General features: G+C 69.2%; 57 protein-coding genes (2 of these 57 cut by a window edge). 38 read left to right on the forward strand and 19 right to left on the reverse strand.

The window, feature by feature from the left end; genetic code table 11:
* A protein-coding gene (locus tag AC57B8_RS10045; protein WP_369645525.1) for an AMP-dependent synthetase/ligase crosses the window boundary here: on the reverse strand, nucleotides 1–317 show its start. 1648 nt of this gene lie to the left of the window's left edge; only the first 317 of its 1965 coding nucleotides appear in the window; its start codon is at nucleotides 315–317; the stop codon falls past the left edge of the window.
* 84 nt (nucleotides 318–401) lie between these two features.
* On the opposite strand from AC57B8_RS10045, the gene AC57B8_RS10050 reads away from it, so the two are divergent.
* From AC57B8_RS10050 to AC57B8_RS10065, 4 genes are read left to right on the forward strand one after another with little or no spacing between them, the layout of a single operon-like run.
* Nucleotides 402–1166: a Crp/Fnr family transcriptional regulator gene (locus AC57B8_RS10050; protein ID WP_062473884.1), complete on the forward strand. Its 765-nt coding sequence runs from the start codon at nucleotides 402–404 to the stop codon at nucleotides 1164–1166.
* Nucleotides 1167–1177: 11 nt separating this feature from the next.
* Entirely contained in the window at nucleotides 1178–1657 is a 480-nt protein-coding gene (locus tag AC57B8_RS10055) for a hypothetical protein (RefSeq protein WP_062473882.1), read from the forward strand.
* Between the two features lie 58 nt (nucleotides 1658–1715).
* Nucleotides 1716–2489 (forward strand): SDR family NAD(P)-dependent oxidoreductase, encoded by a 774-nt coding sequence (locus AC57B8_RS10060; protein WP_495265114.1) that lies wholly within the window; start codon nucleotides 1716–1718, stop codon nucleotides 2487–2489.
* Between the two features lie 16 nt (nucleotides 2490–2505).
* A complete protein-coding gene (locus AC57B8_RS10065) occupies nucleotides 2506–2763 on the forward strand; it encodes a hypothetical protein (RefSeq protein WP_062473877.1) in 258 nt (85 codons plus the stop codon).
* Nucleotides 2764–2875: 112 nt separating this feature from the next.
* Here AC57B8_RS10065 and AC57B8_RS10070 read toward each other — a convergent pair whose 3' ends face one another.
* The gene (locus AC57B8_RS10070) at nucleotides 2876–3865 is read right to left on the reverse strand and encodes a Bug family tripartite tricarboxylate transporter substrate binding protein (RefSeq protein ID WP_496479536.1); all 990 of its coding nucleotides are present in this window, start codon (nucleotides 3863–3865) and stop codon (nucleotides 2876–2878) included.
* Between the two features lie 245 nt (nucleotides 3866–4110).
* On the opposite strand from AC57B8_RS10070, the gene AC57B8_RS10075 reads away from it, so the two are divergent.
* Both AC57B8_RS10075 and AC57B8_RS10080 read left to right on the forward strand, forming a co-directional pair.
* The gene (locus AC57B8_RS10075; protein ID WP_095747129.1) at nucleotides 4111–4488 is read left to right on the forward strand and encodes a VOC family protein; all 378 of its coding nucleotides are present in this window, start codon (nucleotides 4111–4113) and stop codon (nucleotides 4486–4488) included.
* A 105-nt stretch (nucleotides 4489–4593) separates the two neighbouring features.
* The gene (locus AC57B8_RS10080; protein ID WP_496479537.1) at nucleotides 4594–7179 is read left to right on the forward strand and encodes a hypothetical protein; all 2586 of its coding nucleotides are present in this window, start codon (nucleotides 4594–4596) and stop codon (nucleotides 7177–7179) included.
* Between the two features lie 49 nt (nucleotides 7180–7228).
* On the opposite strand, the gene AC57B8_RS10085 is transcribed toward AC57B8_RS10080, so the two are convergent.
* Genes AC57B8_RS10085 through AC57B8_RS10105 form a run of 5 tightly spaced genes read right to left on the reverse strand, consistent with a single transcriptional unit; the run spans nucleotide 7229 to nucleotide 14220 of the window.
* The gene (locus AC57B8_RS10085) at nucleotides 7229–7810 is read right to left on the reverse strand and encodes a superoxide dismutase (protein WP_496479538.1); all 582 of its coding nucleotides are present in this window, start codon (nucleotides 7808–7810) and stop codon (nucleotides 7229–7231) included.
* A 51-nt stretch (nucleotides 7811–7861) separates the two neighbouring features.
* Nucleotides 7862–8527 carry a helix-turn-helix transcriptional regulator gene (locus tag AC57B8_RS10090; protein WP_062473930.1) on the reverse strand — a complete coding sequence of 222 codons (666 nt, stop codon included), beginning with the start codon at nucleotides 8525–8527 and terminating at the stop codon, nucleotides 7862–7864.
* Nucleotides 8528–8563: 36 nt separating this feature from the next.
* Nucleotides 8564–10006: an efflux transporter outer membrane subunit gene (locus tag AC57B8_RS10095; protein WP_496479539.1), complete on the reverse strand. Its 1443-nt coding sequence runs from the start codon at nucleotides 10004–10006 to the stop codon at nucleotides 8564–8566.
* Nucleotides 10007–10018: 12 nt separating this feature from the next.
* Nucleotides 10019–13117 (reverse strand): MexW/MexI family multidrug efflux RND transporter permease subunit, encoded by a 3099-nt coding sequence (locus AC57B8_RS10100; protein ID WP_095747124.1) that lies wholly within the window; start codon nucleotides 13115–13117, stop codon nucleotides 10019–10021.
* Nucleotides 13114–14220: an efflux RND transporter periplasmic adaptor subunit gene (locus AC57B8_RS10105; protein WP_496479540.1), complete on the reverse strand. Its 1107-nt coding sequence runs from the start codon at nucleotides 14218–14220 to the stop codon at nucleotides 13114–13116. The genes AC57B8_RS10100 and AC57B8_RS10105 overlap by 4 nt, the downstream gene beginning before the upstream one ends.
* 287 nt (nucleotides 14221–14507) lie before the next feature.
* Between AC57B8_RS10105 and AC57B8_RS10110 the strand changes: the two genes are divergently transcribed.
* Complete coding sequence (locus tag AC57B8_RS10110; RefSeq protein WP_062473861.1) at nucleotides 14508–14834, forward strand: ArsR/SmtB family transcription factor; 327 nt, start codon at nucleotides 14508–14510, stop codon at nucleotides 14832–14834.
* A gap of 40 nt (nucleotides 14835–14874) precedes the next feature.
* Here the strand turns inward: AC57B8_RS10110 and AC57B8_RS10115 are convergent, their stop codons facing one another.
* Nucleotides 14875–15288: a DsrE family protein gene (locus AC57B8_RS10115; protein WP_492699455.1), complete on the reverse strand. Its 414-nt coding sequence runs from the start codon at nucleotides 15286–15288 to the stop codon at nucleotides 14875–14877.
* A 111-nt stretch (nucleotides 15289–15399) separates the two neighbouring features.
* On the opposite strand from AC57B8_RS10115, the gene AC57B8_RS10120 reads away from it, so the two are divergent.
* The 23 genes from AC57B8_RS10120 (at nucleotide 15400) to kdpE (ending at nucleotide 36294) form a co-directional block, all read left to right on the forward strand.
* On the forward strand, nucleotides 15400–16359 hold the full coding sequence (locus AC57B8_RS10120; protein ID WP_070063009.1) for an MBL fold metallo-hydrolase: 960 nt from the start codon (nucleotides 15400–15402) through the stop codon (nucleotides 16357–16359).
* Entirely contained in the window at nucleotides 16356–16826 is a 471-nt protein-coding gene (locus AC57B8_RS10125; protein ID WP_496479541.1) for a thioredoxin fold domain-containing protein, read from the forward strand. The genes AC57B8_RS10120 and AC57B8_RS10125 overlap by 4 nt, the downstream gene beginning before the upstream one ends.
* A 144-nt stretch (nucleotides 16827–16970) precedes the next feature.
* Nucleotides 16971–17288: a c-type cytochrome gene (locus tag AC57B8_RS10130; protein ID WP_062473853.1), complete on the forward strand. Its 318-nt coding sequence runs from the start codon at nucleotides 16971–16973 to the stop codon at nucleotides 17286–17288.
* A gap of 19 nt (nucleotides 17289–17307) precedes the next feature.
* Nucleotides 17308–18672 carry a sulfite dehydrogenase gene (gene soxC, locus AC57B8_RS10135; RefSeq protein WP_496479542.1) on the forward strand — a complete coding sequence of 455 codons (1365 nt, stop codon included), beginning with the start codon at nucleotides 17308–17310 and terminating at the stop codon, nucleotides 18670–18672.
* Entirely contained in the window at nucleotides 18656–19705 is a 1050-nt protein-coding gene (locus tag AC57B8_RS10140) for a c-type cytochrome (RefSeq protein ID WP_496479543.1), read from the forward strand. The genes soxC and AC57B8_RS10140 overlap by 17 nt, the downstream gene beginning before the upstream one ends.
* A 19-nt stretch (nucleotides 19706–19724) precedes the next feature.
* A complete protein-coding gene (gene soxY / locus AC57B8_RS10145) occupies nucleotides 19725–20183 on the forward strand; it encodes a thiosulfate oxidation carrier protein SoxY (protein WP_496479544.1) in 459 nt (152 codons plus the stop codon).
* Nucleotides 20184–20229: 46 nt separating this feature from the next.
* Nucleotides 20230–20541 (forward strand): thiosulfate oxidation carrier complex protein SoxZ, encoded by a 312-nt coding sequence (gene soxZ / locus AC57B8_RS10150; RefSeq protein WP_172438442.1) that lies wholly within the window; start codon nucleotides 20230–20232, stop codon nucleotides 20539–20541.
* A gap of 75 nt (nucleotides 20542–20616) precedes the next feature.
* Nucleotides 20617–21420 carry a sulfur oxidation c-type cytochrome SoxA gene (gene soxA / locus AC57B8_RS10155; protein WP_062473848.1) on the forward strand — a complete coding sequence of 268 codons (804 nt, stop codon included), beginning with the start codon at nucleotides 20617–20619 and terminating at the stop codon, nucleotides 21418–21420.
* A 12-nt stretch (nucleotides 21421–21432) separates the two neighbouring features.
* Nucleotides 21433–22086: a sulfur oxidation c-type cytochrome SoxX gene (gene soxX / locus AC57B8_RS10160; RefSeq protein WP_095747116.1), complete on the forward strand. Its 654-nt coding sequence runs from the start codon at nucleotides 21433–21435 to the stop codon at nucleotides 22084–22086.
* A gap of 19 nt (nucleotides 22087–22105) precedes the next feature.
* On the forward strand, nucleotides 22106–23830 hold the full coding sequence (gene soxB, locus AC57B8_RS10165; RefSeq protein ID WP_496479545.1) for a thiosulfohydrolase SoxB: 1725 nt from the start codon (nucleotides 22106–22108) through the stop codon (nucleotides 23828–23830).
* A 42-nt stretch (nucleotides 23831–23872) separates the two neighbouring features.
* Nucleotides 23873–24988: a YeeE/YedE family protein gene (locus AC57B8_RS10170; protein WP_496479546.1), complete on the forward strand. Its 1116-nt coding sequence runs from the start codon at nucleotides 23873–23875 to the stop codon at nucleotides 24986–24988.
* A 184-nt stretch (nucleotides 24989–25172) separates the two neighbouring features.
* Nucleotides 25173–26168 (forward strand): DUF3829 domain-containing protein, encoded by a 996-nt coding sequence (locus AC57B8_RS10175; RefSeq protein ID WP_496479547.1) that lies wholly within the window; start codon nucleotides 25173–25175, stop codon nucleotides 26166–26168.
* A gap of 8 nt (nucleotides 26169–26176) precedes the next feature.
* Nucleotides 26177–26515, forward strand: coding sequence for a hypothetical protein (locus tag AC57B8_RS10180; protein WP_496479548.1), 339 nt, complete (start codon nucleotides 26177–26179; stop codon nucleotides 26513–26515).
* Between the two features lie 189 nt (nucleotides 26516–26704).
* On the forward strand, nucleotides 26705–27355 hold the full coding sequence (locus AC57B8_RS10185) for a hypothetical protein (protein ID WP_496479549.1): 651 nt from the start codon (nucleotides 26705–26707) through the stop codon (nucleotides 27353–27355).
* A gap of 214 nt (nucleotides 27356–27569) precedes the next feature.
* A complete protein-coding gene (locus AC57B8_RS10190; RefSeq protein WP_167395072.1) occupies nucleotides 27570–27710 on the forward strand; it encodes a hypothetical protein in 141 nt (46 codons plus the stop codon).
* Nucleotides 27707–27805 carry a K(+)-transporting ATPase subunit F gene (gene kdpF / locus AC57B8_RS10195; protein ID WP_056576794.1) on the forward strand — a complete coding sequence of 33 codons (99 nt, stop codon included), beginning with the start codon at nucleotides 27707–27709 and terminating at the stop codon, nucleotides 27803–27805. Before AC57B8_RS10190 ends, kdpF begins: the two co-directional genes overlap by 4 nt.
* Nucleotide 27806: 1 nt before the next feature.
* Nucleotides 27807–29606, forward strand: a complete 1800-nt coding sequence (kdpA, locus tag AC57B8_RS10200; RefSeq protein WP_496479550.1) for a potassium-transporting ATPase subunit KdpA — start codon at nucleotides 27807–27809, stop codon at nucleotides 29604–29606.
* 13 nt (nucleotides 29607–29619) lie between these two features.
* A complete protein-coding gene (gene kdpB, locus AC57B8_RS10205) occupies nucleotides 29620–31728 on the forward strand; it encodes a potassium-transporting ATPase subunit KdpB (protein WP_496479551.1) in 2109 nt (702 codons plus the stop codon).
* Between the two features lie 13 nt (nucleotides 31729–31741).
* On the forward strand, nucleotides 31742–32335 hold the full coding sequence (gene kdpC / locus AC57B8_RS10210) for a potassium-transporting ATPase subunit KdpC (protein WP_496479552.1): 594 nt from the start codon (nucleotides 31742–31744) through the stop codon (nucleotides 32333–32335).
* Between the two features lie 13 nt (nucleotides 32336–32348).
* Nucleotides 32349–32705 carry a hypothetical protein gene (locus tag AC57B8_RS10215; protein ID WP_062473825.1) on the forward strand — a complete coding sequence of 119 codons (357 nt, stop codon included), beginning with the start codon at nucleotides 32349–32351 and terminating at the stop codon, nucleotides 32703–32705.
* Entirely contained in the window at nucleotides 32695–32826 is a 132-nt protein-coding gene (locus AC57B8_RS10220; RefSeq protein WP_260685230.1) for a hypothetical protein, read from the forward strand. The genes AC57B8_RS10215 and AC57B8_RS10220 overlap by 11 nt, the downstream gene beginning before the upstream one ends.
* 13 nt (nucleotides 32827–32839) lie before the next feature.
* The gene (locus tag AC57B8_RS10225; RefSeq protein WP_496479553.1) at nucleotides 32840–35584 is read left to right on the forward strand and encodes a DUF4118 domain-containing protein; all 2745 of its coding nucleotides are present in this window, start codon (nucleotides 32840–32842) and stop codon (nucleotides 35582–35584) included.
* A gap of 8 nt (nucleotides 35585–35592) precedes the next feature.
* Nucleotides 35593–36294, forward strand: coding sequence for a two-component system response regulator KdpE (gene kdpE, locus AC57B8_RS10230; protein ID WP_062480698.1), 702 nt, complete (start codon nucleotides 35593–35595; stop codon nucleotides 36292–36294).
* Here kdpE and AC57B8_RS10235 read toward each other — a convergent pair whose 3' ends face one another.
* The 3 genes from AC57B8_RS10235 to AC57B8_RS10245 are packed head-to-tail and all read right to left on the reverse strand — an operon-like array spanning nucleotide 36295 to nucleotide 39269.
* Nucleotides 36295–37461 (reverse strand): acyl-CoA dehydrogenase family protein, encoded by a 1167-nt coding sequence (locus AC57B8_RS10235; protein WP_095950305.1) that lies wholly within the window; start codon nucleotides 37459–37461, stop codon nucleotides 36295–36297. It lies immediately after the preceding gene.
* Between the two features lie 45 nt (nucleotides 37462–37506).
* The gene (locus tag AC57B8_RS10240; RefSeq protein WP_496479554.1) at nucleotides 37507–38277 is read right to left on the reverse strand and encodes an enoyl-CoA hydratase/isomerase family protein; all 771 of its coding nucleotides are present in this window, start codon (nucleotides 38275–38277) and stop codon (nucleotides 37507–37509) included.
* The gene (locus AC57B8_RS10245) at nucleotides 38274–39269 is read right to left on the reverse strand and encodes a Bug family tripartite tricarboxylate transporter substrate binding protein (protein ID WP_496479555.1); all 996 of its coding nucleotides are present in this window, start codon (nucleotides 39267–39269) and stop codon (nucleotides 38274–38276) included. The genes AC57B8_RS10240 and AC57B8_RS10245 overlap by 4 nt, the downstream gene beginning before the upstream one ends.
* A 100-nt stretch (nucleotides 39270–39369) precedes the next feature.
* On the opposite strand from AC57B8_RS10245, the gene AC57B8_RS10250 reads away from it, so the two are divergent.
* Together AC57B8_RS10250 and AC57B8_RS10255 are read left to right on the forward strand one after the other, a co-directional pair.
* Entirely contained in the window at nucleotides 39370–40605 is a 1236-nt protein-coding gene (locus tag AC57B8_RS10250; RefSeq protein WP_496479556.1) for a CaiB/BaiF CoA transferase family protein, read from the forward strand.
* An 11-nt stretch (nucleotides 40606–40616) separates the two neighbouring features.
* On the forward strand, nucleotides 40617–41303 hold the full coding sequence (locus AC57B8_RS10255) for a TetR/AcrR family transcriptional regulator (RefSeq protein ID WP_496479557.1): 687 nt from the start codon (nucleotides 40617–40619) through the stop codon (nucleotides 41301–41303).
* Between the two features lie 73 nt (nucleotides 41304–41376).
* Here AC57B8_RS10255 and AC57B8_RS10260 read toward each other — a convergent pair whose 3' ends face one another.
* From AC57B8_RS10260 to AC57B8_RS10285, 6 genes are all read right to left on the reverse strand, one after another.
* Complete coding sequence (locus tag AC57B8_RS10260; RefSeq protein WP_496479558.1) at nucleotides 41377–42507, reverse strand: zinc-binding dehydrogenase; 1131 nt, start codon at nucleotides 42505–42507, stop codon at nucleotides 41377–41379.
* An 89-nt stretch (nucleotides 42508–42596) separates the two neighbouring features.
* The gene (locus AC57B8_RS10265; RefSeq protein WP_496479559.1) at nucleotides 42597–43136 is read right to left on the reverse strand and encodes a tyrosine-protein phosphatase; all 540 of its coding nucleotides are present in this window, start codon (nucleotides 43134–43136) and stop codon (nucleotides 42597–42599) included.
* Entirely contained in the window at nucleotides 43133–43633 is a 501-nt protein-coding gene (locus AC57B8_RS10270) for a hypothetical protein (protein WP_159274786.1), read from the reverse strand. Before AC57B8_RS10270 ends, AC57B8_RS10265 begins: the two co-directional genes overlap by 4 nt.
* A complete protein-coding gene (locus AC57B8_RS10275; protein WP_070063033.1) occupies nucleotides 43630–44772 on the reverse strand; it encodes an MGDG synthase family glycosyltransferase in 1143 nt (380 codons plus the stop codon). Before AC57B8_RS10275 ends, AC57B8_RS10270 begins: the two co-directional genes overlap by 4 nt.
* Nucleotides 44773–44856: 84 nt before the next feature.
* A complete protein-coding gene (locus AC57B8_RS10280; RefSeq protein ID WP_139700490.1) occupies nucleotides 44857–46302 on the reverse strand; it encodes a nicotinate phosphoribosyltransferase in 1446 nt (481 codons plus the stop codon).
* A gap of 65 nt (nucleotides 46303–46367) precedes the next feature.
* Entirely contained in the window at nucleotides 46368–47444 is a 1077-nt protein-coding gene (locus AC57B8_RS10285) for a bifunctional nicotinamide-nucleotide adenylyltransferase/Nudix hydroxylase (RefSeq protein ID WP_070063035.1), read from the reverse strand.
* Nucleotides 47445–47607: 163 nt separating this feature from the next.
* Here AC57B8_RS10285 and AC57B8_RS10290 point away from each other — a divergent pair, with 163 nt between their 5' ends.
* From AC57B8_RS10290 to AC57B8_RS10310, 5 genes are all read left to right on the forward strand, one after another.
* Nucleotides 47608–48441: a pseudouridine synthase gene (locus tag AC57B8_RS10290; RefSeq protein WP_495269777.1), complete on the forward strand. Its 834-nt coding sequence runs from the start codon at nucleotides 47608–47610 to the stop codon at nucleotides 48439–48441.
* Nucleotides 48442–48451: 10 nt separating this feature from the next.
* Entirely contained in the window at nucleotides 48452–49564 is a 1113-nt protein-coding gene (locus AC57B8_RS10295; RefSeq protein WP_496479560.1) for a winged helix DNA-binding domain-containing protein, read from the forward strand.
* An 87-nt stretch (nucleotides 49565–49651) separates the two neighbouring features.
* Nucleotides 49652–50308, forward strand: coding sequence for a response regulator (locus tag AC57B8_RS10300; RefSeq protein WP_062480678.1), 657 nt, complete (start codon nucleotides 49652–49654; stop codon nucleotides 50306–50308).
* Complete coding sequence (locus tag AC57B8_RS10305) at nucleotides 50305–51666, forward strand: sensor histidine kinase (RefSeq protein ID WP_496479561.1); 1362 nt, start codon at nucleotides 50305–50307, stop codon at nucleotides 51664–51666. Before AC57B8_RS10300 ends, AC57B8_RS10305 begins: the two co-directional genes overlap by 4 nt.
* 142 nt (nucleotides 51667–51808) lie before the next feature.
* On the forward strand, nucleotides 51809–52147 hold the full coding sequence (locus AC57B8_RS10310) for a hypothetical protein (protein ID WP_496479562.1): 339 nt from the start codon (nucleotides 51809–51811) through the stop codon (nucleotides 52145–52147).
* 24 nt (nucleotides 52148–52171) lie between these two features.
* On the opposite strand, the gene aqpZ is transcribed toward AC57B8_RS10310, so the two are convergent.
* Nucleotides 52172–52876: an aquaporin Z gene (gene aqpZ, locus AC57B8_RS10315; protein WP_095747097.1), complete on the reverse strand. Its 705-nt coding sequence runs from the start codon at nucleotides 52874–52876 to the stop codon at nucleotides 52172–52174.
* A 188-nt stretch (nucleotides 52877–53064) separates the two neighbouring features.
* A complete protein-coding gene (locus AC57B8_RS10320; protein ID WP_495265142.1) occupies nucleotides 53065–54078 on the reverse strand; it encodes a zinc-binding dehydrogenase in 1014 nt (337 codons plus the stop codon).
* Between the two features lie 101 nt (nucleotides 54079–54179).
* Here AC57B8_RS10320 and AC57B8_RS10325 point away from each other — a divergent pair, with 101 nt between their 5' ends.
* A protein-coding gene (locus AC57B8_RS10325; RefSeq protein WP_496479563.1) for a LysR substrate-binding domain-containing protein crosses the window boundary here: on the forward strand, nucleotides 54180–54710 show its 5' portion. The gene runs 378 nt beyond the window's last position; the window shows 531 of its 909 coding nt (coding positions 1–531); it begins with the start codon at nucleotides 54180–54182; the stop codon falls past the right edge of the window.

The following is a 54710-nucleotide window of genomic DNA, read 5'->3' on the forward strand; positions in this document are numbered from 1 at the left end:
GCGTCGTTCAGCATGAAGACCATCTCGCTGGCGACCGCGTCCTGGTACAGCGGCACGGGCACGCCGCGCAGGCTTTGCGCGGCGAGCACGGCCATGTACAGGTGCGGCCGGTTGGCGCCGACGATCGCAAGGTTGTCGAAGGCCTTGAAGCCAAGGCTTGCCAGACCGCAGGCCATCTCGCGCACTTCCTGCGCCACGGCGTTCCAGGTCCAGGTTTGCCAGATGCCAAGGTCTTTTTCGCGCACGGCGGGAGCCTCGGGACGGGCCTCGGCATGCGCGAGCAGCAGACGGGGGAAGGTGGGGGCGGTGGTTTGCACAGTGGCCGGATCGTAGGTCCCACTTTGACGCCCGGTTGTCGTTCCAACGACAATCCTAGGGACACTACTCCCCGGAGTTTCCCGATGCCTCCTGGCAACCTCAACCCACAGAACGTGCTCGGCGGTTCCATCAAGGATCGCGTGCGCCCCGCCAATGCCGCTGAACTCGACGGCATTCCGTGGCTGCCCACGCTCACGCCCGCCGAGCGCCGCCGCGCCGAGGCCACGCTCGTGGTCGGCGAGGCCGAGCCCGGCGACCTGGTGTGCCGCGTCGGGCGTTCGCCCACCTACTGGTTCGGCGTGGTCGAAGGATTGCTGAAGATGAGCAACGACAACGCCGACGGCGGCTCGGTCACCTACACCGGCGTGCCGCCCGGCGGCTGGTTCGGCGAGGGCACGGTGATGAAGCGCGAGCCCTACCGCTACAACATCCAGGCGCTGCGCCGCAGCCTCGTGGCGGGGCTGCCGATCGAGAGCTTCCACTGGCTGCTGGACCACTCCATCGGCTTCAACCGCTTCGTGATGAACCAGCTCAACGAGCGGCTGGGCCAGTTCATCGCGGCGCTGGAGATCGACCGCCTCAACAACCCCGACGCGCGCGTGGCGCGCAACCTGGTGTCGCTGTTCAACCCGGTGCTGTACCCCGGCGTGGGCGAGGTCTTGCGCATCACGCAGCAGGAACTGGCGTACCTTGTCGGCCTGTCGCGCCAGCGCGTGAACGAGGCGCTCAATGCGCTGTCGGCGCAGGGGCTGATCCGCGTGGAGTACGGTGGGCTGCGCGTGCTCGACCTGCCGGGCCTGCGCGCCACCGCGATGTCCAGCCGCAAGAACAACAGCACTTCGAACTGAAAGAAAAAAACATGGCCCTCTCCGACCACCTGCAGATCGTGCCCGCCGACGCCCAGGCGAGCTTTCTGCCGCCGCAGCAGCAACAGGCCACGCAGGCCCGCAACGAGGAAGACGACGGCCCGACGCTGGAAGAAGCCATCGACCGCGCCGAGGCCTTGGGCGAACAGATCGACGCGCTCAACGAGATCCTGGCGCGCCCGCTCAAGGACATCCTCGCCGACCGCGAGAAGTCGGAAGAAGCCGCGCTGGCCTGGGACCGCTTCGGCGCGATGTGGATGCTGTCGCAGCGCGCCATGCGCCGCGTCGCGCTCGACCTGGCGGCGCAGCTCGGCGTGAGCGAGGAAGAAGTCGTGGCGCGCGCCATGGCGAACGCCAACGCGGTGCTCAACGGCGCGGACGAGGTCGACCTCGGCGGCTCCATCGCGCCCGCGCAGCTGCAGCACATCGCCCGGCATCGCAACTTCCTGCGTGCCCAGTTCCGTACCGGCTGACGCGCGCGGCCTTTCGATATCCCTTAGCCTTGCGGCCTTCTCCTGCTCCCACACCACCATGACCACCTCCGCCTCTTCCCACCTCACCGTCATCACCGGCGCCTCGCGCGGCCTGGGCCGCGCCATGGCCGAACAGCTGCTGCAGGCCGGCCACACGGTGCTCGGCATCGCGCGCAAGTCCTCGCCCGAACTGGCCGAAGCCCCCAAGGCGACCGGCGCCGAACTGACGCAATGGGAGCAGGACCTGTCCGACCCGGTCGCCGCCGCGGCGCGCCTGTCGGACTGGCTGCGCACGCTGGATGGTCAGCGCTTCGACAGCGTCACGCTCATCAACAACGCCGGCACCGTCGGCAACCCCGCGCCGCTGTCGCGCGCCGTGCCGGCCGAACTGGCCCAGGCGCTGCGCATCGGGCTCGAGGCGCCGATGCTGCTCACGGCCGCTTTCCTCGGCGGCACGCGCGAATGGCGCGGCGCACGCAAGGTGCTGAACATCTCGTCGGGCCTGGGCCGCAACGCCCTGGGCAGCCAGGCGCCGTACTGCGCGGCCAAGGCCGGCATGGACCATTTCTCGCGCGCCGTGGCGCTCGAAGAGGTGCATGCGCCGAACGGCGCGCGCATCGTGTCGCTGGCGCCCGGCATCATCGACACCGACATGCAGGTGCAGCTGCGCGGCGCGTCGGCCGAACAGTTCCCGGACCGCACGCGCTTCGTGAGCATGAAGGAAGAAGGCCGGCTCGACAGCCCCCAGAGCGCCGCGGCCAAGGTGCTCGCCTACCTGGCGCGCGCGGACTTCGGCAGCAACCCCGTGGCCGACGTGCGCGACCCGGCCTGAACGCGGCGACCACATCATGGCCACCGCAAAGTCCATCGACACCGTCGAATACAAGCTCTTCCCGTCGCCGAGGAACGTGCACCGCATCGTCTTCGAGCACCAGGTGTTCGTGCCGTACCCGTACGCGCTGATCGTGATGGACGAGTTCTATTTCAAGGGCCGCTACAGCCTGTTCTCGGCCTGCCGCATGAGCGACGGGAAGATGGGGCAGGTGGCGACGTTCGAGGATGCGGCGGACGTGGAGATCTTCAACGCCAAGTTCGTACCGGATTGAGCTCGCCCCCAGGCTTCGCGCACTTCGTGTCGCTTCGCCAACCCCCTGCCGGGGGCAACACCAGCGGCCCGGCAAAGCCGGTTCCGCGGTGTTCCTGGTATGAAAACCCCTCTTACTCGATCGTCGCGCCCGAGGCCTGCACGATCCCCTTCCACTTCTCGTAGTCGGTCTTCAGCAGCGCGCCGAACTGCTCCGGCGTCATGCTCTGCGGCTCCGCGCCCTGGGCAATGATGGCCGCCTTCATCTCGGGCGTGGCCAGCAGCTTGTTGATCGCCGCATTCAGCGTGGCGACGATGTCCTTGGGCGTGCCGGCCGGCACGAACACGCCGTACCAGGTGCTCACGTCGAAGTCCTTGTAGCCCAGCTCGGCCACGGTGGGCGTGTCGGGCAGCGAGGTGCTGCGCTTGGCGGAGGTGACGGCCAGCGGGCGCAGCTTGCCGGCCTTGATCTGCGCCATGGCCGAGGGCACCGACGACACCATCAGGTCGACGTTGCCCGCGAGCACGTCCATCATGGCCGCGTTGGAGCCCTTGTAGGGCACGTGGCGCATCTTGATCTTGGCCGCGCCGTTGAAGATCTCGCCGGCCAGGTGGATGGTGGTGCCATTGCCGGGCGAGCCGTAGGTGATGGTGTCGGGCGCGGCGCGCGCGGCCTTCACCACGTCGTCCAGCGTCTTGAACTTGGAGTTGGCCTGCGTGACGATCACCACGGGCGTGTAGGCCACGTGGGCCACGGCCGTGAGGTCCTTCACCGGGTTGTAGCTCAGGCTCTTGTAGAGCCAGGGCGCGACGACCATGTTGTCCTTCTGGCCCATCACGATGTCGTAGCCCGTGGGCGTGGCGCGCGCGGCCTCTGCGATGCCGATGGTGCCGCCGGCGCCCGCGCGGTTGTCGGGCACCACGGTCCAGTGGTTGGCCTCGGTGAGCTTCTGCGCGACCAGGCGCGCCAGGATGTCGGTGCCGCCGCCGGGCGGGAAGGGCACGACCATGCGGATGGGCTTGGCGGGGTAGGCGGCGGTCTGGGCGTGGGCCGGGGCGGTGGCCGCCACGGCGGTGAAGGCCAGCGCAAAGGCCAGCGGACGGAGGAGTGTCGATGGGGTCATGGGGGGCATTGTCTCGTTCTGGGGGCAGGGGGGATGCAGTCTGCCGGAAGTGCCGGCGCGGGGTTTTCGCGGTTCGCGATGGCCCTCGTCTCGGCTGGCGGGGGCAGAACACGGGGCGGTGCGTACTTTCGGACGCCTTGACACCGCCCATCGCGCGTCGAATACTCCACCAAATGGTTGAGTATTTCTGGCTCGCCCGGCGTTCGGCGATTTCCGGGCGCCCATCCTCTTTGCAGGAGGCACCCATGCTCGGACACATCAATGCAGTGGCCAACCTGGCGGTGAAAGACCTCGCCGTGGCCCGACGCTTCTACGAAGACACGCTCGGCCTCGCGCAGGTCGATGCCGAAGGCGACGAGGTCGTCGTCTACCGCAGCGGCAACACGCGGCTCAACGTCTACCGCTCGGCCTTCGCGGGCACCAACCAGGCCACGGCCGTGACCTGGTCGGTCGACGGCGACATCGAGCGCCTCGTGGCCGCGCTCAAGGCCAAGGGCGTGCGCTTCGAGCACTACGACATGCCCGACACCACGCTCGCGGGCGACATCCACGTCATGGGCGAGATGAAGGTCGCGTGGTTCAAGGACCCGGACGGGAACATCCTGAACCTCATCAACGTCTGAGCAACCCCTGTCCATCCGGCATCCCCCGTTTGGGGGAAGCCAAGGGCGACGCGCTGCGGACAATTCCTCCTGCCATGCACCGGCCTGGCATGGAGGAGTCACCACATGCGCGCACCGTCGCCCGAGCAGTCAACGCCTGAACCACCCGCGCGCCCCGAGCGCGTCGCGGTCATCGCCATCCATGGCGTGGCCGACCAGAAGGCCGGCGACACGGCCCGCGCCATCGCTTCGCTGATGCTCAACCACCCCGGCGAGGGCGCCACCTACCGCCAGGCCGACTGCGACAGCCACCTCCTGCCGGTGCCGCCGCTGACGTCGATGGTGCAGCAGCGCACGGGGCATCAGGACAAGAACGAGAAGGCCGCCACCGAAGGCGCCGCCGCGCAGAAGGCCTACGTGCCGCCCGTGCGCAAGGCGATGCGGCAGTCGAAGACCTCGGACTTCAGCGCCGACGACTGGATCTCGACCGCCGAGGCCGACGACGCGGGCGTGGTGCGCGCCGCCAAGGGGCGCGGGCCGCTCACGCCGCGCGAGCTGAAGCGGAGCAACCCCGACATCGCCTTCAGCGACTACCTGCTGTTCAAGTCGCAGCGCGCCGAGCCCGACCACGAAGCCTACGAGGCCACGCGCGTGCGCATGACGCGCGACGCCACCGATGCCCACGGGCAGCCGGTGCAGCAGCGCATCGACGTGCACGAGATGTACTGGGCCGACCTGTCGCGCCTGCCGGGCTCGGTGGCGCGCATCGTCGCCGAGCTGTTCACCATCGTGTTCCGCCTCTCGCAGCTGGGCCGCGACGCGGTGGACCGCGCCGCCGAGGCGGCCGGCGTGAACAGGAAGCCCCGGCCGCCGGGCGCGCGGCGCTGGGCCTGCCTGGCGTCGCTGCAGACCGCGCTCGACTGGGCCTTTGCCAACCTGCTGGCGAACCTGTTCCTGCAGCTGCTGCTGATCGGGCTGGTGATCGCGGGGCTTGGCGGACTGGCGCGGGTCGAGCCCGCGCCCCATGCGTTGTCGCTCACCGAACTGCTGCGCCGGGTGTTGGCGGTGGTCGTGCCGGTGCTGACGATCTGGTGGTACTGCTACCAGGCGCGCACAAAGGCCTCCTCGCGGATCGTGGTGGGCCTGTACGCGCTGCTGGCGGGCTGGCTGCTGTGGGCGCTGGTGCCCGCGCACTGGGTGGTCGGCGTGGCCTGGCTGGCGCTGCTCGCCGCGTTGGCCGACCGCGCCCTGCGCATCGCGCGCGACCGCTTTCCGGCGGCGCGCACCTGGGGGCTGGGGCTGATGGCGCTGACCGCGGCGGCGCTGCTGGTGCACGTGGCGATCAACGCCTCGGCCGCGGGCGCCACGGACGACCTGCGCCACTGGGTGCGCGCCGGCATGCGGGTGGTCGAGTACCTGCTGCTGGGCGTCGTGGCCTGGTGGGGCGTGGCCGGCGTGCTGCTCATCGCCTGGCTGCTCGCCGGGGAGACGGTGCCCGACCGCGACGCGGCCGCGCGCGCCAGCATCGCCACGGGTCGGCTGGGGCTGTTCGTGTCGGTGGCGGCGTTCGTGGCGCTGTCGATGGTGTCGTGGGCCGTGCTGACGAACCTCGTGGAGCTCGGCGCGAAGGACGTCGACTACGCGCCGTTCTGGTTCGGCAAGGACGTCTACTGGGCCGACGGCGCGAACTTCCTGCACAGCCGCTACGAGAAGAGCACGCAGGCCTTCGCCCTGACCGCCGGCCTCACGCTGTCGCTGCTGGCCTACCTGGTGGCGGTGCTGGTGCCCAGCCTGTTCGCCGAGCTCAAGGTGGCCTTCGGCACCTCGCAGGGCCTGGGCCGCTGGCTCGGCGCGGGCTACCGGCGGCTGGACCGCTTCGTCGCCGTGCTGACCAGCGCCAGCGTGGTGGTCGCCTTCGCGGTGGCCCTGTTGCTGGTGCTCAAGCAGTGCAACGTCTCGGTCGGCGGGTGGATCGACGATGCGGTGATCTGGGTGTCGGCGCTGTCGCAGAGCGGCCTCAAGCCGCTGATCTTCACCGCGGCCACGCTGGCCGCTTCCGTCTCGCTGCTCGGCGGTTTTCTCACGCGCACCGTGCCGGGCCTGCGCATGCCGCTCGACGTGGCGCTGGACGTCGACGGCCACTTCCGCGAGTTCCCGCGCCGCGCCATTCCGCGCGCGCGCATCTTCTCGCGCTATGTGTCGCTGCTGGAGCACGTGGCGGCGCAGGGCTACGACCGCATCGTGATCGTGGCGCACAGCCAGGGCACGGTGATCTCGACCGAGCTGCTGCGCTACCTGCAGTTCCGCGCCGCGCAGAAGGTCGATGCGCGGGTGACCGACCTCTGGGCGGCGCTCAACAAGAGCCGCCTCCTGCTGCTCACCGCCGGCTGTCCGCTGCGCCAGCTGTATGCGGCGCGCTTTCCGCACCTCTACGGCTGGGTGACGGCGGAAGACGCGAACGGCGGCGGGCCGAGCGCGGCCCAGGTCGGCGTGGCCCGCTGGGTCAACCTCTACACGGCGGGCGACTACGTGGGCCGCTGGCTCTGGGGCGCAGACGACAAGCCCTACGAGCAGGTGACGACACCGCCGGCCTGGTGCGTCGCGGCCGAGCACGAGGCCTGCCTCGGCCTGGGTGCCCACACCCACTACTTCGACCTCGACCAGGCGCACGTGGCGCGCTGGATCGACTGGATGGTGACGGCGCGCCCATGAAAAAACCGGCCCGCAGGCCGGCTTTTTCTTCATGCCGACAGCGCGGGCTTCAGGCGAAGTTCTTGGCCGCGAAGTCCCAGTTCACCAGCTTGGCCAGGAAGGTCTCGACGAACTTCGGGCGCAGGTTGCGGTAGTCGATGTAGTACGCGTGTTCCCACACGTCCACCGTCAGCAGCGCGGTGTCGGCGGTGGTCAGCGGCGTGCCGGCGGCGCCGGTGTTCACGATGTCCACCGAACCGTCGGCCTTCTTCACCAGCCACGTCCAGCCCGAACCGAAGTTGCCGACGGCCGACTTCACGAAGGCTTCCTTGAAGGCGTCGTAGCTGCCCCACTTGGCGTCGATGGCCTTGGCCAGCGCGCCGGTGGGTGCGCCGCCGCCTTGAGGCTTCATGCAGTTCCAGAAGAAGGTGTGGTTCCAGATCTGGGCGGCGTTGTTGTAGATGCCGCCGCTGGACTTCTTGACGATCTCTTCGAGCGTCATCGCTTCGAACTCGGTGCCCTTTTGCAGGTTGTTCAGGTTCACCACGTAGGCGTTGTGGTGCTTGCCGTGGTGGTACTCGAGCGTCTCCTTCGAATACTCGGGGGCCAGCGCGTCGATGGCGTACGGCAGCGGGGGAAGGGTGTGTTCCATGGTGGAGTCTTTCTTTCTAGTTGGTGGAAGGGAAAAAAACAGTTCGGTGCCTCAGGCGCGGGCCTTGGGCACGATGCGGTAGGCGCAGCGCCGCGCGCCCGCGAGCACGTGCTCGACACGGCTCACATCGGCCTCGGGCCCCAGCACCTCGTCGAAGAGCTGCAGCTCGCTGCGGCAAAAGCCGGTGCAGGCCTGCGCCGCGGTGCAGATGGGGCAGTGGTTCTCGATGAAGAGAAAACCGTCGCCCTCGGCCCGGTACTCGGCCATGTAGCCCTCGCGGCTGCGGATGTCCGCGAGCCGTTCGAGCCGCGCCTCGAGGTTGCGCGCGCCGCGCATGGCCTCGGTGTAGGTGGCGCGCATGGTGGCTTCGCGCGCGCCGATGAGCTGGTCCATGCCCTTTTCGCCGAACACGCTGATCACGGCGCTGATCATCTGCACCGTCATCTCGGCGTGCGTGTCGGGAAAGCGCTTGTGGCCCTCGCCGGTGAGCCGCCAGATCTGGGTCGGACGGCCGCGGCCGCTGGAGCGGCTTTCGGCGTCCACCAGCCCTTCGGTCTCGAGCTTGGACATCTGCTGGCGCACCGCCTCGACCGTCACGTGCAGCACCTTGGCGATGTCGGGGATGCCGAGCGCGCCACGGGTCTTCAGCGTGGAGAGGATGCGGTCTGCCGGCTGGTGCGGCATCCAGGTGGGCTTGGTGGCATCGGGGGCGGACATGGCAGCTTCGGTCGTGGGAGGAAAACAGCGTCATTGTCAGGTGGTTGGGCCTCCCTTCGCATCCGTGGGCGCTTGCCACCCCCCGCCGAGCGCCTTGTAAAGCGCCACGAGGCTGGTGAACGAGGCCGTTTCAGCCTCGGCCACGGCATCCTGCGCGCGCAGCAGGGTGCGCTGCGCGTCGAGCACGCTCAGGTAGGGCGCGGCGCCTTCGCGGTAGCGCACCTCGGCCAGCTCGGCGGCGCGGCCGCTGCGGGTCGAGGCCTCGAGCAGCCGCTGCAGGCGCAGCTGGTTCTGGCCGTAGCCGGTGAGGGCGCTTTCGACGTCCTCGATGGCGCGCAGCACGGTCTGTTCGTAGACGGCGCGCTCGCCCTCGGCACGGGCCTCGGCGCCGCGCAGGCGGGCCTTGACCGAGCCCAGCCGCAACGCTGGCCAGCTCACGCCGGGCGTGACGCTGAAGGCGCGGCTCGACGAACTGCCCAGGTCGGCACCGCGCAGCGCGATGAAGCCCAGGAAGCCGCCGATGTCGACGCGCGGGTACAGCTCGGCCGTGGCCGCGCCCACGTCGGCGGTGCTGGCGGCCAGGCCGCGCTCGGCGCGCAGCACGTCGGGCCGGCGGCGCAGCAATTCGCCCAGGTCGCCGATGGGCAGGCGCTTGTCGAGCACGCGCAGCGGGTGCGGCTGCAGCATGGGCGCCAGCTCGGCCGGACGCAGGCCCGCCAGCACGGCGACGCGGTGCGCGGCCTGGCGGCGCGTGGTCTCGAGCGCGGGCAGCTGGCTCTCGGTGCTGGCCAGGTTGGCCTGCGCGCTCGCCAGGTCGCCCTCGAGGCCGCGCCCGGTGCGCACCTGCGCCTCGGTCACGCGCAGGCTCTGGCGCAGGCTCTCGAGGGTGCGCTGCGTCACGGCCAGGCGCTGCTCGGCGCCGCGCATCTCGTAGTAATTGCGCGCCAGTTCAGCCACGGCCACGATGCGCACCTGTTCGAGGTCGGCCGCGCTGGCCTGGGCGCGCGCGGTGGCGGCTTCGTCCAGGCGCTGCAGCCGGCCGAACAGGTCGATCTCCCAGCCGGCGTCGAAGCCGGCGCGGCTGCTCTGGGCCAGCGTGCGGGCGTCGGCTGGCACGCCGTTGCCCTGCGCGATGCTGCGCGTCTTGCTGGCGCCCAGCGTCACCACGGGCAGGCGGTCGAGCTCGGCCTCGGTCTGCATCGCACGCGCTTCCAGCAGCCGCGCGTGGGCGATGCGGATGTCGTGGTTGCCGGCCAGTGCGCGTTCGATGAGCGCGTCGAGCTGCGGGTCGTCGAGCTGGCGCCACCAGTCGCGCTGCACCGCGTCGGGCGCGAACAGCGCGCGCTCGGGGGCGGCGATGGCCACCGGCGCGTCGTTCGGCGCGGCGTACTTCGGCCCGACTGCGCAACCGGCCAGTACCAGCAGGCTGAGGGCGAACGGCGCGGCGTAGGAGAAGGGTCTTCTTGTCGTCATGGTCATGCTCCCGGTGTCTCAGACGGTGTCGCCGGCAGGCTCGCGCGCCACGAGCGCCTCGAGTTCGGCGGCGCGCTGCGAGCGGCCCACCGTGCGGTGGTCGCGTGCCAGCAGCGTGTACATGGTGGGCAGCACGAACAGCGTGAACAGCGTACCCACCAGCATGCCGACCACGATCACCAGGCCGATGCTGAAGCGGCTGTTGGCGCCCGCGCCGCTGGCGAACAAGAGCGGCACCAGGCCCACCACCATCGCGGCCGTGGTCATCAGGATCGGGCGCAGCCGGATGCGCGCGGCCTGCTCGATGGCGGCGCGGCGCTCCAGGTTCAGGCGTTCCTGGATCTCGTTGGCGAACTCCACCATCAGGATGCCGTGCTTGCTGATGAGCCCGATGAGCGTCACCAACCCGATCTGCGTGTAGATGTTGATGGTGGCAAAGCCCAGCGCCAGCGGCACCAACGCGCCGCAGATCGACATCGGCACGCTGACCAGAATGATCAGCGGGTCGCGCAGGCTCTCGTACTGCGCGGCCAGCACCAGGTAGATCACCACGATCGCGAACACGAAGGCCATCACCAGCGCCGAGCCTTCCTGCGTGAACTGGCGCGCGTCCGACTGCCAGTCGTAGCTGAAGCCGGCCGGCAGTTTCTTGGCCTCTTCGCTCAGGAACGCCACGGCGTCGCCCATGGTCACGCCCGGCATCGGAATGGCCTGGAAGGTCGCGGCGTTGAGCTGGTTGAACTGCGTGAGCTTGTTGGGCCCCACGCTGGTCGACAGCTGCACCAGGTTGGCCAGCGGCACGGGCTGGCCGCTCGCGCTCTTCACGAAGTAGCGCGACAGGGCCTCGGCCGTGAGCCGCTGGTCGCGCGGCGACTGCGGGATCACGTCGTACGAGCGCCCGTCCATGCCGAAGCGGTTGACGTAGTTCTCGCCCACCAGCACCGCCAGCGTGTCGCCGATGGCCTTCATGGTCACGCCCATGCTGTTGGCCTTGGCGCGGTCCACGCGCACTTCCGTCACCGGGTTGTTGAACTCCAGGTCGCTGTCGACCACGGCGAACTTGCCGCTCTCGCGCGCCGCCTTCTTCAGCGTTTCCATCGCCTCGAACACGCTGCGGTGGTCGCCCGCGCTGCGGATCACCATCTGCACCGGAAGCCCACCGGTCGAACCGGGAAGCGACGGCAGCTGAAAGGCGAACACGCTGCTGCCCTCGACCTCGTTCATGCCGCCCTGCACGTCGCCCTGGATCTGGTCGGCGTTGCGCTGGCGATCTTTCCAGTCGGACAGCTGCACACCGCCGATGCTGTTGGAGACGCCGTCCGAGCCGTTGATGAGCCAGCGACCGGTGTTCTCGGGCAGCTTGGCCAGCACCTCGTCCCACTTCTGGCCGAACTTCTCGACGTAGTCGATGTTGGCGTGCTGCGGCGACTTGATGACGGTCATCACCATCGCCTGGTCTTCGCCCGGCGCCAGCTCGCGCTGCGCCGCGTTGTACAGAAAAGGCAGGCTCACGAGCACGGCCGCGGCCAGCAGGCCCGTGACCCAGCGGTGGTGCAGCGACACGTCGAGCAGCCGCCCGTAGGCCGTGGCCAGCTTGTGGAAGAAGGCCTCGGCATAGCGCGCCATGCGGCCCGCCGTGGCGTCCTGCGGCAGCAGGAACGAGCTCATCACCGGCGACAGCGTGAGCGCGATCACGCCCGACACCACCACCGCGCCCGCCAGCGTGAAGGCGAACTCCTTGAACAGCGACCCCGTGAGCCCGCCCATGAGGCCGATGGGCGCGTACACCGCGGCCAGCGTGAGCGTCATCGCGATCACCGGGCCGGCCACTTCGCGTGCGCCGATCAGTGCGGCCTGCACGCGCGACTTGCCTTCCTCGATGTGGCGGTGCACGTTCTCCACCACCACGATCGCGTCGTCCACCACCAGGCCAATGGCCAGCACCATCGCCAGCAGCGTGAGCAGGTTGATGCTGAAGCCGAACAGCAGCATCAGCGCCGCCGCGCCCAGCATCGACAGCGGAATCGTCACCACCGGAATGAGCACCGCGCGCAGCGAGCCCAGGCACAGGAAGATCACCAGCACCACGATGGCGATGGCTTCGAGCAGTGTCTTCTGCACCTCGTCGATCGAGGCCTCGATGAAGCGCGCGAGCTCGAAGGGCAGCTGCACCTCCACGCCCGGCGGCAGGTTCTGCTTGATGCCGGGCAGCAGGTCGCGGATGCGCTTCACGATCACCAGCGGGTTGCCGTTGGGCGCGGCCTGCAGGCCGAGGTAGATGGCCTTGTCGCCGTCCATCGTCGCGCTGCTGTCGGCGCTGGCCGCGCCCAGTTCCACCGTGGCCACGTCGCCCAGGCGCACGATGGCGTCACCGTCGCGTTTGATGACCATGTCGCGGAACTCGGCCACGTTCACCAGGTCGGTGTTCACGCGGATGTTCGACACCACGTACAGGCCCTTCACCTGCCCGGGGGCGGCCTGCACGTTGTTCTGGCGCAGCGCGTCGGCCAGCTCGCCGGCCGAGATGCCGCGCGCGGCCATGCGGTTGGCGTCCAGCCACACGCGCATCGCCAGCGTCTGCCCGCCCGACACCTCGACGCCCGAGACGCCCTCGATCGACGCGAACTGCGGCTGCACCACGCGCGAGAGGTAGTCGGTGAGTTGTGGCACGGGCATCGTCTTGCTCGAGAAGCCCACGTACGCGACGGCCGTGGCCTCGCCCGACGACTTGAGGATCACCGGGTCGAAGGCCTCGGCGGGCAGCCGGTACTTCACCTGGCTGACCTGCGCCATGGCCTGCGTGAGCGCCTGGTTGGCGTCGGCGTTGAGCTTCATGCGCACGCTGATCACGCTGCGGCCCAGCGTGGACGACGACGAGAGGTAATCGACGTTCTCGATGGTTGCCACCGCCTGCGCGATGGGCTGCGTGACGAAGCCCTGCATCAGTTCCGGCGAGGCGCCGGGGTACTGCGTGGTGATGGTGAGCGTGGTGCTCTCGGTGAGCGGGTACTGGCGCACCGGCAGGTCGCCCAGCGCACGCGCGCCGAGCAGCAGGATGAGCGTGCTCACCACCAGCGCCAGCACGGGCCGGCGCACGAAGAGGTCGGTGAACTTCATGACTTCGCGTCCTGCAGGGCCAGCGTGTCCTTCGCGGCCGGGGCCACGGCGGCGCCGTTGTACAGGCGCAGCTGGCCCGAGGTGACGACCTGCTCGCCGGCCTTCAGGCCCTGCTCGACGACGACCAGGCCGTCTTGCCGCTCGCCGGTCTTCACGAACACCTGCTGCACCGAGAAACCGTCGCCCTTCTCGCCGGCGCGCACCACGAACACCGAGTCGCCGTGCGTGCTGTAGGTGATGGCGGTTTCAGGCACCGCGATGGCGTCGGCGCGCGCGGGCAGCGCCACCTTGGCGTTGACGTACATGCCGGGCGTGAGCGCGCCATCGGCGTTGTCGACCGTGGCCTGCAGCCGCACGGTGCGCGTGTCGCTGCCGATCATGGGCTCGATGGCGCTGAGCTTCGCGGGGAACACGCGGCCCGGGTAGGCGTCGACCGCGAGCGCCACCGCCTGGTTGCGCCGCAGCGCCGGCAGCGCGTTCTCGGGCAGCGTGAGGTTGGCGAACAGCGTGCGCGCATCGGTGAGCGACACCAGCGCGTCGCCGGCGCGCACGAACTGGCCGAGGTTGACCTTGCGGATGCCCAGCACGCCATCGAACGGCGCCTTGATGTGCTTTTGCTCGATGAGCGCCTGCACGCGCCGCAGCTCGCCGCTGGCCTGGTCGAAGGCGGCCTGCGCCTGTTCCATCTGCTCCTGCGTGGCGGCCTGCTGTGGCAGCAGGCGGCGCGTGCGTTCGAGCAGGGCCCTGGCATTGGCCTGCTGGGCGCGCAGCCGTTCGAGGTCGCCCTGCTCGGGCGCGTCGTTCAGCTGTACCAGCAGCTGGCCGGCACGCACCTGCGCGCCGGGCGTGAAGAGGATCTTCGCGACCCGTCCCTCCACCTCGGCCGGCACCTCGACCTGCCGGTTGGCCTCCAGCGTGCCGATGCCGCCGAGAAAGCGCGCCATCTCGGTCTGCCGCGCGGGGGCCACCGCCACCTTGGCCGGCGGCATGGCGCCGCCCTGTGCATGGGCCGGCTGGAACTTCGCCACGAGCCCGTAGCCCGCCGCGCCCAGCACCGCGACCGTGAGACCGGCGCCGAGCCAGGTCCTGGATTGTTTGTTCATACGCAACCTGCTTTTTTATCAAAGAAAGTGCTTTGATTATTAGATCGCGTCCGAACGCTGTCGAGAAAGACGTGGCAATGGCCCCGATAGGGCAGGGCTATCTTTGGCGTGGCGTGCATGGTGGGTGCTCCGGGTGGTTGCGCGGGGACATCCCCGCACCCCGAAGACGGGCGGCGCGTCGCTTTTGTGACGCGGCACCGGTGTGCAATCGCCATACGGCCGCCGGGACATCGCTCGCTGCGCCAGGCGCCGATGTACATTGCGACCTGCGCATGAACCTATTCAGCATGGCCACCAAACCCCGTAAGAAGTCCGCGGCTGTCACCGAGGACGAGGTCTTCGACATGGCCGCCGACCTGTTCCGGGCCATGGCCGCGCCCATGCGGCTGAAGATCGTGAGCCTGCTGTGCAATGGCGAGAAGAACGTGAGCGAGCTGCTCGCGCAGATCGACACCACGCAGCCCAACATGTCGCAGCACCTGAACACGCTCTACCAGGCGGGCGTGCTCGCGCGACGCCGCGACGGCGTGAGCATCTACTACAGCATCGCGAACGAGACCGTGGTGGCGCTGTGCCGCAGCATCTGCGTGCAGATAGCCATCGAGCAGGAATAAGAAGAAAAGAAGAAGGCCGGCGTCAGCCGGCTTTCGCGCCTCAGGGCTTCAGGTAGACGTAGCCTTCCTTCGCCTGCAGCCGCGCCACCTCGGCCACGCCCGAGGGCACCACCTTGGTTTCCATCAGCAGCTTGCCCGCGTCGATGTTGCGCGTGGTGAGCGTGTTGTTGCACACCTTGAACTCCACGCCGCGCCCGGCCAATGCGCTCACCGGGCCGCTGAACTCGCGGCCCTTGCTGTCCTTGGCGTCGCTCAGCAGGAAGTCGATGCCGGGGCCGTGCGTGACCACGACGATCTTCGCCTTCGGGTCCGCGTTCAGGTGGTTCGTGATGTTCGCCAGGATGGCGGCGCTGTTCTCCACGCCGGTGTTCACGTGGTAGACCACCTTGGTCTCCTGCGCGCCCGCGAACGTGGCGACCATGGCGAGCAGGAAAGCGATGAATGCGTGTCTCATGGGGAAACCCTCTGGCTGTTGTCGTTGCCCGCAAAATATCATCTTCTGCTTATATTTACAGCCGGGCAAGCCCGCGGCCCTCGCCGCCGAGCCCGCAGGAGACGACCCACGATGTTCCCGTGCCGGCCCACCGCCGTTCGCGCGAAGGCGCTGCTGATGTGCGCTGCGCTCTGGCTGAGCGCCAGTGCCGCGTTCGCGGCCCCCGAGATCCGCCCGCTGCCGGTGGCGCCCGACATCTACTACGTGCAGGGCATCCCCGCGCTGGGCTCGAAGGAGAACCAGAACTTCATCTCCAACGCCGGCTTCGTCGTCACGCGCGACAGCGTCGTGATGATCGACGCGCTCGGCTCGCCCGCCGTTGCCGAGCGCATGGTGGAAGAGATCCGCAAGCTCACGCCCAAGCCGATCAGCCACGTCATCCTCACGCACTACCACGCCGACCACATCTACGGCCTGCAGGTGTTCAAGGCGCTGGGCGCGCAGATCGTGGCGCACGCGCGAGGCAAGACCTATCTCACGTCCGACACCGCACGATTGCGGCTCGAAGCCTCGCGCCAGGAGCTCGCGCCGTGGATCGACGAGCGCACGCGCCTGGTGCCGGCCGATGTGTGGATCGACGGGCGCACCGAACTGACGATTGGCGGCACGCGCTTCGTGATCCAGCCCGCCGGCCCCGCGCACACGCCCGAAGACCTCGCCATCTTCCTGCCGCAGCAGAAGGTGCTGTTCACCGGCGACATCGTGTTCCGCAACCGCACGCCCTACGTGGGCTCGGCCGACAGCCGGCACTGGATCACATCGCTCGACGCGCTGCTCGCGCTCGACGCACGCACCATCGTGCCGGGCCACGGCCCCGCGTCGGACGACCCGGCGCAAGACCTGCGGCAGACGCGCGACTACCTCGTCTTCCTGCGCGGCGCGATGCAGAAGGCCGCCACCGAGATGACGCCCTTCGACGAGGCCTACGCCGCCACCGACTGGTCGCGCTTCGAGGCCTGGCCGCTGTTCAAGGTGGCCAACCGCATGAACGCCTACAACACCTACTTGCTGCTGGAGCAGGAGGCGCGATGAGCGGCGAGCGCACGCGCCGGCAGCTCGTCGCGGGTCTTGCCGCGTGGTGCGTCGCGCCGATGGCCGTGCATGCGGCCGATGTGCAACTGCCCGCGCCCGTCTCGCTGGCTGGCGCGCTCGCCGCGGCGCTGGCCCGCGCGCAACCGCTGGTCGTCATGGCCAGCTTGCAGGGCTGCCCCTTCTGCAAGATCGCGCGCGAGCACTACCTCATGCCCGAAGTTGCCGCGGGCTTGCCCGTGGTGCAGATCGACTTTCGTGATCAACGCACCGTGCGCGACTTCGACGGCGCCACGCGCACGCACGACGCGCTCATCAAGGCGTGGAAAGTCAGCGTCGCGCCGACCGTGCTCTTCTTCGGCCGCAACGGCCGCGAGGTCGCCGAGCGCCTGACCGGCGGCGACTCGGACTTCTACGGCGCCTACCTCGAAGCACGCCTGCAGCAAGCACGCACCGCCGTCCGCAGCTGACGTTATGCATGGCGAAACCGAACGGGTTTCCCCCAAGAGCAAAGCCCTTCCCTTGTTCACGATCGTCCCTAAAATCAATACATAACGATTTACTTATTTAACGATGAAACCGGCCGCTTCGGGGCGCGTTTCGAGGAGACCGAATTGAAGTTGCTGCTGCCGTCGCTCGCCGTCGCTGTCACCGCCTTGCTGCTGTCGACACCGGCCCTTGCCAACAAGGAACTGGCCCAGAAGAACGCCTGCCTCGCCTGCCACGCGGTCGACAAGAAGCTGGTCGGCCCCGCCTACCTCGACGTCGCGAAGAAGTACACCGGCCAGGCCGACGCGCTCGCCGCGCTCACCGCGAGCATCCAGAAGGGCAGCACCGGCAAGTGGGGCGCCGTGCCCATGCCCGCGCAGCCCGCGATGAGCGAGGCCGATGCCAAGGCGCTGGCCGCCTGGGTGTTGGGCGGCGCCAAGTAAGGCCCACGGACGCGACGCGATGAGCGGCAGCATCCAGCAGACCGGGCAGGTTCGCAAGGCACCCGAGAACTTTCTCGACGCGCAAGGCGTGCGCGCCGTCTTCGCCGAAGCCGGCAAGGGGCGGCGCGACTTCATCCGCAACGCCTTCGCCGCGGCCGTGGCAGGCACGGCGGCAACGTCGTCCGCGCTCGCGCAATCGCGCTCTGCCGTGGGCGACGGCGACCCCGCCATATTGAACCTGCCCGCGCACAGCACGGGCCTCGGCCAGCCGGTGGTCACCGACGGCTACGGCAAGCCTTCCAAGTACGAAGCCAATGTGCAGCGCCGCCAGAGCCCGGGGCTCACGCCGACCGCGCAGGCCTCGGTGTCGTTCGCGCCGCTGCAGTCGCTGTTCGGCATCGTCACGCCCAGCGGCCTGCACTTCGAGCGGCATCACCAGGGCTGGTGGGACATCGATCCGTCCAAGCACCGGCTGATGGTCAATGGCCTAGTGAAGACGCCGAAGGTCTTCACGCTCGACGAGCTGATGCGCCTGCCCTCGGTGTCGCGCTTTCACTTCATCGAGTGCGGCGCCAACACCGGCATGGAGTGGGGCAACGTCGCCGTGCCGACGGCCCAGTACACGCACGGCATGCTGTCGTGCAGCGAGTTCACCGGCGTGCCGCTGATCACGCTGCTCGAGATGGCGGGCGCCGACCTGAAGGGCGAGCGCTTCGTGCTCGCCGAAGGTGCCGACGGCTCGTCGATGACGCGCACCATTCCCATGAGCCTCATCCGCTCGGGCGAGGTGCTCGTGGCCTACGGCCAGAACGGCGAGATGCTGCGGCCCGAGCAGGGCTACCCGCTGCGGCTCGTGGTGCCGGGCGTGCAGGGCGTGAGCTGGGTCAAGTACCTGCGCCGCATCGAACTCGGCGACCAGCCCTACGGCGCCAAGGACGAGACCGTGCACTACGTCGACCTGATGCCCGACGGCCAGCACCGCCAGTACACCAGCATCCAGGAATGCAAGAGCGTCGTGACCACGCCTTCGGGCGGGCAGATGCTGCTCGACAAGGGCTTCTACAACATCACCGGCCTCGCATGGTCGGGCCGCGGCAAGGTCAAGCGCGTGGACGTGAGCGTGGACGGCGGGCGCAACTGGCGCACCGCGCGGCTCGAATCGCCCGTGCTCTCGAAGTGCCTCACGCGCTTCAACATCGACTGGGTGTGGGACGGCACGCCCGCCATCATCCAGAGCCGCGCGATGGACGACACCGGCTACGTGCAGCCCAGCTACAAGCAGCTGCGCGCGGTGCGCGGCACGCGCTCGATCTATCACAACAACGCCATCCAGTCGTGGCAGGTGCAGGCGAACGGGGAGGTGGCGAATGTCCAGCTTTCCTAAGCGCGCGCTGCTGTTGCTGGTCTTCGCTGGCAGCGCAGCCGCATGGGCACAGCCCAAGGCGGCAGGCTACGCCGGCATCGGCCGCGACGCCACGCCCAAGGAAGTGGCCGCGTGGGACATCGACGTGCGTCCCGACTTCAAGGGCCTGCCGCCCGGCTCGGGCTCCGTCACGCGCGGGCAGGACCTGTGGGAAGGAAAGTGCGCCTCGTGCCACGGCGTGTTCGGCGAATCGAACCAGGTGTTCAGCCCCATCGTCGGCGGCACCACGGCCGAGGACATCAAGAGCGGCCACGTCGCGCGCCTGAAAGACCCGGCCTTCCCGGGCCGCACCACGCTGATGAAGGTCACGAGCCTGTCGACCGTGTGGGACTACGTGTACCGCGCCATGCCGTGGAACCAGCCCAAGTCGCTGACGCCCGACGACGTGTACGCCGTCACCGCCTACATGCTGAACCTCGGCGGCATCGTGCCCGACGACTTCACGCTGTCCGACAAGAACATCCGCGAGGTGCAGGCCCGCATGCCCAACCGCAACGGCGGCACCACCGCGCACGCGATGTGGCCCGGCAGCGAGTTCGGCCGCGCCACGAAACCCGACGTGTCGGCCGTGGCCTGCATGCGCGATTGCGTGCCAGCGGCGTCGTCCGTCGCGCAACTGCCGCCGCATGCGCGCGGCAGCCACGGCAACCTCGCCGACCAGAACCGGCTGGTGGGCGCACAGCGCGGCATCGCCACTGCGGCGCCGGCTGCTGCTCCAGTGAAGACCGGCGCACCGGTCGCGGCCCCGAAAGTGCCCGTGGCGCTGCTCGAGAAGAACAGCTGCACCGCCTGCCACGGCATGACGCAGAAGCTCGTCGGCCCGGCCTTCTCGGACATCGCGAAGAAGTACCCCGGCCAGACCGACCACCTGCTGCAGAAGATCAAGGCGGGAAGTACCGGCGTCTGGGGGGCGATCCCGATGCCGCCGCAGACCCTCGGCGACGATGATGCCAAGGCCATCGCACGCTGGCTCGCCGACAGCGCCGGACCATGATTCGACAGGAGACAACCCCATGAAAAACCGCAGACAGATGCTCACGCAGTCCGCCGCCCTCGCAGGCCTGGCGGCCACCGCCGGCTGGCTCCCCGCCACCGCCCTCGCGTATTCCAAAGACGCCTTCGACGCCAAGAGCGTGGCCGACGCGCTCAAGGCCGTCGGTGTCACCGGCGCGCCCACCGAGAGCAAGGACGTCACCATCACCGGCCCCGACATCGCCGAGAACGGCGCCGTGGTGCCGCTCAGCGTGGCCACCGCCTTGCCCGGCGTGAAGCAGCTCATGCTGCTGGTCGAGAAGAACCCCAACGCCCTGGTCGCGATCTTCAACACCTCGGAGTTCGTCGAGTCGAACTTCACCACGCGCGCCAAGCTGGGCCAGTCGTCCGACGTGTACGCGATCGCGGTCATGAACGACGGCAAGGCGCTCTTCGCCAAGAAGGAAGTCAAGGTCACGCTCGGCGGCTGCGGCGGCTGAGCGACGGGCTTCACACACAGAACACGACGAGAAGAAGGAGACCACCATGGCAGATCCCATGCGCATCCGCGCCCAGGCCGCGGGCGACAAGACGACCGTGCGCATCCTCATGGCGCACGAAATGGAAACCGGCCAGCGCAAGGACGCCGCCGGCAAGACCATTCCCGCCTGGTTCATCCAGGAGGTCACGGCCTCGCTCAACGGCAAGACCGTGCTCACGGCCGACTGGGGCCCGGCAGTGTCGAAGAACCCCTTCATGCAGTTCACGCTGAAGGGCGCGAAGGCCGGCGACAAGATCGCCGTGACCTGGAAGGACAACCGCGGCGACACCCGCACCGACGAAGCCACCGTCAGCTGACGCTTTCTTCGACCACGCGAGCGATCGATTGATCGTTCGCGTGTTGTGTTCCCCACGAGAAAAAAAGGCGGCCCCATGAGGACAACCACATGCCTGAGCCTGCTGGTGCTGGCCGGCAGCATCGCACTGCCCGCCGCGGCGCAGAAGACCACGGCCGAAGGCATCGCCGAGTACCGCGCGCTGCTGCAGGACGGCAACCCCGCCGAACTGTTCGAGGCCAAGGGCGAAGACCTCTGGAAACAGAAGCGCGGTCCCAAGGCCGCGTCGATGGAGAAGTGCGACCTTGGCAAGGGCCCGGGCGTGGTGAAGGGCGCGTTCGCCGAACTGCCGCGCTACTTTCCCGACACCGGCCGCGTGCAGGACATGGAGTCGCGCCTGCTCACCTGCATGGAAACCTTGCAGGGCTTCGACGCCGCCGCCATCGCGAAGACGCCGTTCGGCCAGGGCGAGCAGAAGAACCTCGAGGGGCTGGTGGCGTGGATCTCGGCCGAATCGAAAGGCTTGCCGCTGAACCTGCCGCAGTCGCATGCGAGCGAACGCCGCGCCTACGAAGTGGGCAAGCGCCTGTTCTTCCTGCGCGCCGGCCCGCACGACTTTGCCTGCGCCACCTGCCACGGCGCCGACGGCAAGCGCATCCGCCTGCAGGACCTGCCCAACCTCACGAAGAACCCCGGCGCCGGTGAAGGCTTCGGCGCCTGGCCGGCCTACCGCGTGTCGTCGGGCGAGCTGTGGGGCATGCAGCGTCGATTGAACGACTGCTTCCGCCAGCAGCGCTTTCCGTACCCGGGCTACGCCAGCGACGTGACCGTGGCGCTGGCCGTGTACATGGGCGTCAACGGCAAGGGCGGCAAGACCACCGCACCGGCCATCAAGCGCTGAAGGAGCCACGCCATGAAGTCTGATCATTTCTTCGGCCTGGCCGCCGTGGCCTGCGCGCTCACCGTGTTCGGCTGCGCGTCCGTCGACAGCGCCGCCGAGCTCGACAAGCTCACCGCCGACGCGCTGCAGCGCTCCTTCCGCGACCAGGGCATCGCCAAGGTCGACCGCCTCGTGCAAGATCCGGCCAACCTCGCGTGCAGCGAAGCCGAGGCCAGCGGCAAGCCGCTGGACGAGCAGCGCACCAAGGAGATCGAAGCCGCGAACATGAAGACCGTGCGCTGGCCTTCCGACGGCAAGTTCGTCGGCGACTGGCGCGAGGGCGAGAAGATCGCGCAGAACGGCCGCGGCCTCACCTGGACCGACGCGGCCAACGCCGCCAACGGCGGCAATTGCTACAACTGCCACCAGATGTCGAAGGAAGAAATCTCCTTCGGCACGCTCGGCCCGAGCCTGTACCACTACGGCAAGCTGCGCGGCGTGAGCGACCCGGCCAGCGCTGCGTCCAAGCCCATCGTCGAATACACCTGGGGCAAGCTGTGGAACGCGCGCGCCTACAACGCCTGCTCGAACATGCCGCGCGTCGGCCATTCCGGCATCCTCAACGAGAAGCAGATCCGCGACGTGATGGGCTTGCTGCTCGACCCCCAGTCTCCCGTCAACCGCTGAACGCCCGGCTTCTCTCTTCATGAACCTTTCCAAGCGCGAGTTCGTCCAGATGCTCGGTGCCGGCGCTGTCGCCGGCCTGGGCCTGGGCCGCCACGGCAGCAGCGTGGCCGCCGGCCTCGACGGCATGTACACCGTGCCGGCCTTCGGCAACGTGTCGATGCTGCACATGACCGACTGCCATGCGCAGCTCAAGCCGCTGTACTTCCGCGAACCGGGCGTCAACATCGGCGTGGGAAACATGCGCGGCAAGGTGCCGCACCTCGTGGGCGAGCACCTGCTGAAAGCCGCCGGCGTGAAGCCCGGCACGCGCATGGCGCATGCGCTCACCTACCTCGACTTCGACAAGGCCGCGCAGCGCTACGGCAAGGTCGGCGGCTTCGCGCACCTGGCCACGCTGGTGAAACAGCTCAAGGCCAGCCGCCCCGGCGCGCTGCTGCTCGACGGCGGCGACACCTGGCAGGGCTCGGCCACCTCGCTGTGGACCGATGCGCAGGACATGGTCGACGCCTGCAAGCTGCTCGGCGTCGACGTGATGACCGGCCACTGGGAGTTCACCTACGGCATGGCGCGGGTGCAGCAGATCGTCGAGAAGGACTTTGCGGGCAAGGTCGAGTTCGTGGCGCAGAACGTCAAGACCGCCGACTTCGGCGACCCGGTGTTCAAGCCGTATGTGATGCGCGAGATCAACGGCGTGCCCTGCGCCATCATCGGCCAGGCCTTCCCCTACACGCCCATCGCCAACCCGCGCTACATGGTGGCCGACTGGACCTTCGGCATCCAGGACGACAACCTGCAGCGCGTGGTGAACGAGGCGCGCGGCAAGGGCGCGCAGGTGGTGGTGGTGCTGTCGCACAACGGCATGGACGTCGACCTCAAGATGGCCAGCCGCGTCACCGGCATCGACGCCATCCTGGGCGGCCACACGCACGACGGCACGCCCATGCCCACGCTGGTGAGCAACGCGGGCGGCAAGACCATCGTGGTCAACGGCGGCTCCAACGGCAAGTTCCTCGGCGTGATCGACTTCGACGTCAAGGGCAAGAAGGTGAGCGACTTCCGCTACCGCCTGCTGCCCGTGTTCTCCGACCTGATTCCGGCCGACAAGGAGATGGACGCGCTCATCACCCGCGTGCGTGCGCCCTACGAGGCCAAGCTGGCCGAAACCCTCGCCCACACCGACGGTGCGCTGTATCGGCGCGGCAACTTCAACGGCACCGGCGACCAGCTGCTGCTCGACGCCCTCATGGAAGTGCAGGACGCGCCCATCGCCTTCTCGCCCGGCTTCCGCTGGGGCACCTCGCTGTTGCCCGGCCAGGCGATCACGCGCGAGTGGCTGATGGACATGACGGCCACCACCTACTCGTACGCCACCGTCACGCAGATGACCGGCGAGACGCTCAAGACCGTGCTCGAAGACGTCTGCGACAACCTCTTCAACCCCGACCCCTACTACCAGCAGGGCGGCGACATGGTGCGCGTGGGCGGGCTGCAATACACCTGCGACCCGACCGCCGCCATGGGCCAGCGCATCCAGGACATGCGCCTGGGCGGCAAGCCCATCGACGCCAATCGCAGCTACAAGGTCGCGGGCTGGGCGCCCGTGAGCGAAGAGGCGCGCACCGCCGGCAACAAGCCGGTGTGGGAGGTCATCGAGCCGTGGCTGAAGTCGCGCAAGGTGGTGACCACGCGCCGGCTCGACGAACCCGTGCTGAAGAACATCGCGCCGAACCCCGGCCTGGGCTGAATGGGGCCCCGCACGCGCGGGGTCGCTCCCTAGAATCGGGGCATGTCCATCGCGCAGCTTTCCCTTCTCACCACGCTCGCGCTCGTGGCGGCCTTCGTGCTGTCGGCGGTGTTCGGCGCCGTCGCGCGCGCCACGCGCTTTTGCACCATGGGCGCGATCAGCGACGTGGTGGCGCTCGGCGACTGGACGCGCGTGAAGCAGTGGGCCGCGGCCGGCGGCGTCGCGCTCATCGGCTTCTCGGCGCTCGTGTTCGCGGGGCTCGTCGATGCCGACCGCACGCTCTACGCCTCGCACCAGATCCTCTGGCTCGCCGCGCTGGTCGGCGGCCTGCTGTTCGGCGTGGGCATGGTGCTGTCCTCGGGCTGCGGCAACAAGACGCTGGTGCGCCTGGGCGGCGGCAACCTCAAGGCGCTGGTGGTGCTGGTGCTCATGGGCGTGTCGGCCTTCGCCACGCTGAAGGGCATCACCGCGGTGCTGCGCGTCGCGACCGTTGATGCGGTGCACATCGACCTGGCGATGAATGCGTCGCTGCCCGATGTGCTGGCGGCGTCTTTCCAACTGAAGGCGTCTTCGCTGCGCCTCGCGCTCGGCCTCGTGCTGGGCGGCGCGTTGCTCGTGTGGGCCGCATGGGGCCGCGAGACGCGCGACGTGCGCAGCCTCGTCGGCGGCATGCTGATCGGCGCGCTGGTCGTCGGCGCATGGTGGCTCAGTGGCCACTGGGCGGTGGTCGAGGAGCATCCGCTCACGCTCGAGCATGTGTTCCTCGCCACCAACTCCGGCCGCGCCGAAGCGCTGAGCTTCGTCACGCCGGTGGCCTACGCGCTCGACTGGCTCATGTTCTACAGCGACGCCAACAAGCGCCTCACGCTGGGCATCGTGTCGGTGGCCGGCGTGGTGGTGGGCGCCGCGCTGCATGCGCTGTGGTCGCGCGAATTCCGCTGGGAAGGTTTTGCCAACACCGGCGACCTTGCGCACCACGCGATGGGCGCGGTGCTCATGGGCATCGGCGGCGTCACGGCCATGGGCTGCACCATCGGGCAGGGCCTGAGCGCGCTGTCGACGCTGAGCATCGCGAGCCTGCCGGCCATCGCGGGCATCGTCATCGGTGCGGTGGTAAGCCTGAAGTACCAAGCCTGGCAGCTCGAACGCACGCTCTGACTTTCCAGGGCACGCCTTGAAGCGAATCCTCACAATTTAGTTCGGTGCGCGGGGCGTTTTTCGCGCGTTCGCGACGATCGGACGCGGTGGCGCTGGCTATCATTTTTCGCACCTGTTGCCGCTGCGAACGATGGCCTTCATCGACGGGCGCGGCACCGAACAACCACAACCGAGGGAGAGCGCCATGACTGCGCACAACAACCGATCGGCGCGCACGCGCCTGTTTGCCTTGAGCCTTTGTTTCTGCGCCGTGCTCGCGGCCTGCAAGGAAGACAACAAGCCGACGCCGGCGGCAGCCTCGCCATCGCCGTCCGCATCGGGCAAGACCCAGCCCGCCAAGGACCCGGCCCGCGTGCAGGCCGCGGCCCGCACCAGCTACAGCCAGGGCTACAACCGGCTCATCGACGACAACCGCAGCGTGGGTGCCAAGTACAAGAGCTACGTGCAGATGAACGTGAACGGCAAGTCGCCGAGCGGGAACTCGTTCTATGGCAGCCCTTCCGATGTGCAGTCCATCGTGGACGACCTGAAGAAGGCACGTGCCGACGGCTCGGGCGACGCGGCGCTCGACGCGGCCGTCGACGGCGTGGTGGCCACGGGCGAGAAGCTCGTCGCCGTCTGGACGCCGATGGACCCGTACTACCGGTCCAAGAGTTTTCTCGAAGACAAGTGGGTCAGGGGCCGCGCGGCCGACGCCGACATGAACGCCGGCTTCAAGGGCCTGCTGGCCAGCATCGACAAGCTGGGCGGCGAGCTGGACCGCGTGCAGGAGGCGTCGCGCACCGAACGCATGGCCAAGCTCAAGGCCGAGGGCGACATGCTCAACTACCACACGCTGGCCTCGATGGCGGTGGCCAAGAAGTTCGTCAACGGCCTCGACCAGATCGACGGCCTGAAGAACAAGGACGCCGTCGCCAAGGTCGATGCGGCGGCCAGCGAGTTGCAGGCCTCGCTGGAAGAACTCTCCAAGGCGCTGGAAGAAGCCAAGGCCGCAGCCAAGGCCAAGGGGGAAGCAGGCAAGGCGCCCAACTACAACTACGAGTCGCTGCACGGCAGCCTGCTGAACATGATCGGCCAATGGCGCACGTTCAAGGACAGCAAGTTCCCGTCGACGTACAAGAACATCGTGAGCTACTACAACTCCGCCGTGGGTTCGTACAACCGCGGCTTCGGCCGCTGACCCGGGCCATGGGCACCGCGCGGGTTCTTTCGCGCGGCGGCGTCGCGGCCCTGGCGGTCGCGGCGCTTCTCGCGGCGGCAGGCTGTGGCAGCGCCCGCGAGACGCAGCAGATTCCCGTCTCCGCGTTCCGCAACTACGGCGCGTCGCCGCTACAGCACACCTTCTACATCGGCTCCGACGCGCGCTTCCACCGCTTCCAGTGGTCCAACGGCAAGCAGGGCGGCACCTGGCTGATCGCGCGCGCCGAGATGGACATCGTCAACGAAAAATCGGCCGACGACCCGCGCGCCGCCCGCGCCGGCTACTTCCTCAGCCGGCGTGACGACGGGCGGTGGATGGCGCACTGAGCCTGTCGCTCGCCCGGAATCATCGGGGCATCACGTCCATGACCACCGGGTAGTAGATGTCATGGACAGGGCCTCCGTCCGGGGTGTAGCGGAACTGAACCTGTGCGCTGTAGCGTCCGGGCACCAGGCATGCGCTCGACCCGATCGGCAGATAGCATGCGCGTTCATCCCCACCAACTTCGCCCCCGCATGACCCTCTCGACGAGAAACCTGAAGGCGCTTCCAGACATTCCGACGTTGAAGCGACTGACCCAGTCTCTTGCAATGCTCGACGCCATGCTCTCGCCGGAGTGGGAGTACCGGTACTACTCGTTCAACGCCGCGTGGTCGGATGAGGCGGCGATGGCATCGATGCGCAATGGTTCGGGCGATCATTGGTTTGCCGTCTTCTGCCAGGCTGGCGTCGCGCTCCACGGGCTTGCGCACGAGGCTCCGGCATTCCGGCCGGGGACGCCATGGCCCGGAATCTTCGAACGGCTGCCGGCGGAGTTCCGCGCCAACCTGCTGGAAGAGCCGGCGTTCACGACCAGCGACAGCACCTTCTGTCTCTGGCGCCTGAGCCATGAAGAACGCTGGACTTGCGGACCGGTCGAGCTTCCGCCGGGTGAAGATCCGGATGGCTCCGCCGAGCTGCTTGCCGTCCTCGCCGGCTGGCCCGAGCAGTACGTCGAATTCGCGGCTGACTACTACGAACGCGACCTCGACCTGGGCGATGTCGAGGCGATCTATCGGCACCAACCGCTCAGCGACGCGCTCGTCCGGCGATTCAATCCCGACCTCGACATGGCGTCGCTCGGAAATGACATCGCCGAGATCGGGTATCCCCGGCAGGTGGACTGACCGGGCCGCGCCATCGGCAACAGCCTCGGCTGTTTGAATGGCCCCGGCTCCTTTGCTGGAGCTCGCCGAGGCATTCGGCGCGACGCACCAGGCGGGCCTCATCCTCTGCGTTGCCCGCGTTTTTACGCTTTCTTTACGGCCCCCCACTCACTCTTTCCCCCGGTTTTACGCACGCCTGCCGAGACTCCTTTCATCTTGTTTGCAGGAGTGATGAATGGACATCGTCTGGATGGGCGCCTTGCTGGCGCTGTGGGTCGTGGTGGCGGCCATGGTCGTCGGGCTGAACCGGCTCGAAGGGCCGCAGAAGCCGCACGCGGGCGTTGATGCGACACGCACGCCGGGGGATGCATCGTGATCGGCCTCGAAGTCCTGTACGGCTTCGGCGCGCTGGTCGCCGTGGTCCTGTTCGCGTACCTGGTGTTCGCGCTGATCTGCGCCGAGGAGTTCTGACATGGAAACCTCGGCCTGGGTCTTGCTGGCCCTTTTTCTTGGCGCGCTGCTGGTGCTGGCCTGGCCGCTGGGCAAGCTGCTGGCCGCGCTGTGCGCCGAGCGCGTGCCGCGCTGGATGCAGCGCGTCGAAGCGCCGCTGTACCGGCTCGCGGGCACGCAGCCCGAGCAGTCGATGCACTGGCTGCGCTATGCGCTGGCGCTGCTGGCGTTCAACGCCATCGGTGCGATCTTTCTCTATGCCCTGCAGCGCCTGCAGGGCGGCCTGCCGTTCAATCCGGCCGGCATGGGCGCGGTGTCGCCCGACTCGGCCTTCAACACGGCGGTGAGCTTCGTCGCCAACACCAACTGGCAGGGCTACGGCGGCGAGTCGACCATGAGCTACCTCACGCAGATGCTCGGCCTGGCGGTGCAGAACTTCCTGTCTGCCGCCACCGGCATCGCGGTCGCCTTCGCACTGGTGCGCGGCTTTGCGCGCCGGGGTGACGGCAAGGGCCTGGTCGGCAACTTCTGGGCCGACGTGACGCGCGTCACGCTGTGGGTGCTGCTGCCGATCTCGTTCGTGCTCGCGCTGTGCCTCGCAGGGCAGGGCGTGATCCAGAACTTCGACGCCTACAAGAGCGTGCACACGGTGGAGGCCACGGCCTTCCAGCAACCGAAGAACGGCCCCGACGGCCAGCCGCTGAAGGACGACAAGGGCGCCCCCGTGATGGAAGACGCCACCACGCAGACGCAGACGCTGGCCATGGGCCCGGTCGCTTCGCAGGAAGCGATCAAGATGCTCGGCACCAACGGCGGCGGCTTCTTCAACGCCAACTCGGCGCACCCCTACGAGAACCCGACCGCGTTCAGCAACCTGCTGGAGATGCTCGCGATCTTCCTGATCCCGGCGGCGCTGTGCTTCGCCTTCGGCCGCGTGGTCGGCGACCTGCGCCAGGGCTGGGCCGTGCTCGCGGCGATGACGGTGCTGTTCGTGGTGGCGGTGCTGGCCGTCACGCCCGCCGAGCAAGCCGGCAACCCGCTGCTGGGCCCGCTGGGCGTGGACCAGGTGGCCAGCGCGCTGCAAAGCGGCGGCAACATGGAAGGCAAGGAAGTGCGCTTCGGCATCGACGCCTCGGCCCTCTTTGCCGCCGTGACCACCGCCGCCTCGTGCGGTGCGGTGAACGCCATGCACGACTCGCTCACGCCCATCGGCGGCATGGTGCCCATGGTGCTGATGCAGCTGGGCGAGGTCGTCTTCGGCGGCGTCGGCAGCGGCCTGTACGGCATGCTGGTGTTCGCCCTGCTCGCGGTGTTCATCGCGGGCCTGATGATCGGCCGCACGCCCGAGTACCTCGGCAAAAAGATCGAGGTGCGCGAGATGAAGCTGATCTCCATCGCCATCCTGGTCACGCCGGTGCTGGTGCTGGCGGGCACGGCGCTGGCGGTGAGCGCGGGCGCGGGCAAGGTCGGCATCGCGAACCCTGGTGCGCACGGCTTCTCCGAGGTGCTGTACGCACTGACCTCGGCCGCCAACAACAACGGCAGCGCCTTCGCGGGCCTGTCGGCGAACACACCGTTCTACAACGGCCTGCTCGGCCTGGCGATGTGGCTCGGGCGCTTCGCGATGATCGTGCCGGTGCTCGCCATTGCCGGCGCGCTGGCCGCCAAGAAGCGCCTGCCCGTCACCAGCGGCACGCTGCCCACGCACGGCCCGCTGTTCGTCTTCCTGCTGATCGGCACCGTGCTGCTGGTCGGCCTGCTCAACTACGTGCCGGCACTGGCCCTCGGGCCGATCGTCGAACACCTCGTGCTCTGGAAATAAGAAGGAGCGCACCATGACTGCCAAAACCAAAACTTCCCTCTCGCTGTTCGACGCAGCGCTGGTCAAGCCCGCGCTCTGGGGCGCCTTCGCCAAGCTGAACCCGCGTACCCAGTGGCGCAACCCGGTGATGTTCATCGTCTACATCGGGAGCATCCTCACGACGCTGCTCTGGGTGCATGCACTGAGCTTTCCGGGCGACACCGGCATGCAGCCCGCCTTCGTGCTGGCCGTGACCGTGTGGCTGTGGTTCACCGTGCTGTTCGCCAACTTCGCCGAAGCATTGGCCGAAGGCCGCAGCAAGGCGCAGGCGGCGTCGCTGCGCGGCCTGCGCAAGGACACCTGGGCCAAGAAGCTGAAGGACCAGCAGCAGCCGCACCATGGCGCGGCGTGGCTGCCCGAGCAGGCGCCCAACCTGCGCAAGGGCGACGTCGTGCTGGTCGAAGCCGGCGACGTGATCCCGCTCGATGGCGAAGTGATCGAAGGCGTGGCCTCGGTCGACGAGAGCGCCATCACCGGCGAATCGGCGCCCGTGGTGCGCGAATCGGGCGGCGACTTCTCGGCCGTCACCGGCGGCACCCGCGTGCTGTCCGACTGGCTGGTGGTGCGCATCTCGGTGAACCCCGGCGAGTCGTTCCTGGACCGCATGATCGGCATGGTCGAGGCGGCCAAGCGCCACAAGACGCCGAACGAGATCGCGCTGACCATCCTGCTGGTGGCGCTGACCATCGTGTTCCTCATGGTCACCGTCACGCTGCTGCCGTTCTCGGTGTTCAGCGTCGAGGCCGCGGGCGCGGGCACCGTGGTGTCGCTCACCGCGCTGGTCGCGCTGCTCGTGTGCCTGATCCCGACCACCATCGGCGGCCTGCTCTCGGCCGTGGGCGTGGCCGGCATGAGCCGCATGATGCAGGCCAACGTGATCGCCACCTCGGGCCGCGCGGTGGAAGCGGCCGGCGACGTCGACGTGCTGCTGCTGGACAAGACCGGCACCATCACGCACGGCAACCGCCAGGCCAGCGCCTTCCTGCCCGCACCCGGCGTGCCGAAGGGCCGCCTCGCACGCGCCGCCATGCTGGCTTCGCTGGCCGACGAGACGCCCGAGGGCCGCAGCATCGTCGAGCTGGCGCGCCGCGACGGCCTCGAAGCGGCGTCGGTCGAAGGCGCGCGCTTCGTGCCCTTCACCGCGCAGACCCGCATGAGCGGTGTCGACCTGCCGGCCGCGCCGAACAGCCTGGACGTCGATGCCATCGTCCTGCGCAAGGGCGCGGTCGACGCGGTGCGCCGCCATGTCGAATCGCTGGGCGGCAGCGTGCCGGCCGAGATGCTGCGCGTCGCCGAAGAAACGGCACGCCGCGGCAGCACGCCGCTGGCCGTGGCCGAAGGCAACCGCGTGCTCGGCGTGGTCGAGCTCAAGGACATCGTCAAGACCGGCATCCGCGACCGCTTTGCCGAGCTGCGCCGCATGGGCATCAAGACCGTGATGATCACCGGCGACAACAAGCTCACGGCCGCCGCCATTGCGGCCGAGGCCGGCGTGGACGACTTCCTGGCCGAGGCCACGCCCGAGGACAAGCTCGCGCTGATCCGCAAGTACCAGGCCGAAGGCCGGCTGGTCGCGATGACCGGCGACGGCACCAACGACGCCCCCGCGCTCGCGCAGGCTGACGTGGCCGTGGCCATGGGCAGCGGCACGCAGGCCGCGAAGGAGGCCGGCAACATGGTCGACCTCGACTCCAACCCGACCAAGCTGCTCGAGGTGGTGGAGACCGGCAAGGCGCTGCTCATGACGCGCGGCTCGCTCACCACCTTCTCGATCGCGAACGACGTGGCGAAGTACTTCGCGATCATTCCGGCGATCTTCGTGTCGACCTACCCGCAGCTCGGCGCGCTCAACGTGATGCGCCTGGCCAGCCCGTCGTCGGCCATCTTGTCGGCGGTGATCTTCAACGCGCTCGTCATCGTGTTCCTGATTCCGCTGGCGCTCAAGGGCGTGCGCTACCGGCCGGTGGGCGCCGCGTCGCTGCTGCGCCGCAACCTCGCCATCTACGGCCTGGGCGGTTTGCTCGTTCCCTTCATCGGCATCAAGTTGATCGACTGGCTGCTGGTCGCAGTCCATCTGGTCTGAGGAGTTCTTCATCATGAAAAACAACAACGGCGGCATCGTCCGTCCCGCGCTCGTGCTCTTCGCGCTGCTGAGCGCATTCACCGGCCTGCTCTACCCGGCGGCCGTCACCGGCGCCGCGCAGGCGCTGTTCCCGTCGCAGGCGGCCGGCAGCCTGGTGATGCGCGACGGCAAGCCCATCGGCTCCGCGCTCATCGGCCAGAACTTCAGCGACCCGAAGCACTTCTGGGGCCGCCCGTCGGCCACCGCGCCGCAGCCCTACAACGCGAGCGCCTCGGGCGGCTCCAACCAGGGCCCGCTGAACCCCGCGCTGGCCGATGCGGTGAAGGCACGCGTCGAGGCGCTGCGTGCGGCCGACCCGGGCAACACCGCGCCGGTGCCGGTGGACCTCGTCACGGCCTCGGCCAGCGGGCTCGACCCCGACATCAGCCCCGCCGCCGCGCACTACCAGGCCGCCCGCGTGGCGCGCGAACGCGGCATGGCGCCCGACCAGGTGAATGCGCTGATCGTGCAGAACACCCAGAAGCCGCTGTGGGGCGTGCTGGGCGAATCGCGCGTCAACGTGCTGGCGCTGAACCTGGCGCTCGATGCTTCTTCGACGGTGCGTTGAGGAGAAAACAACCATGGCCTATGCCGCCTACCGTGAACATCCTGTCGCCGTCGTGCGAAGTCCGATCGCGCCGCGCACGACGCAGTTCCACGTGCTCGACGTCACCGTCTGCTGCGCCGACGCGCTGCGCGTGCGCCGAAGCATCGCCGCCTGCGCCGAGGCCGGCGTGGTGCGCTGCGAGCCGCTGCTGCATGCCTGCAGCTCGCAGGAAAGCGACGCGCCCTGCGTGCGCCTGATGATCCGTTTTCCGACCGCGCGCTACGCCGAGGTGCTGCACCGCCTCATCGAGTGCGTGCCTTCGGGTGAGATCGGCCGGCTCATGAGCTGGCGCGATCACCTCGCGCGCTGCGGCCTGCGCCATGGTCACTGACCTGCTGCACGTGCTGCTGGCCATGGCGGCGCTGTTCGTGCCGCTGGGCTTTGCCTGGTGGGTGCTGTCGCGCACCGCGCGCCGGCATGAACGGCGGCGCAAGAACGGGCCGATGCGCTAATCTGCACCCCCTCATGCCCGAGACCCGCCCCGACCCCGACGCCCTGCTCGCGCAACTGCGCAGCGACGAGGCGCGCGCGCTGCGCGGCAAGCTGCGCATCTACTTCGGCGCCAGCGCCGGCGTCGGCAAGACCTGGGCCATGCTCAGCGCCGCCCGGCGCGAGCGCGAGGCCGGGCGCGACGTGCTCATCGGCGTGGTCGAAACCCATGGCCGCAGCGAGACCGCCGCGCTGCTCGCGGGGCTCGACACGCTGCCGCTGCGCGAGCTGCCTTACCGCGGCCGCACGCTCGCCGAGTTCGACCTCGACGCCGCCCTGGCGCGCAAGCCCGCCGTGCTGCTGGTCGACGAACTGGCCCACACCAACGCGCCGGGTTCGCGCCATGCCAAGCGCTGGCAGGACGTGCAGGAGCTGCTGGCCGCCGGCATCGAGGTGTGGTCGGCGCTCAACGTGCAGCACCTGGAAAGCCTCAACGGCACCGTCGGCGCCATCACCGGCGTGCGCGTGCACGAGACCGTGCCCGACACCGTGCTCGACGAGGCCGACGAGGTGGTGCTGGTCGACGTCACGCCCGACGAACTCACGGCGCGGCTCGCGGCCGGCAAGGTCTACCTGCCGCAACAGGCCGAGCGCGCCGCACAGAACTTCTTCCGCAAAGGCAACCTGATCGCGCTGCGCGAGATCGCCCTGCGCCGCACCGCCGAGCATGTGGAAGACGACGTGCGCGGCTGGCGCGTCGAACAATCGGGCCCCGGCGGCAACGGGCAGGGCGGCGCCGCGCTGCAGGCCTGGAACACCTCGGGCGCGATCCTGGCCTGCGTCGGCCCGCACGAGGGCGCGGCGCAGACCGTGCGCACCGCCGCGCGGCTCGCGGGCCAGCTCAACGTGCGCTGGCATGCCGCGTACGTCGAGACGCCACGGCTGCAGCGCCTCGATGCTGCGCAGCGCGACCGCATCCTCGCCGTGCTCAAGCTGGCCGAGGAACTGGGCGCGGCCACGGCCGTGCTCACCGGCGCCGACGTGGCGGAGCAACTGTCCGAGCAGGCGCGGCGCCTGAACTGCGCGACGCTGGTCATCGGGCGCGCGGAGCCCGTGCGCGGCTGGCGGCGCTGGTGGGGTGCGTCCGCGGTGCCGCTGGCGCGCGCGCTGGCGCAGCGGGCGCCGGCGCTCGACATCCTCGAGGTCGGCCGCGCCGACAGCGCACGCCGCCTGTCGCAGGCGACGCTGGTCGCCACGCAGGCCGACGACGACGATGAGCGCGCGCAGTCGCGCTGGCCCGGCTACGCCTGGGCCGCGGCCACCAGCATCGCGCTCACGCTGCTGTGCACGCCACTCACGGGCGTGCTGGAGCTGTCCAACATCGTCATGCTGTTCCTGCTCGGCGTGGTGGGCGTGGCGATGCGTTTCGGGCGCGGGCCTTCGGCGCTTGCGGCCATGCTCAACGTGGCGGCCTTCGACTACTTCTTCGTCGCGCCGCGCCTGTCCTTCGCGGTCAGCGACGTGCAGTACCTGCTGACCTTCGCCGTGATGCTCGGCGTCGGCCTGCTGGTGGGCCAGCTCACCGCCGGGCTGCGCTTCGCGGCCGGCGTGTCGACCAGCCGCGAGCGTCGCGCGCGCTCGCTGTTCGAGCTCACGCGCGAACTCTCGGCCGCGCTCGAAAGCACCCAGGTCGTCGCGCTCGGCGCCGCCGCCGTGCAGGCCCATTTCGGCGGCCATGCGCGCGTGCTGGTCACCGACGCGGCCGACCAGCTCGTGCCCCCCGCCGACCCGCCGCCCGGCTTCGATGCGCAGGTGGCCGACTGGGCCTTCCGCCACGGCCAGCCCGCCGGCCTGGCCACCGCCACGCTCGCCGCCCAGCCCTGGCACTACGTGCCGCTGCGCGCGCCCATGCGCGTGCGCGGCGTGCTCGCACTGTGCCCGGCCCGCCCGCGCTGGCTGCTCATTCCCGAGCAGGCGCAGCAGCTGGACACGCTGGCGCGCCAGATCGCCATCGCGCTGGAGCGCGTGCACTACGTCGAGGTCGCGCAGCGCGCTGTGGTCGAGATGGAATCGGAGCGCCTGCGCAACGCGCTGCTCGGTGCCATCTCGCACGATGTGCGCACCCCGCTCACCGCGCTCATCGCGCTGGCCGAATCGCTGCAGACCCTGCCGCCCGAAGAGCATGGCGAGGCCGCGCGCGCCATCGTCACGCAGGCGCACGCGCTGCATGCGCTGGTCAGCAACCTGCTCGACATGGCTCGCCTCGAAAGCGGCGTGGCCGGCGGCGCGGTCAACCTGCGGCGCGACTGGCAGTCGGTCGAAGAGGTGGTGGGCGCCGCCATCCGCGCCGCGCGCCCCGCGCTGCGCGGCATGACCGTGCAGACCGCGTGGGACCCTGAGCTGCCGCTGGTCGAGTTCGACGCCGTGCTCATCGAGCGCGTGCTCGTCAACCTGCTGGAGAACGCCGCCAAGTACGGCGCCGCGCCCATCGAGGTGGGCGCGCGCGCGGAGCCCACCGCGCTGGTGCTCACCGTGCGCGACCACGGCCCCGGCCTGCCCGCCGCGCTGCAGGGCCGCGAGCAGACCCTGTTCGACAAGTTCACGCGCGGCGAAGCCGAATCCGCCACGCCCGGCGTCGGCCTCGGCCTGGCCATCTGCCGCGCCGTGGTGAGCGCGCACGGCGGAGAGATCAGCGCGGCGAACGCGCGCGACGGCGGTGCAGAATTCACCGTCACCTTGCCGCGCCGCGAGCCACCCGAACCCGCTGAAGCCCAGCTCTGAAACCCGCCATGCCATCCCCCACCGCCATCGTGATCGAAGACGAGCCGCAGATCCGCCGCTTCGTGCGCGGCGCGCTCGAGGCCGAAGGCTGGCAGGTGCACGAGGCCGGCACCCTGCGCGACGGCCTGGCGGCCGCCGGCACGCGCCAGCCCGACCTGCTGGTGCTCGACCTGGGCCTGCCCGACGGCGACGGCGTGTCGCTGATCCGCGATGTGCGCGGCTGGTCGCAGGTGCCGATCATCGTGCTCTCGGCCCGCACCGACGAAGCCGACAAGATCGCCGCGCTCGACGCCGGCGCCGACGACTACCTCACCAAGCCCTTCGGCACGGGTGAGTTGCTCGCCCGCGTGCGCGCCAACCTGCGCCGGCCACGCGCCGCGGGCGGCAACGGCGACGAACCGGCCGCCGAGGCCGTGTTCCGCTTCGGCGAGATCGAACTGGACCGCGCCGCACGCATCGTGCGCCGCGCCGGCGCCGAAGTGCACCTCACGCCGACCGAGTACCGCCTGCTGTCGGTGCTGGTGGCCAACGCCGGCCGCGTGCTGACGCAACGGCAGCTGCTGCGCGAGGTGTGGGGCCCGTCGCACACGGACCAGAGCCACTACCTGCGCATCTACATGGGCCATCTGCGGCAGAAGCTGGAGGCCGATCCGGCGCAGCCGAAGCATCTGTTGACGGAGACGGCGGTGGGGTACCGGCTGGTCGTCTAGTCAGCGCTTCAAGCCGAGCAGCTCGCGTGCAACCACCCAGCGGTGCACTTCGCTCGGACCTTCGTAGATCCGCATCAGGCGCGCTTCGTTGGCCATCTGATGCAGTGGCATTTCCTTGGTCATGCCCATGGCGCCGAACATCTGCATCGCGTGGTCGATCACTTTCCCCGCCATCTCGGTGGCGAACACCTTGACCATGGAGACCTGGCTGCGCGCCTCGTCGCCACGATCGATGCGTGCGGCTGCTTCGTAGGTCATGAGTCGACAGGCGTGAATGCGCGTGGCCGCGTCGGCAATCCACCATTGCACCGTCTGGCGTTCGGCGAGCGAGGCGCCGAAGGTGCTGCGCTGCGGTGCGTACTCGCACATCATGTCGAGCGCGCGCTGGGCGCGGCCGACGCACCATGCGGCCATCTGCAGGCGCCGGCTCGACAGGCGCGCCTGCATCGGCGCGAACCCCTGGCCTTCCTGGCCGAGCAGGCGTGCATGCGGTACGCGACAGTCTTCGAGCAGCACCTCGTAGGTCGAGACGCCGCCGATCATGGGGATGCGACGCTCGACGCGAAAGCCCGGGGTGTTGCGGTCGACGATGAACGCCGAGATGGCTGGGCGCCCCACCTTGGTCTTGTCCGTGACGGCCATGACGATGGTCCAGTCCGCGCGCGCGGCGCGGCTGATCCAGATCTTGCGGCCATTGAGAACCCAGTCGTCGCCGTCGCGCACGGCACGCGTCGACATGGCTGAAGGGTCGGCGCCTGCGCCGGGCTCCGAAATGGCGATGGCCGAAACCGTCTCTCCGCGCGCGTAAGGGGCCAGGTAGGCGGCGCGCTGCGCGTCGTTGGCGGCGGTCAGCAGCATCCGCAGATTGGGCGAGTCGGGGGGCAGCTCGTAGGGCGTGATGGTCTTTCCGAATTCTTCGTTCACCCCGACCATCGCCACCACCGGGAGGTCGAGGCCCTCCATTTCGGCGGGCGCATCGAGGCCCCACAGGCCGCGGGCCTTCGACACGGTGTCCAGCCGCGCGTGCTCATCGGCCGACAGCTCCCAGGGTTCGCCGGCGGCCTCCCGTTTCAGCAGGGCCGGTTCCAGCGGCAGCAGGTCTTCGCGCACGAAGCTGGCGACAAGCTCCTTGAGCGTCTGGTGTTCGGGGTCGAGTTCGAAATTCATTCAGGTACTCCGTCGTTGTCTGTGCAAAGCTGATCGAGTGGTCGCTCAGCGACCGGTGAAGCGCGGTGTGCGGCGCTCGGCCATGGCCTTGACGCCTTCACGGAAGTCTTCGCTCAGGAATTGCACCTGTTGCTCGGCCAGCTCCCGTTGGTTGATTGCGCGTACCTCGTGCGCGCAGCCGGCGCGCAAGGTGGCGCGCGTGCTCTGGACCGCGAGCGGCGCCGACATGGCGATCTCCTGGGCGAGCGCCTGGGCGCGGGCCAGCACCTCGTCGGCCGTCACCAGTTCGTCGACCAGGCCGATGGCCAGCGCTTCGGTGCCGTCGATGCGGCGGCCCGTGTAGAACAGCATCGAGGCTCGCTGCATGCCGATCAGGCGAGGCAATGTGTGGCTCAGACCGAAGCCGGGGTGAAAGCCCAGCCGGTTGAAGTTGACGCTGAACCGCGCCTGCGCACAGCTCACGCGAAAGTCGGCCACCAGCGCAAGCCCGACGCCCGCGCCCACCGCCGCGCCTTGCACCGCCGCGACCAGCGGCTTTCGAGCGTCGAAGAGCCGCATGGCATGGGTGTAGAAGTCGGCGGGGTCGACGGCCTGGCCGCCCGAGGGAACGCCCGAGAAGTCGGCGCCGGCACAGAACGACTTGCCTTCGGCCGCGAGCACGATGGCGCGGCAGCCTGCATCGTCGTCGAGTGCGGCCAGGCGGTCGGCCAGGTCGCGCATCGTGCCGGCATCGACAAAGTTGTGCGGGCCGCGCCGCAGGGTCAGCGTGACGACATGGGCGTCGCGGCTTTGGGAAATGGAGGGCGAATCGGTCATTGGAGTTCAATCTTTGCGGCCGCCGCGATGCGCTTCCAGACGGCGATCTGTTCGCGCTGGAAGTCGCGCAGCTCGTCCTGGCCGCCTTTCATCGTGATCACGTTCTGCTTGGCGTAGAACTCTCTCGTCTCGGGCATGGCGAGGATCTTCACGAACATGTCCGACAGCTTGTCGACCACTGGCTTCGGCGTGTTGGCCGCCACGGCGACGCCCGTCCACGTGTCGGCGCTGAAGCCACCGATGCCCTGTTCCTGCGCGGTGGGCACATCGGGCAGGCCGGCAAGGCGCTGGTCGGCCGCAATGGCGAGTGCGCGGATCTTGCCGCCACGCAGCAACTCCATGGTGGCGGTGATGTCGGAAAAGCCCAGATCGGTCTGCCCGGAGAGCGTGGCGTTGACTGCATCGGGCGCGCCCTTGTAGGGCACGTTGAGCAGCTGGATGCCGGCCTTGTCGGCGAACAGTTCGCCCATGAGCTGGTAGGCGGCCGACCCCGATGCATAGGTGCGCTGCCCGGGCTTGGCGCGCGCCGCATCGATCAGGTCCTTGAGTGTCTTGTAGGGCGAGTTGGCCGGCACGATGAGCACGATGGGCGAGCGCATGAGCGTCGAGACCGGGGCCAGGTCCTTCACCGGGTCGTACGGCAGTTGCTTGAACAGCGCCACGTTGGTGGCCAGCGTCGAGTTGCTGCCCATCAGCAGGGTGTAGCCGTCGGCAGGCGCGGAGGTCACGGCCTTCACGGCGATGAAGCCGTTGGCGCCCGCGCGGTTCTCGACGATCACCGGCTGTCCTGCCAGCTCGCCCAGCTTTCGCGCGAAGAAGCGGGCGCCGACGTCGGTGCCGGAGCCGGGCGGAAAAGGAACGACGAAATGGATCGGCTTGGACGGATAGGTCGCGGCGGTCTGTTGTGGCTGGGCCTGTGCGAACGGTGCCGCGGCGGATGCCAGCGCGGCCGTGAACGCCGCGGCGCGCAGCATCTTCGACAAAGGGTTCATGAACGTGTCTCCTGTGGTGGAAGCCGGATTCTATGAAGTTACTTGTTGATCGACAAGCAAGTTGATAAGATGATCTTCACCACATCAGCAGAGAACCTTCATGGAAAAACGGCCCCCCACGACACCAGCGGCGAGCGGACCGCTCAAGGGCGTTCGCGTGCTCGACCTGACCTCGGTCGTGCTCGGACCCGTTGCCACGCAGATCCTGGGCGACTATGGCGCCGACGTCATCAAGGTCGAGCCGATCGAAGGCGATCTGATGCGCGCCAACGGTGTGTCGCGCCACGCCGGCATGAGTTCGATCTTCCTGGCCATCAATCGCAACAAGCGCTCCCTGGCGGTCGACCTCAAGAGCGCCGAAGGCCGGAAGATCCTGCTCGAACTCGCCGCGGACGCCGATGTCTTCGTGCACAACATGCGCGTTCCCGCCATCGAACGCCTGGGCCTGGGCTACGACGCGCTGCGGGCGGTACGCCCCGACATCGTCTACTGCGCGGCCACCGGCTTCGGCCAGGACGGCCCGGACCATGCCAAGCCGGCGTTCGACGACATCATTCAGGCCGCCAGCGGTGTCGCGGGGCTGATGTGGCAGTCCACGGGAACGGCCGACTACGTGCCCACGCTGATGGCCGACAAGACCACCGGCATCGTGGTCGTCAATGCGGTGCTTGCGGCGCTGTTCCATCGCGAGCGCACCGGAAACGGCCAGTACGTCGAAGTGCCCATGCTCGAGACGATGGTCGAGTTCACCATGGTGGAGCACATGGGCGGGCTCGCCTTCGATCCGCCGACCGCACCCGCGGGCTATGGGCGCGTGGTGAGCGGCGGGCGCAAGCCGGCACCGACGTCGGACGGCTACATCGCCATGCTGCCGTACAGCCCGCAGCAGTGGATCGCGCTGTTCCGCCGCGTGGGACGGGAAGACCTGGCGGGTGCCTACGACCTGTCGGACCGGCACAAGCTCAACGCGAGCGTCCGCGAGCTCTATCGCGAACTCCACAGCCTGACACCGACGCGCAGCACCGCCGAGTGGGTCGCGATCTGCGAAGAGCTCGACATTCCCGCCACGCAGATCTGGCGCATCGACGACCTGCCCGAGCACCCGCACCTGAAAGCGGTCGGCATGTTCCAGCCAATGGACCATCCCTCGGAAGGCGCCCTGCAGACCACGCGGCCGGCCACGCTGTTCGGCGCCACGCCGGCGCAGATCCGCAGCGGTGCGCCGCTGCTCGGGCAGCACTCGAACGAGATCCTCGGGGAGTTGGGCTATGCCGGCGACCGGATCGACCGGCTGCTCAGCGCCGGCGTGGTCAAGGATGCCGCATCGCGTCGTTAGACTTCGGGCCCATGAGGACCGCCGCCAAATCGCCGAACACCACGCTCCCTCGCCGAACGCAGATGGAGCGCCGCGCAGCCGCTGAGGCACGCCTGCTGGAAGCGGCCCGCGAGATCGTGTCGCGCAAGGGGTGGGTCGGGATGACGCTCGCCGAAGTGGGCGAGGCGGCCGGCTACAGCCGGGGCCTGGCGGCGCATCATTTCGGAAGCAAGCCTGCGCTGCTGCGTGCGCTGGCTGCCTACATCAACCAGAACTTCATGCACGAGCTCGAGCGCAGCCCGCCGGCCGACGAGGGCATGGCATCGTTGCTTTCCTTCGTGGCCGTGTACCTGGGCCGCGCCGATGGCGGATGGACCAACACCCGCGCCTTGCTGGTGCTGATGGCCGAGGCCACCACCGACGATTCCGAAACCGGCGAAAGCCTGGGGCGCTACAACCAGAGCGTGATCGACTTTCTGGCGTTGCACTTCCGGGCCGCCATCGCGGCAGGCGAAATGCGAAAGGGCGTCGATCCCGCCACGGCGGCCGTCATCGTTCTGGGGGCGCTGCGTGGCGTGATGCTGCAGGCGCTGCTGAAAGAATCGACGGTCGACTTGCGCGCGGTGCAAAAAGAGCTGTCGACGATGATTGTTCAAAGCTTCGCGCAAGACCCCGACGCATGGCAGGGGGCCCGCAGCCGCAATTCGCGGCCGAGGTGAGGGGCCGCGCCGGCTGAATCGAGTCGAACGCCGGGTTGCGGGCCGGGCCGCTGGCCTTGCGCCAGGGCAGGTGTCAGCCCGCCAGCCCCTTGTTCGGATTCAGCAGGAATTTCTCCCCCGTCGCCTGCTTCCCATACACCCCGATCGCATCGAGTTGCAGCGCCTCGACCAGCGACACCTCCCGCGTGTAGTGGCTGGCAAACGTCGTCTTCAGTTCCGCGATCACGCGCGAACGCAGCCGCTGCGTGCCTTCATCGCCCAGCTTCTGCAGGAACGGGAACAGCAGCCAGCCGCCCATGCCCCAGGCCATGCCGAAGTTGCGCACGAACTCGGTCGGGCTGCGGTCCAGGCCGCCGTAGATGTAGACCTGCTTGTGCGTGGTCGAGCCGTAGCGGCTGTATTCCTTGGCGGTGCGGTTCAGCGCCGCTTCCATGCAGCCGAGGATCTGGCCGGCCAGCTTGCCGCCGCCCGTGGCGTCGAAGGCCAGCGTGGCGCCGGTGGCGACCAGGGCGTCGGTCAGCTGTTCGAGGAAGTCCGGCGAGCTCGCGTTGCACACGTACTTCGCGCCGATGCTGCGCAGCAGCGCTTCCTGCTCGGGCTTGCGCACGATGTTGACGAGGTCGATGCCGTCCTTCTGGCAGATCTTGTTGAGCATCTGGCCCAGGTTGGACGCGGCTGCCGTGTGCACCAGCGCCTTGTGGCCTTCGCGCTTCATGGTCTCGACCATGCCCAGCGAGGTCAGCGGGTTCACGAAGCACGACGCGCCTTCGGCCGGCGTGGTGCCCGCCGGCAGCTCGAGGCACATCGCCACGGGCACCGCGCGGTACTGCGAGTACATCGCGCCGCCGATGGCCGCCACGGTCTTGCCCAGCAGCGCCTGCGCAGCCGGCGACGAACCGGCCTTGACCACCACGCCCGCGCCTTCGTTGCCCACCGGCATCGACTGGTCGAGCCGCGCCGCCATCGAGGCGCGCGCGCGTTCGGGCACCGTGGCGGTGACGACGGGGCGATCGGCCGTGCCGGAGGCCACGGCGGTGCTCATGTCGGCGGCGCCGAAGAGCAGGCCCAGGTCCGACGGGTTCATCGGCGAGGCCTCGACGCGGATCACCACCTCGTGGGCCTGCGGTTCGGGCACCGGGTCGTCGTGCAGGGAGAGTTCGAGTTCGCCGTTGGAACGGACGAGGGAGCGCAGTTGGAGTGCCATGGGAAAGCCCCTGTGAAAGGTCGTTCGGAGATGGCCATCGGCCACGGGGCGGCCAGTATAGGAGCGGGTGCGCGCGCCTGCTGGCGCCTTCAAGACACCATGGGGATCACCGGGGCATGGGCCAGCGCATGGCGCATCCGCAGCGGATCGAGCCGCTCGATGTAGCGCGGGATGTTGCGCCACAGCGTGTGGTACCCATAGCCGCCGCGCAGCATCTCCTGGCGCGCGCTGTCCTTGTCCCAGTCCTGCACGGCCATGCGGTAGGCGGCCGCCACCACGCCCGTGCGATCGGCGCCGTGCATGCAGTGGATGAGCACCGCCCCCTGCTTTTCGGCCTCGCGCATCGCGACCAGCGCGCGCAGCACCTTGGCGTCGTCGATCGACCAGGTGTTGATCGGCACGCGCACCAGCCGGATGCCGCTGCCGGCAAACACCTTCCGGTCGTCGTTGAAGGAACGCAGGCTCACGACGGTGCGGATGCCCAGCGACTGCAGCGCCGCCACGTTGGCGCGGCGCGGCTGCGCGCTGCGGTACAGCGTGGGCGTGATGCGATGCAGGTTCTCGACCTGCAGGGCGTCGAGCGGATCGGCCCAGTGATCGGGGCGCAGGTCGGCGGTGTCTTGCTTCATCGTGCGCGGCGCGGCCAGTGGCGACGCACCAGGATCAGCAGCGCCACCGCGAGCCCGCCCCAGTAGTCGACCGGCGCGCCCCACAGCCAGTGCTTGTGCCAGAAGGCCTTCACGGGGTTGAAGTTCTCGAAGCCGAAGGCCGGGTTGATGAGAAACCACAGGAAGTCTTCGCAGACCCAGAACACGATCAGCCCGGCGAGCGCCAGCCCCCAGTCGCGCAGCGCCCAGCGTCCCTGGAAGGCCAGCGGCGAGAAGAACACCAGCATCATGAAGGTGAACACCCAGGCGTGGTACCCCGTCATCGCGCGCCCGCCCCAGAACAGGTCGAGCCAGATGTTGTTCTCGATGCGCCAGGTGGGCAGCGAGGTGGCCCAGCCGGCGCCGCCTTCGATCTGGATCTCGGCGTTGGCGAAGAAGAACGCCATCGTCACGACCCACGCGAGGTAGACCAGCGTGCGGCCGATGCCGGGCCGCGGCTCCACGGCTGCGCCGCTCATGCGCCGAGGCCCAGCACGCGCTGCAGCACCGCGCGCGCGGCCTGCGGCTTGCCCAGCGCGCGGCTGCGCGCGGCCATGGCCGCGAGCTTGGCGGGGTCGGCCATGAGGCGCGCCACCTTGTAATCGAGGCCGATGGCGTCGTAGGCCAGCCAGGCCGCGCTTTCCTCCATGAGGAAGCCGGCGTTGTGTTCTTCCTGCCCCGGAATCGGCGAGATCAGCAGCATCGGCTTGCCCAGCGCCAGGCACTCCGACACCGTGAGGCCGCCGGGCTTGGTCACGACCAGGTCGGCCGCGGCCATCATCTTGTGCATCTCGTTCGTGAAGCCGACGGCCACCACGCGGCCCGGATGGCGCTGCGAGAGCGCCTCAAGCCGCGCATGGGCTTCGGCGTTGCGGCCGGCCACGGCGATGACCTGGAAGGGCGTGTCGCCGCCGAGCGCGAGCACGCGCTCGACCATGCTGGGCAGATCGCCCACACCGGCACCGCCCGACGCCATCAGCAGCACCGGCCGTGCGGGGTCCAGGCCCAGCGCACTCGCGCAGGCCGCGTGCGCGAGCTCGGGCGCATCGGGCTCGGAAAAAGCCGGCATCACCGGAATGCCCGTGACATGCACGCGCTCCGGCGGAATGCCGCGTGCGCGCAGCCGGAAGGCGACTTCTTCCGTCGCCGCGAGGTAGCCCGTCATGCCCGGCACCAGCCACATGTTGTGCAGGTCGTAGTCGGTGATCTGCAGCCACACGGGACATTCGATGCGGCCCCGGTTGCGCTCGCGCATCAGCAGCTCGGCCGGCAGGAAGTGGGTGCAGATCACGGCGTCGGGCTTGGCGCGGCGGATCTCGCGCACCAGCGCCCCGGTGCTCAGGCGCTCGATGCCGCGGCGCAGCCGCTGCGAGGGCGCGTGGTGCGGCGTGACGTCGGTGCGCTGGTGCAGGTACGACCACAGCTCGGGCGCGCGGTTCACCAGCTGCAGGTACCAGTCGGTGTACACCTTGCGAAAGCCCGCCGGCACATGGGCCATGGCGTCGACATGCACCGCGGTGTGCGGCGCGAACGACTGGGCGAGGGTGGCTTCGAGCGCCTGGGCGGCGCGCACATGGCCGTTGCCGGCGCTCACACTGAGGATCAGGAGTTTGGTCATGGATTCGGCGGTCTGGTCGCCGGATTATGGACATGCCATGTGGCACGGCCGATGCACACGCGCCGTGCTGGAAGGATCACCGCCTCAGAGCGGCGCCCGCGACGTGACGAGCTGATTCACGCCGGCGGCCGCCCGCTCGCGAATCGCCTCGAAGGTGGTGTTCGCGACGATGCGTCCGTTCTCGAACACCGTTTGCAGCAGATCGACCTGGCCGCTCGCCAACGCTTCCTCGCGCAGCGTCTGCACTTCGCCGCGGGCGTTGCGCACCAGCGCGAGCCGCCCCTTCTTCGAGGCCTTGTTCACATCGCCCACCGGCGACTTGTAGACATCGCGCCACTCGCCATTCACCTGCATCGCCGAGCACTTCATCGCCCATTGCATCGTGTCGCGGTTGACCTGCTGCAGAAGGCCGCCGCCCATGCCGAAGGAGATGTTCTCGGTCGAGAAGCCGTTGTGGAAGAAGTTCGAGAGGCACAGCCGCAGCGAGTCGAGGTTCACGCCGTCGCCCTGGATGATGCGCACGTTGTTCAGCACGCGGAACCCCTTGGCATTCGTCGTGGTGCCAAAGCGTTCGGCCAGGATCTGCGCCACCTTGAGCGTGGTTTCGGCCGGGTCGCCCGAGTCGGGCCGCACCACCAGCGTCGCGCCCGAGGCCACCACCTTGGCCTTGAGCTCGTCGCCCCAGATGCGCGCGCAGGCGTTGAAGATGTCGTAGCTGTCGCTCACCACGGCGAAGGTCGTGCCGGGCTTGGCGAATTGGTCGACCATGTTGCTGTACGCGTCGGATTCATGGTCGCGGCCCCAGCCCGTGATGGTGCTGTGCTCGGCCGCGGGAATCGAGAAGCCCGCCACGTCGCAGTCGTAGTAACGACGCGCCGCCACCAAGGCGGCCAGCGTGTCGGTGCCCATGAAGTTGACCAGGTGGGCCATGCCGCCGAGCGCCGCCGACTCCAGGCTCGACACGCCGCGCGCGCCGAAGTCGTGCAGCCTGAACGCGATCTGGCCTTGCGGGTCGTCGCAGGTCGCTTCGAGGTAGCGCAGCAGCGTGGTGCGCGCGGCGGCCGAGAGCGTGGCCACCGTGGTCGGGTACCAGATGGCACGCAGCAATTCGGTTTCGAGAAAGCTCGTGACCCAGAAGAACTCGGGGTCGGTGTTCTCGATGGTGGCCAGCACGTTGTGCACCGGCAGCACGCTGCCCTCGGGCACCGCGCGGATGCGCACGGGCATCAGTCCGTCGTGCTTCTCGATCAGCCGCAGCCACCCTTCGCGGTTGAAGGGTTCGCCGTGCACGGCCATCATCGCTGCGGCTTCCTCGACGTCGCTGCGCGTCACCGGCGTCTGCAGGTACTCGCGCAGGTACGCCTGCAGGCCGAAGAACAGCGAATGGCTGAAGAGCCCGCCGCGCGATTCGATGTAGCTGTGCACGGTCTGCGTACCGGGCGGGTACTGCATCCAGTGCGACACCTTGTAGGAGTCGGTGCGCAGCAACAGGTTGTTGCCCAGGGGCGAGGAGGTGAGGTTGCGGTTCATGTGAAAGCTCCTTTCACGTGGGCCCCGTCAACCGGGACCCGTTCTTGCTGACAAAGCCTGGTCGTTCAGTTCTTGCCCAGGCCACCCAAAAAATGGTTTGCGATGAAGTAGTGGTCTTCGTAGATGCGGTCCGGCATCCCGAGGAACTCGGCAATCGGCACCCACCGCACCGCGGCCGCGTCGTCGTCGGCACGCACATCCGACAGGCCCGTCCACTGGTTGTGGGCCAGCTCGAAGAAGAAGCCGTGCGTGATCGTGCGGCCGCGCTGCGAGCGGTCGGGCGCATCGAACACATGGCTGGCCTTCATGCTGCCGTTGAGCACGGGCACGGGCACCTTGAGGCGGGTTTCTTCCTTCAGCTCGCGGATGGCCGCGTCCTGCAGCCGCTCGTGCTGGCCGACGAAGCCGCCGGGCAGCGCCCACGTGCCCTTGCCGGGATGGAACTTGCGCTGCACCAGGAGGATGTGGCCCGCCTCGACCACGATGGCATCGACCGTGGTGTAGATCGGCGGAAAGTCGCTGCCCGCATAGCGGTATTTGTCGCGGTAGTCGACGAGGAAGGCGCGTTCGTCGCAGAGCTCGGCATAGTCAGCGGTGCCGGTGAACTTGTCGAGAAAGGCGGCGGTGCCGTCGGGCAGGTCGGCGCGTGCGAGCTGGCCTCGGTTCTCGGGGTCGAAATAGAGGTTGCGCACGTCGGTGGCGTTGAGGCTTTCCACGCTGTGCTGGCCCACGAACTCCCAGTGCGGGAAGAGCTTGAGGTAGTAGCTGGAGCTGTCCTTCAGGTGCCCCACCAGCGCGACCTTGGCCTGCGCCGCGGGCACATGGCCATCCTGCTGGATCAGCCGCTCGACGGCAGACTGGATCGACGCGATCCAGATCTGGTCGTTGTAGGGCGAGTCGCCGACGCCGACGACGCTCACGCGCATCTGCTCGGTGCCGCGCAGGCACGCGCGCACCATGCGTTCGCGTTCATCGAAGGTGAAAGGGTCCTTGACGCTGCGCGGCTTGCGGTCGGAGCCGACCACCACGATGACCCGATCGGCGGCGCGAAGGCCTTCTTCGATGAGTCGCTGGTGACCGAAATGAACGGGCTGGAAACGCCCGATGACGATGGCGTACTGAAACTTGCGTGTGTTTGGCATGCTCACTTGGGAATCCCCCAAAAAGGGCGCAATCAACTTGCGCCTGGATTCAGGATAGCACCGGTGCGACGCATCGATCAAGTGTTCCTGGCCCCACGGGGCAGGCGGCCGATGGCAAACGGCCAGATACTCGCAGGGCGCATTTGCTAGGATTTGCCCCCCCATGACCGAGCCCTCCACCTCCCCCCACGCGCCCGTGCGCCTCAACAAACGCATGGCCGAACTCGGCCTGTGCTCGCGCCGCGAGGCCGACGACTGGATCGCGCAGGGCTGGGTGCGCGTCAACGGCAAGCCCGCCGAGATGGGCGTGAAGGTCACGCCCAGCGACCGTATCGAGGTCGACAAGGCTGCCAAGGGCCAGCAGGCGAACCAGGTCACGATCCTCATCAACAAGCCCATCGGCTACGTGAGCGGGCAGGCCGAGGACGGCCACGAGCCGGCGGTCACGCTGTTCACGCCGCAGAACCGCTGGTCGGAAGACAACGCGCGCTTCTTCTTCGGTCCGCAGCAGCTGCGCGGCCTGGCGCCCTGCGGGCGGCTCGACATCGACTCCACCGGCCTGCTCGTGATGACGCAGGACGGCCGCATCGCGCGCCAGCTCATCGGCGAAGACTCGACGATGGACAAGGAATACCTCGTGCGCGTGGCCTACCACGGGCTGGACCAGCCCGCGCCCACCGGCCAGCTGGTGCGCCTGGACGACGACGACCCGGTCACCACCAACGTGCAGGCGGTGTTTCCGCCCGCCATGCTGGCCCGGCTGCGGCACGGCCTGAGCCTGGACGGCCAGGCGCTCAAGCCGGCGCGCGTCGAGTGGCAGAACCCCGAGCAGCTGCGCTTCGTGCTCACCGAAGGCAAGAAGCGCCAGATCCGCCGCATGTGCGAGCTGGTCGGCCTCAAGGTGGTGGGCCTGAAGCGCGTGCGCATCGGCAAGGTGATGCTGGGCAACCTGCCGGTGGGCCAGTGGCGCTACCTGGCGCCGCACGAGAAATTCTGACGACCTGCCCATGGCCGCGGTGCTGAGCCGGCGCGCGCTGAACCGGGCCACGCTCGCGCGGCAGATGCTGCTGGCGCGGCGCAAGGCGAGCGTCGCGCAGGCCATCGAAAAGCTGGCCGGGCTGCAGGCGCAGGCGCCCAACCCGCCCTACATTGGCCTGTGGAGCCGGCTCGAAGGCTTTCACCGGGCGCAGCTGACCGACGCGCTGAAGAACCGCCGCATCGTGCGCATGTCGACGCTGCGCGCCACCCTGCACCTGATGACCGCTGCGGACGCGTGGGCCTGGCGGCCGCTGCTCGAGCCCGTGCACCAGCGCGGCCTGTCGGGCCTGCATGCGCGGGCCCTCGAAGGCGTCGACCGCGCGGCCGTGGTGAAGGCGGGCCGTGCGTTGCTGGGCGACGGGCCGCTCACCGGCACCGCCCTCGGCCAGGCGCTCGCGGCGCGTTGGAAAGACCACGCGCCGGCCTCGCTCGCCGCGCTCATCCGCAACAACGTGCCGCTGGTCCACCTGCCGCCCGCGGGCAGCTGGAACTCGCACCAGAACGCGCTGCTGCAGCCGCTCGGTGATTGGTTGGGCGATGCCACTGCCGGCATCGCCGCTGCCACGCAGGACGATCTGCTGCTGCGCTACCTCGCCGCCTTCGGCCCCGCGACGCTGGCCGATGCCGGCGCGTGGTCGGGCCTCACGGGCTGGAAGGCCGTGGCCGATCGATTGAGGCCGCAGCTGCGCGTGTTCACCGGCGACGAGGGCCAGGAGCTCTTCGACCTGCCGCGCGCGCCGCGCCCCGACCCCGACACGCCCGCGCCGCCGCGTCTGGTCGCCGAATGGGACAACCTGCTGCTCTCGCACGCCGACCGCCGCCGCGTGCTCGACGAGGCGCACCGCGCCCGCGTGTTCACCATCAACGGCATCGTGCGCGGCACGGTGCTGCTCGACGGCTTCGTGGCGGGCACCTGGAAGATCGAACGCGCGACGCAGGCGGCCACCGTGGTGCTGGAACCCTTCACGCGCTGGTCGGCGGCCGACCGGCGCGGCGTGGAAGAAGAGGCGCTGCGCCTGCTGGCCTTTGCCACGGACGCAGAGGACGAGCAGCACGCCGTCCGCGTCCTAAGCCCCGCCTAAGTCTTCGCGCCTACGCTGCGCCGAGGCGCAGGGCCCCTGACGATCATCCCGGTCGCGTGCTACCTTGCGCGCAAAGGAGTCGCCGCGATGCGCGTGCTGCTGGTGGAAGATGACGAAATGATCGGGCGCAGCCTGAAGCAGGCGCTCGAGGGCGCGGGCTGGTCGGCCGACTGGGTGCGCGACGGCGAGCTGGCGCACAGCGCGCTCGGCGACGGCGGCTACACCTGCGTGCTGCTCGACCTGGGCCTGCCCCGCCAGGACGGCACCGAGGTGCTGCGCCGCGCGCGCGAACGCGGCGACGCCACGCCTGTGCTGGTGCTCACCGCGCGCGACGGCCTGGACGACCGCATCCACAGCCTGGACCTGGGCGCCGACGACTACCTGCTCAAGCCCTTCGAGTTCCGCGAGCTGCTCGCGCGCATGCGCGCCGTGGTGCGCCGCCGCGACGGCGCCGCGCATTCGCTGATCGGCACCGCCGCGCTGCAGCTGGACCTCACGACGCGCGAGGTGGCGGTCAACGGCGTGCGCGAGGCGCTCACCGCGCGCGAGTTCGCGCTGCTGCATGCGCTGCTGGAGCGGCCCGGCGCCATCCTCTCGCGCGAGCAGCTCGAGAACCGCATCTACGGCTGGGGCGACGAAGTGACCAGCAACGCCATCGACGTGCTGATCCACGGCATGCGCCGCAAGCTCGGCGCCGACGCGATCCGCAACGTGCGCGGGCTGGGCTGGCGAGTGGCGGCATGACCGATGCCGCCCGCCGCTGGTGGCGCCCGCGTTCGCTGCGCACCCAGCTGCTGCTGTGGCTGGTCACGCTGCATGTGGTGGCGGCGGTGCTCACGGCGTGGTTCTCCTTCCTGGCCTACGGCAATCTCGTGCACAACGCACTCGACGACCAGATGCGGCTGGTGGCCGAGTCGTACGCGGGCAACGACCCGCCCAAGACCCCGCGCGCGATGGACGGCGAAGCGGCCTTCTCGCGCGGCGCCTTCGTCGTGCAGATCTGGAGTGCCGACGGCGCCGCCTTGCGCGCGAGCTCGTGGCCCGCGCTGTCGGTGCCGCTGCAGCCCGGCAGCGGCTTCAGTGACGTGCACGCCGAAGGGCCCGCGCATTCGCGCTGGCGCGTGTTCACGGCCGAGCCCGCGCCGCATGCCGATGCGCCGCGCGTGCAGGTGCTGCAGAACGAGGACTACCGCCATCGCCGCGCCCTGCGCCGCGCCTTGCTCGAAGGCCTGCCGATCGCGCTGCTGCTGCCGGCGGCGCTGCTGGTGCTGTGGCTCATCGTGTCGGCCGCCTCGCGCTCGCTGCGCGGCGTGGCGCGCGACGTGGCCTCGCAGGACGAGCGCCGCCCCACCGAGCTGTCGCTGGCGCGCGTGCCCGACGAGATCACGCCGCTGGTGGGCGCCTTCAACCACCTGCTGTCGCGCGTGCGCAGCGCCTTCGCCACGCAGCGGCGCTTCGTGCAGGACGCGGCGCACGAGCTGCGCACGCCGATGGCCGCCATCGGCCTGCAGATCGAGAACCTGCGCGCGCACGTGCCGGCCGGCGAAGCCACCGAGCGCTTCAACCAGCTCGAGGCCGGCGTGACGCGCGCGCAGCACCTCATCGAGCAGCTGCTGCAGCTGTCGCGGCAGGACGCACCGCCGTCGGATGCGCCGGGCGAGCGGGTCGACATCGAGGTGCTGCTGCGCGAAAGCCTGGGCCAGCGCATGGTGCTGGCCGACGCACGGCGCATCGACGTGGGCTTCGAAGGTCTGACCGGTGCGGTGGTGACCGCGCCTGCGTCCGAACTGCGCAGCGTGTTCGACAACCTCATCGACAACGCGCTGCGCTACGCACCCGAGGGTGGCGTGGTCGATGTGCGGCTGCACCGCGTCGACGGGCAGGCGGTGGTCGATGTGCTCGACAACGGGCCGGGCATTCCGCCGGCCGAACTGGAGCGCGTGTTCGACCGCTTCTTTCGCGTGCCCGGCGCGGCGGCGGGCGGCAGCGGGCTGGGCCTGGCGATCGCGCGCACGGCGGCCGAGCGGCATGGCCTGCGCATCGAGCTGCGCAACGGGGACGAGGGGCCGGGGCTGCGGGCGCGGGTGCTGCTGCCGACGTAGTCATCGCGCGGTGCTCACTCCCGGCTCATTCTTCGCTCACGCTGGCCTCAGTCAGGCTGCCTAGAGTGGCTGCAGGTCCTGCTGCGCGCGGTCCGCGCGACGGCACCGGACCGGAGACAACCTGCCTTCAGGAGAACACACCATGCGCACTTCGTTCCAGCTTCTTGCCGTTGCTTCCTTCGCCGCGTTCGCGGCCCTGGGCACGGTCAATGCCTCCGCCGAAACCACCGACGGTTCGGACTTCCACCCGCTGCAGTTGAATTCGCCGGAGAACCCGGAGGTGCAGGCCGGCGCGATGGCGGCGGCACGCCCGAGCGGCACGGAGCCCATTGGCCAGTCGACGTCGGCGCCGGCGATCAATGGGTTGACGCCGGTGTCCGACATCGAGGCGGGCGCCTATGCGGCGTCGCACCCGACGGGCACCGAGCCCATCGGGCAATCGACTTCACTGCCGATGGTGAAGTCGGGCAGCGGAAGCTGATTCCGCTGCCGGGGACCTACCAGCTCAGTCGTCGTTGCTGCTGAGCAGTGCGCGGTAGATCACCGCGCCGATGATCGCGCCCACGATCGGGGCGACCCAGAACAGCCACAGTTCCGACACCGCATACGACGGGCCGAACAGCGCCGGGCCGGTGCTGCGCGCCGGGTTCACCGAGGTGTTGGTCACGGGGATCGACACCAGGTGGATCAGCGTCAGGCACAGGCCGATGGCCATGCCCGCGAAGCCTGCGGCCGCGCGCTTGGCGGTGGCACCCAGGATCACGATCAGGAACACGGCGGTCATCACCACTTCGCTGATCAGCGCGGCCGTCATGCCGTACTTGCCGGGCGAGTGCTCGCCGTAGCCGTTGGTGGCAAAGCCGCCGATGTCCGCGCCCGGCTTGCCGGTGGCGATCAGGTACAGCACGCCGGCCGCCGCGATGGCGCCCAGCACCTGCGACACGATGTAGCCCGGCAGCTGCCCGGCCTTGAAGCGGCCCGCGGCGGCCAGACCGATCGACACGGCCGGGTTGAAGTGGCCGCCCGAGATCGGACCGAGCGCGTAGGCGCCGGTGACCACCGTCAGACCGAAGGCCAGCGAGACGCCGAGCAGGCCGATGCCGACGCCCGGAAAGGCCGCCGCCAGAACTGCGCTTCCGCAGCCTCCGAGCGTGAGCCAGAAAGTACCAATGAATTCTGCAGACCACTTTTTGTAGGTACTGTGTTCCATAACGCTCCATCCTGAAGTTGAGAAAGCACGCACGGCGGGAGCCGAACGCGGGCCGCATTCTAGGAACGGGAAATGGAGGCGTCGAGCAAACCGGCGCGCTTAGCGGCAACTGTTCACGAATGCTGTGGATTTGTGCCCTGCAGCATTTGCAAATGGTCGGGCGAGGGCGAGGCCGCGTCACATCGTCGTCATGCCATCGTCACGACGACCTTGCCGAACGCGCCGCGTTCCAGATGGTCGAGCGCGGCGGGCAGCGCGTCGAAGCCGTAGCGCGCGGCGATCACCGGCTTCAAAGCATTCGCATCGACCGCGCGCACCAGCTCCTCGAGCGCACGCCGATGGCCGACGCCGATGCCCTGCACCGTCACGCGGCCGAGCACCATCGCGTAGAACGACGCGCTCAGCGTGTCGCCGCCGAGCATGCCGATGATCGACACGCGCCCGCCCTGCTTCACGGCCTGCAGCGAGCGGTCGAGGTCGGGGCCGCTGGAGAGTTCGAGCACATGGTCGGCGCCGCGCCCGTGCGTGAGCCGGCGCACTTCGGCGGGCCAGTCGCTGTCGCGCGCGAGCACGTGCGTGGCGCCGAGCGCGCGTGCCGCGGCCTGCTTGTCGGCGCTGCCCGTCACCACGATGGCCTGCGCGCCGTGCAGCCGCGCGAGTTGCAGGCCGAACAGCGCGACGCCGCCGGTGCCGTGGACCAGCACCGTCTCGCCTGCGCGCAGGGCGCCGGTTTCCACCAGCGCGAACCACGCCGTGAGGCCGGCGCAGGGCAGCGTGCTCGCTTCCTCGAGGCTCAGCGTGGCCGGTGCGGCCACGGCCCAGTTCGCGTCGATGCACACGTGCGAGGCCAGCATGCCCGGCCCGGGGCCGCCCAGCAGCGTGGTGTCGGCGTGCCAGTGGCTGTCGGTCCAGCCGCCCCAGAAGGTGTTGATCACGCGGTCGCCCACGGCAAAGCGACGCACGCCGGGGCCCACGGCCACCACGGTGCCCGCCATGTCCGAGCCGGGCGTGAAGGGCAGCGCGAGCGCCATGCCCATGCCGTCGCGCACCATGAGCAGGTCGCGGTAGTTGAGCGCCACCGCGCCCACGCGCACGAGGATCTGGCCCGGGCCTGGCGAGGGCATCGGCGCTTCGGCCTGTGCGAGGTGGGCGCGGCCCAGTCGGGGAAGCTGCCAGCGGCGCAGCACGTCGGGTTCTTGCATCGGAAAAGGCTCCATCGGAAAAGATCGGCCTCGATGCTATTGACGATGAAAACGATCCGGTGGTGGATAATTTTCCGAAAAATGGTGCTTGAAAGTATCCAATGAGCCAGCGCCTGCAAGGCATCGAGGAGTTCGTCGCGGCGGTGGAGGCGGGCAGCTTCGCGCTCGCCGCGCAGCGCCTGCACGTCACCCGTTCGGCCGTCGCCAAGAGCGTCGCGCGGCTCGAGGCGCGGCTGGACACGCGCCTCTTCTTGCGCACCACGCGCAGCCAGAGCCTCACCGAGGAAGGTCACGGCTACTACGAGCGCTGCCGCCGCGCGCTGGCCGAGCTGGAGGCGGCCGAGGCGCTGACCGACGCCGCGCGCCACACGGCCGCCGGCCTCGTGCGCCTGAGCATGCCGGCGATGCTGGGGCGGCTCAAGGTCGGGCCGCTGCTGCTCGCATTGGCGCGCCAGCATCCGCAGCTGTCGCTGGAGCTGGCCTTCAACGACCGGCGCGTCGATCTCGTGGAAGAGGGGCTCGACCTGGCCATCCGCAGCGGCGAACTCGACGACAGCGCGGGCCTCGTGGCGCGGCCGGTCGGCGTGCAGTGGATGCTGCTGTGCGCCGCGCCCGCGTACCTGGCCGAGCGC

The organism is Variovorax sp. BGA-UO-ETr-C22, from assembly GCF_059567965.1.

Coding starts and splice junctions, on each gene's coding strand:
- AC57B8_RS10050 (WP_062473884.1), top strand. CDS start 402: ATGCCTCCTGGCAACCTCAACCCACAGAACGTGCTCGGCGGTTCCATC.
- AC57B8_RS10055 (WP_062473882.1), top strand. CDS start 1,178: ATGGCCCTCTCCGACCACCTGCAGATCGTGCCCGCCGACGCCCAGGCG.
- AC57B8_RS10060 (WP_495265114.1), top strand. CDS start 1,716: ATGACCACCTCCGCCTCTTCCCACCTCACCGTCATCACCGGCGCCTCG.
- AC57B8_RS10065 (WP_062473877.1), top strand. CDS start 2,506: ATGGCCACCGCAAAGTCCATCGACACCGTCGAATACAAGCTCTTCCCG.
- AC57B8_RS10070 (WP_496479536.1), bottom strand. CDS start 3,865: ATGACCCCATCGACACTCCTCCGTCCGCTGGCCTTTGCGCTGGCCTTC.
- AC57B8_RS10075 (WP_095747129.1), top strand. CDS start 4,111: ATGCTCGGACACATCAATGCAGTGGCCAACCTGGCGGTGAAAGACCTC.
- AC57B8_RS10080 (WP_496479537.1), top strand. CDS start 4,594: ATGCGCGCACCGTCGCCCGAGCAGTCAACGCCTGAACCACCCGCGCGC.
- AC57B8_RS10085 (WP_496479538.1), bottom strand. CDS start 7,810: ATGGAACACACCCTTCCCCCGCTGCCGTACGCCATCGACGCGCTGGCC.
- AC57B8_RS10090 (WP_062473930.1), bottom strand. CDS start 8,527: ATGTCCGCCCCCGATGCCACCAAGCCCACCTGGATGCCGCACCAGCCG.
- AC57B8_RS10095 (WP_496479539.1), bottom strand. CDS start 10,006: ATGACCATGACGACAAGAAGACCCTTCTCCTACGCCGCGCCGTTCGCC.
- AC57B8_RS10100 (WP_095747124.1), bottom strand. CDS start 13,117: ATGAAGTTCACCGACCTCTTCGTGCGCCGGCCCGTGCTGGCGCTGGTG.
- AC57B8_RS10105 (WP_496479540.1), bottom strand. CDS start 14,220: ATGAACAAACAATCCAGGACCTGGCTCGGCGCCGGTCTCACGGTCGCG.
- AC57B8_RS10110 (WP_062473861.1), top strand. CDS start 14,508: ATGGCCACCAAACCCCGTAAGAAGTCCGCGGCTGTCACCGAGGACGAG.
- AC57B8_RS10115 (WP_492699455.1), bottom strand. CDS start 15,288: ATGAGACACGCATTCATCGCTTTCCTGCTCGCCATGGTCGCCACGTTC.
- AC57B8_RS10120 (WP_070063009.1), top strand. CDS start 15,400: ATGTTCCCGTGCCGGCCCACCGCCGTTCGCGCGAAGGCGCTGCTGATG.
- AC57B8_RS10125 (WP_496479541.1), top strand. CDS start 16,356: ATGAGCGGCGAGCGCACGCGCCGGCAGCTCGTCGCGGGTCTTGCCGCG.
- soxC (WP_496479542.1), top strand. CDS start 17,308: ATGAGCGGCAGCATCCAGCAGACCGGGCAGGTTCGCAAGGCACCCGAG.
- AC57B8_RS10140 (WP_496479543.1), top strand. CDS start 18,656: ATGTCCAGCTTTCCTAAGCGCGCGCTGCTGTTGCTGGTCTTCGCTGGC.
- soxY (WP_496479544.1), top strand. CDS start 19,725: ATGAAAAACCGCAGACAGATGCTCACGCAGTCCGCCGCCCTCGCAGGC.
- soxZ (WP_172438442.1), top strand. CDS start 20,230: ATGGCAGATCCCATGCGCATCCGCGCCCAGGCCGCGGGCGACAAGACG.
- soxA (WP_062473848.1), top strand. CDS start 20,617: ATGAGGACAACCACATGCCTGAGCCTGCTGGTGCTGGCCGGCAGCATC.
- soxX (WP_095747116.1), top strand. CDS start 21,433: ATGAAGTCTGATCATTTCTTCGGCCTGGCCGCCGTGGCCTGCGCGCTC.
- soxB (WP_496479545.1), top strand. CDS start 22,106: ATGAACCTTTCCAAGCGCGAGTTCGTCCAGATGCTCGGTGCCGGCGCT.
- AC57B8_RS10170 (WP_496479546.1), top strand. CDS start 23,873: ATGTCCATCGCGCAGCTTTCCCTTCTCACCACGCTCGCGCTCGTGGCG.
- AC57B8_RS10175 (WP_496479547.1), top strand. CDS start 25,173: ATGACTGCGCACAACAACCGATCGGCGCGCACGCGCCTGTTTGCCTTG.
- AC57B8_RS10180 (WP_496479548.1), top strand. CDS start 26,177: ATGGGCACCGCGCGGGTTCTTTCGCGCGGCGGCGTCGCGGCCCTGGCG.
- AC57B8_RS10185 (WP_496479549.1), top strand. CDS start 26,705: ATGACCCTCTCGACGAGAAACCTGAAGGCGCTTCCAGACATTCCGACG.
- AC57B8_RS10190 (WP_167395072.1), top strand. CDS start 27,570: ATGGACATCGTCTGGATGGGCGCCTTGCTGGCGCTGTGGGTCGTGGTG.
- kdpA (WP_496479550.1), top strand. CDS start 27,807: ATGGAAACCTCGGCCTGGGTCTTGCTGGCCCTTTTTCTTGGCGCGCTG.
- kdpB (WP_496479551.1), top strand. CDS start 29,620: ATGACTGCCAAAACCAAAACTTCCCTCTCGCTGTTCGACGCAGCGCTG.
- kdpC (WP_496479552.1), top strand. CDS start 31,742: ATGAAAAACAACAACGGCGGCATCGTCCGTCCCGCGCTCGTGCTCTTC.
- AC57B8_RS10215 (WP_062473825.1), top strand. CDS start 32,349: ATGGCCTATGCCGCCTACCGTGAACATCCTGTCGCCGTCGTGCGAAGT.
- AC57B8_RS10220 (WP_260685230.1), top strand. CDS start 32,695: ATGGTCACTGACCTGCTGCACGTGCTGCTGGCCATGGCGGCGCTGTTC.
- AC57B8_RS10225 (WP_496479553.1), top strand. CDS start 32,840: ATGCCCGAGACCCGCCCCGACCCCGACGCCCTGCTCGCGCAACTGCGC.
- kdpE (WP_062480698.1), top strand. CDS start 35,593: ATGCCATCCCCCACCGCCATCGTGATCGAAGACGAGCCGCAGATCCGC.
- AC57B8_RS10235 (WP_095950305.1), bottom strand. CDS start 37,461: ATGAATTTCGAACTCGACCCCGAACACCAGACGCTCAAGGAGCTTGTC.
- AC57B8_RS10240 (WP_496479554.1), bottom strand. CDS start 38,277: ATGACCGATTCGCCCTCCATTTCCCAAAGCCGCGACGCCCATGTCGTC.
- AC57B8_RS10245 (WP_496479555.1), bottom strand. CDS start 39,269: ATGAACCCTTTGTCGAAGATGCTGCGCGCCGCGGCGTTCACGGCCGCG.
- AC57B8_RS10250 (WP_496479556.1), top strand. CDS start 39,370: ATGGAAAAACGGCCCCCCACGACACCAGCGGCGAGCGGACCGCTCAAG.
- AC57B8_RS10255 (WP_496479557.1), top strand. CDS start 40,617: ATGAGGACCGCCGCCAAATCGCCGAACACCACGCTCCCTCGCCGAACG.
- AC57B8_RS10260 (WP_496479558.1), bottom strand. CDS start 42,507: ATGGCACTCCAACTGCGCTCCCTCGTCCGTTCCAACGGCGAACTCGAA.
- AC57B8_RS10265 (WP_496479559.1), bottom strand. CDS start 43,136: ATGAAGCAAGACACCGCCGACCTGCGCCCCGATCACTGGGCCGATCCG.
- AC57B8_RS10270 (WP_159274786.1), bottom strand. CDS start 43,633: ATGAGCGGCGCAGCCGTGGAGCCGCGGCCCGGCATCGGCCGCACGCTG.
- AC57B8_RS10275 (WP_070063033.1), bottom strand. CDS start 44,772: ATGACCAAACTCCTGATCCTCAGTGTGAGCGCCGGCAACGGCCATGTG.
- AC57B8_RS10280 (WP_139700490.1), bottom strand. CDS start 46,302: ATGAACCGCAACCTCACCTCCTCGCCCCTGGGCAACAACCTGTTGCTG.
- AC57B8_RS10285 (WP_070063035.1), bottom strand. CDS start 47,444: ATGCCAAACACACGCAAGTTTCAGTACGCCATCGTCATCGGGCGTTTC.
- AC57B8_RS10290 (WP_495269777.1), top strand. CDS start 47,608: ATGACCGAGCCCTCCACCTCCCCCCACGCGCCCGTGCGCCTCAACAAA.
- AC57B8_RS10295 (WP_496479560.1), top strand. CDS start 48,452: ATGGCCGCGGTGCTGAGCCGGCGCGCGCTGAACCGGGCCACGCTCGCG.
- AC57B8_RS10300 (WP_062480678.1), top strand. CDS start 49,652: ATGCGCGTGCTGCTGGTGGAAGATGACGAAATGATCGGGCGCAGCCTG.
- AC57B8_RS10305 (WP_496479561.1), top strand. CDS start 50,305: ATGACCGATGCCGCCCGCCGCTGGTGGCGCCCGCGTTCGCTGCGCACC.
- AC57B8_RS10310 (WP_496479562.1), top strand. CDS start 51,809: ATGCGCACTTCGTTCCAGCTTCTTGCCGTTGCTTCCTTCGCCGCGTTC.
- aqpZ (WP_095747097.1), bottom strand. CDS start 52,876: ATGGAACACAGTACCTACAAAAAGTGGTCTGCAGAATTCATTGGTACT.
- AC57B8_RS10320 (WP_495265142.1), bottom strand. CDS start 54,078: ATGCAAGAACCCGACGTGCTGCGCCGCTGGCAGCTTCCCCGACTGGGC.